General features: G+C 54.4%; 46 protein-coding genes. 25 read left to right on the forward strand and 21 right to left on the reverse strand.

Features of this window, described 5'->3' with window-relative positions; genetic code table 11:
• Window positions 1–499: 499 nt before the first annotated feature.
• The gene (locus tag AB3175_RS12915; protein ID WP_367361359.1) at window positions 500–730 is read left to right on the forward strand and encodes a hypothetical protein; all 231 of its coding nucleotides are present in this window, start codon (window positions 500–502) and stop codon (window positions 728–730) included.
• Window positions 731–796: 66 nt separating this feature from the next.
• Here AB3175_RS12915 and AB3175_RS12920 read toward each other — a convergent pair whose 3' ends face one another.
• On the reverse strand, window positions 797–1,411 hold the full coding sequence (locus AB3175_RS12920; protein ID WP_367361360.1) for a pyridoxamine 5'-phosphate oxidase family protein: 615 nt from the start codon (window positions 1,409–1,411) through the stop codon (window positions 797–799).
• A gap of 401 nt (window positions 1,412–1,812) precedes the next feature.
• On the opposite strand from AB3175_RS12920, the gene AB3175_RS12925 reads away from it, so the two are divergent.
• The 5 genes from AB3175_RS12925 (at window position 1,813) to AB3175_RS12945 (ending at window position 9,839) form a co-directional block, all read left to right on the forward strand.
• The gene (locus AB3175_RS12925; RefSeq protein WP_367361361.1) at window positions 1,813–2,970 is read left to right on the forward strand and encodes an efflux RND transporter periplasmic adaptor subunit; all 1,158 of its coding nucleotides are present in this window, start codon (window positions 1,813–1,815) and stop codon (window positions 2,968–2,970) included.
• Window positions 2,967–6,083: an efflux RND transporter permease subunit gene (locus tag AB3175_RS12930; protein ID WP_367361362.1), complete on the forward strand. Its 3,117-nt coding sequence runs from the start codon at window positions 2,967–2,969 to the stop codon at window positions 6,081–6,083. The genes AB3175_RS12925 and AB3175_RS12930 overlap by 4 nt, the downstream gene beginning before the upstream one ends.
• A 371-nt stretch (window positions 6,084–6,454) precedes the next feature.
• Window positions 6,455–7,153, forward strand: coding sequence for a S8 family serine peptidase (locus AB3175_RS12935; RefSeq protein WP_367361363.1), 699 nt, complete (start codon window positions 6,455–6,457; stop codon window positions 7,151–7,153).
• A 47-nt stretch (window positions 7,154–7,200) separates the two neighbouring features.
• Window positions 7,201–8,955, forward strand: a complete 1,755-nt coding sequence (locus AB3175_RS12940) for a caspase domain-containing protein (protein ID WP_367361364.1) — start codon at window positions 7,201–7,203, stop codon at window positions 8,953–8,955.
• Window positions 8,952–9,839, forward strand: coding sequence for an alpha/beta hydrolase (locus AB3175_RS12945; RefSeq protein WP_367361365.1), 888 nt, complete (start codon window positions 8,952–8,954; stop codon window positions 9,837–9,839). Before AB3175_RS12940 ends, AB3175_RS12945 begins: the two co-directional genes overlap by 4 nt.
• 82 nt (window positions 9,840–9,921) lie before the next feature.
• Here AB3175_RS12945 and AB3175_RS12950 read toward each other — a convergent pair whose 3' ends face one another.
• The 7 genes from AB3175_RS12950 to minC all read right to left on the reverse strand — a co-directional run bounded on the left by AB3175_RS12950 (window position 9,922) and on the right by minC (window position 15,606).
• Window positions 9,922–10,176: a hypothetical protein gene (locus tag AB3175_RS12950; RefSeq protein WP_367361366.1), complete on the reverse strand. Its 255-nt coding sequence runs from the start codon at window positions 10,174–10,176 to the stop codon at window positions 9,922–9,924.
• 118 nt (window positions 10,177–10,294) lie between these two features.
• Window positions 10,295–11,650, reverse strand: coding sequence for a 16S rRNA (cytosine(967)-C(5))-methyltransferase RsmB (gene rsmB, locus AB3175_RS12955; protein ID WP_367361402.1), 1,356 nt, complete (start codon window positions 11,648–11,650; stop codon window positions 10,295–10,297).
• Between the two features lies 1 nt (window position 11,651).
• Complete coding sequence (fmt, locus tag AB3175_RS12960) at window positions 11,652–12,590, reverse strand: methionyl-tRNA formyltransferase (RefSeq protein WP_367361367.1); 939 nt, start codon at window positions 12,588–12,590, stop codon at window positions 11,652–11,654.
• Between the two features lie 33 nt (window positions 12,591–12,623).
• On the reverse strand, window positions 12,624–13,607 hold the full coding sequence (locus AB3175_RS12965; RefSeq protein WP_367361368.1) for a hypothetical protein: 984 nt from the start codon (window positions 13,605–13,607) through the stop codon (window positions 12,624–12,626).
• Window positions 13,608–13,701: 94 nt separating this feature from the next.
• Window positions 13,702–13,983, reverse strand: a complete 282-nt coding sequence (gene minE / locus AB3175_RS12970; RefSeq protein ID WP_367361369.1) for a cell division topological specificity factor MinE — start codon at window positions 13,981–13,983, stop codon at window positions 13,702–13,704.
• A gap of 1 nt (window position 13,984) precedes the next feature.
• Window positions 13,985–14,788, reverse strand: a complete 804-nt coding sequence (minD, locus tag AB3175_RS12975; RefSeq protein WP_367361370.1) for a septum site-determining protein MinD — start codon at window positions 14,786–14,788, stop codon at window positions 13,985–13,987.
• A 110-nt stretch (window positions 14,789–14,898) separates the two neighbouring features.
• The gene (gene minC / locus AB3175_RS12980) at window positions 14,899–15,606 is read right to left on the reverse strand and encodes a septum site-determining protein MinC (protein WP_367361371.1); all 708 of its coding nucleotides are present in this window, start codon (window positions 15,604–15,606) and stop codon (window positions 14,899–14,901) included.
• A gap of 532 nt (window positions 15,607–16,138) precedes the next feature.
• Between minC and AB3175_RS12985 the strand changes: the two genes are divergently transcribed.
• The gene (locus AB3175_RS12985) at window positions 16,139–16,456 is read left to right on the forward strand and encodes a hypothetical protein (RefSeq protein WP_367361372.1); all 318 of its coding nucleotides are present in this window, start codon (window positions 16,139–16,141) and stop codon (window positions 16,454–16,456) included.
• A gap of 154 nt (window positions 16,457–16,610) precedes the next feature.
• Here the strand turns inward: AB3175_RS12985 and AB3175_RS12990 are convergent, their stop codons facing one another.
• The 4 genes from AB3175_RS12990 to AB3175_RS13005 form a co-directional block, all read right to left on the reverse strand.
• Complete coding sequence (locus AB3175_RS12990; RefSeq protein ID WP_367361373.1) at window positions 16,611–17,882, reverse strand: DEAD/DEAH box helicase; 1,272 nt, start codon at window positions 17,880–17,882, stop codon at window positions 16,611–16,613.
• A 100-nt stretch (window positions 17,883–17,982) separates the two neighbouring features.
• Window positions 17,983–18,150, reverse strand: a complete 168-nt coding sequence (locus AB3175_RS12995) for a hypothetical protein (RefSeq protein ID WP_367361374.1) — start codon at window positions 18,148–18,150, stop codon at window positions 17,983–17,985.
• Window positions 18,151–18,348: 198 nt separating this feature from the next.
• Entirely contained in the window at window positions 18,349–18,549 is a 201-nt protein-coding gene (locus tag AB3175_RS13000; RefSeq protein WP_367361375.1) for a cold-shock protein, read from the reverse strand.
• 257 nt (window positions 18,550–18,806) lie between these two features.
• The gene (locus AB3175_RS13005) at window positions 18,807–19,454 is read right to left on the reverse strand and encodes a lysophospholipid acyltransferase family protein (RefSeq protein WP_367361376.1); all 648 of its coding nucleotides are present in this window, start codon (window positions 19,452–19,454) and stop codon (window positions 18,807–18,809) included.
• A 521-nt stretch (window positions 19,455–19,975) separates the two neighbouring features.
• On the opposite strand from AB3175_RS13005, the gene waaF reads away from it, so the two are divergent.
• From waaF to AB3175_RS13085, 16 genes are all read left to right on the forward strand, one after another.
• Entirely contained in the window at window positions 19,976–21,109 is a 1,134-nt protein-coding gene (gene waaF / locus AB3175_RS13010; RefSeq protein ID WP_367361377.1) for a lipopolysaccharide heptosyltransferase II, read from the forward strand.
• Between the two features lie 490 nt (window positions 21,110–21,599).
• Window positions 21,600–23,045: a tryptophanase gene (locus AB3175_RS13015; RefSeq protein ID WP_367361378.1), complete on the forward strand. Its 1,446-nt coding sequence runs from the start codon at window positions 21,600–21,602 to the stop codon at window positions 23,043–23,045.
• A gap of 685 nt (window positions 23,046–23,730) precedes the next feature.
• Complete coding sequence (locus AB3175_RS13020) at window positions 23,731–24,894, forward strand: hypothetical protein (protein ID WP_367361379.1); 1,164 nt, start codon at window positions 23,731–23,733, stop codon at window positions 24,892–24,894.
• Complete coding sequence (locus AB3175_RS13025) at window positions 24,891–29,282, forward strand: calcium-binding protein (RefSeq protein WP_367361380.1); 4,392 nt, start codon at window positions 24,891–24,893, stop codon at window positions 29,280–29,282. Before AB3175_RS13020 ends, AB3175_RS13025 begins: the two co-directional genes overlap by 4 nt.
• A gap of 326 nt (window positions 29,283–29,608) precedes the next feature.
• Window positions 29,609–29,779 (forward strand): hypothetical protein, encoded by a 171-nt coding sequence (locus AB3175_RS13030; protein WP_367361381.1) that lies wholly within the window; start codon window positions 29,609–29,611, stop codon window positions 29,777–29,779.
• 187 nt (window positions 29,780–29,966) lie between these two features.
• A complete protein-coding gene (gene argS, locus AB3175_RS13035; protein WP_367361382.1) occupies window positions 29,967–31,646 on the forward strand; it encodes an arginine--tRNA ligase in 1,680 nt (559 codons plus the stop codon).
• A 39-nt stretch (window positions 31,647–31,685) separates the two neighbouring features.
• Entirely contained in the window at window positions 31,686–32,678 is a 993-nt protein-coding gene (locus tag AB3175_RS13040; RefSeq protein ID WP_367361383.1) for an SPOR domain-containing protein, read from the forward strand.
• Window positions 32,679–32,785: 107 nt separating this feature from the next.
• A complete protein-coding gene (gene ffh / locus AB3175_RS13045; protein ID WP_367361384.1) occupies window positions 32,786–34,120 on the forward strand; it encodes a signal recognition particle protein in 1,335 nt (444 codons plus the stop codon).
• Between the two features lie 76 nt (window positions 34,121–34,196).
• Entirely contained in the window at window positions 34,197–34,448 is a 252-nt protein-coding gene (rpsP, locus tag AB3175_RS13050) for a 30S ribosomal protein S16 (RefSeq protein ID WP_367361385.1), read from the forward strand.
• A gap of 176 nt (window positions 34,449–34,624) precedes the next feature.
• Window positions 34,625–34,855 (forward strand): KH domain-containing protein, encoded by a 231-nt coding sequence (locus AB3175_RS13055; protein WP_041585032.1) that lies wholly within the window; start codon window positions 34,625–34,627, stop codon window positions 34,853–34,855.
• A 7-nt stretch (window positions 34,856–34,862) separates the two neighbouring features.
• The gene (gene rimM / locus AB3175_RS13060) at window positions 34,863–35,363 is read left to right on the forward strand and encodes a ribosome maturation factor RimM (RefSeq protein WP_367361386.1); all 501 of its coding nucleotides are present in this window, start codon (window positions 34,863–34,865) and stop codon (window positions 35,361–35,363) included.
• 11 nt (window positions 35,364–35,374) lie between these two features.
• Complete coding sequence (trmD, locus tag AB3175_RS13065; protein ID WP_367361387.1) at window positions 35,375–36,127, forward strand: tRNA (guanosine(37)-N1)-methyltransferase TrmD; 753 nt, start codon at window positions 35,375–35,377, stop codon at window positions 36,125–36,127.
• The gene (locus AB3175_RS13070) at window positions 36,124–36,708 is read left to right on the forward strand and encodes an RNA methyltransferase (protein WP_367361388.1); all 585 of its coding nucleotides are present in this window, start codon (window positions 36,124–36,126) and stop codon (window positions 36,706–36,708) included. Before trmD ends, AB3175_RS13070 begins: the two co-directional genes overlap by 4 nt.
• Before the next feature lie 119 nt (window positions 36,709–36,827).
• Complete coding sequence (gene rplS / locus AB3175_RS13075) at window positions 36,828–37,175, forward strand: 50S ribosomal protein L19 (RefSeq protein WP_367361389.1); 348 nt, start codon at window positions 36,828–36,830, stop codon at window positions 37,173–37,175.
• A gap of 27 nt (window positions 37,176–37,202) precedes the next feature.
• Window positions 37,203–37,829: a ribonuclease HII gene (locus tag AB3175_RS13080; protein WP_367361390.1), complete on the forward strand. Its 627-nt coding sequence runs from the start codon at window positions 37,203–37,205 to the stop codon at window positions 37,827–37,829.
• A 7-nt stretch (window positions 37,830–37,836) separates the two neighbouring features.
• A complete protein-coding gene (locus AB3175_RS13085) occupies window positions 37,837–38,205 on the forward strand; it encodes a YraN family protein (RefSeq protein WP_367361391.1) in 369 nt (122 codons plus the stop codon).
• A gap of 48 nt (window positions 38,206–38,253) precedes the next feature.
• Here AB3175_RS13085 and AB3175_RS13090 read toward each other — a convergent pair whose 3' ends face one another.
• The 4 genes from AB3175_RS13090 to AB3175_RS13105 all read right to left on the reverse strand — a co-directional run bounded on the left by AB3175_RS13090 (window position 38,254) and on the right by AB3175_RS13105 (window position 42,062).
• Complete coding sequence (locus AB3175_RS13090) at window positions 38,254–39,036, reverse strand: ABC transporter permease (protein WP_367361392.1); 783 nt, start codon at window positions 39,034–39,036, stop codon at window positions 38,254–38,256.
• 4 nt (window positions 39,037–39,040) lie between these two features.
• Window positions 39,041–39,976 carry an ABC transporter ATP-binding protein gene (locus AB3175_RS13095; protein WP_367361403.1) on the reverse strand — a complete coding sequence of 312 codons (936 nt, stop codon included), beginning with the start codon at window positions 39,974–39,976 and terminating at the stop codon, window positions 39,041–39,043.
• A gap of 98 nt (window positions 39,977–40,074) precedes the next feature.
• Entirely contained in the window at window positions 40,075–40,728 is a 654-nt protein-coding gene (locus AB3175_RS13100; RefSeq protein ID WP_367361393.1) for a response regulator, read from the reverse strand.
• A 14-nt stretch (window positions 40,729–40,742) separates the two neighbouring features.
• Entirely contained in the window at window positions 40,743–42,062 is a 1,320-nt protein-coding gene (locus tag AB3175_RS13105; RefSeq protein WP_367361394.1) for a histidine kinase, read from the reverse strand.
• Between the two features lie 568 nt (window positions 42,063–42,630).
• Here AB3175_RS13105 and AB3175_RS13110 point away from each other — a divergent pair.
• Window positions 42,631–43,980, forward strand: coding sequence for an MBL fold metallo-hydrolase (locus tag AB3175_RS13110; protein WP_367361395.1), 1,350 nt, complete (start codon window positions 42,631–42,633; stop codon window positions 43,978–43,980).
• Between the two features lie 52 nt (window positions 43,981–44,032).
• Here AB3175_RS13110 and AB3175_RS13115 read toward each other — a convergent pair whose 3' ends face one another.
• Window positions 44,033–45,280, reverse strand: coding sequence for an ATP-binding protein (locus AB3175_RS13115; protein ID WP_367361396.1), 1,248 nt, complete (start codon window positions 45,278–45,280; stop codon window positions 44,033–44,035).
• Between the two features lie 518 nt (window positions 45,281–45,798).
• Entirely contained in the window at window positions 45,799–46,395 is a 597-nt protein-coding gene (locus tag AB3175_RS13120; RefSeq protein ID WP_367361397.1) for a PEP-CTERM sorting domain-containing protein, read from the reverse strand.
• Between the two features lie 1,028 nt (window positions 46,396–47,423).
• Here AB3175_RS13120 and AB3175_RS13125 point away from each other — a divergent pair.
• Complete coding sequence (locus tag AB3175_RS13125; RefSeq protein ID WP_367361398.1) at window positions 47,424–48,146, forward strand: DUF4114 domain-containing protein; 723 nt, start codon at window positions 47,424–47,426, stop codon at window positions 48,144–48,146.
• Between the two features lie 113 nt (window positions 48,147–48,259).
• Here AB3175_RS13125 and prsR read toward each other — a convergent pair whose 3' ends face one another.
• The 3 genes from prsR to AB3175_RS13140 form a co-directional block, all read right to left on the reverse strand.
• Window positions 48,260–49,615, reverse strand: coding sequence for a PEP-CTERM-box response regulator transcription factor (prsR, locus tag AB3175_RS13130; protein ID WP_367361399.1), 1,356 nt, complete (start codon window positions 49,613–49,615; stop codon window positions 48,260–48,262).
• 34 nt (window positions 49,616–49,649) lie between these two features.
• On the reverse strand, window positions 49,650–51,767 hold the full coding sequence (gene prsK, locus AB3175_RS13135; protein WP_367361400.1) for an XrtA/PEP-CTERM system histidine kinase PrsK: 2,118 nt from the start codon (window positions 51,765–51,767) through the stop codon (window positions 49,650–49,652).
• A 43-nt stretch (window positions 51,768–51,810) separates the two neighbouring features.
• A partial coding sequence (locus AB3175_RS13140; protein WP_367361401.1) for a hypothetical protein occupies window positions 51,811–52,001 on the reverse strand: 191 nt, incomplete at its 5' end.

The following is a 52,001-nucleotide window of genomic DNA, read 5'->3' on the forward strand; positions in this document are numbered from 1 at the left end:
ATTCTGATGGGGGGCGGGGTCGCCGCAGGCCGCCGCACCGGCCCGACACTCCTGTCATCCAAACCCTGCAAAGCCAGGCATTCCTGTCCGCGGAGGGATCGAAAAAAAACCAAAAAGTGAACGGATGGAGTTGACCCCTTGAAGGGGGCCGTTAGCGCCTTGCTACGCGAGCGTCAAAAAATATTCATGAGGTTGTCCGGATAGAGGGTTGTAATAGGGATGTATCGACTCTGCCAGTTTTATGCTGGTATATGTTCCGTAATCGATCCGTATTGAGTTTGTCTTAAATTGTGGCACTATTACAGCGCTTTGGCGATTCGGCCGGCGGAGTTCCAGGAAAAGCCGTCTTTGATCTGATCCTGGCCGCGTGACCCCTTGTCCGAATCCGAATGCTGAAAGGAAAAGGGGGCTTTCTTCTTAGAGAGAATCCATTTTTTTGCCGCCTGGAAAGATGCTTCAACGAAGCATGACATGCCGGACGGACTGTAAGGGAAGAGCTATGAATTACCAACAATACCTGAAAACATTGATCGGCAGGAGAGGGACACTGGACTTTCCGGAAAAGGGCTCCTGTGGTGTGCTTGAAAACAGTTCCTATTACAAGCTCCGCTTCAACGAATCAAACCTTTCCCATCGGAATGCCCATCTCATCGATGTTCAGGATGACTTTGTCGTCATCCAGCACGATGTCCATGGGGCGATGAAAATACCCCTCTCGTTTTTCTGGTAAATGAGTCAGGACCGGCGACGGTGGCTTCAGGAAAGGCCCATCGTTCCGGCGGCCGTCGTCAGAACGTCAGGGGATCACCCAGGAGGCGTCCATCCGGCTTTCTTTCCACGAGAATTTTGCCCGGATATGGCCGGTCAATTTCAGCAGCAGCCAGTCCATTTCATCAAACCGGCAGACAATGGCGGCAAAGTTTTTCCGGGCTTCGGGAATATCAAATAATTTTGGCGCCTTTTCCAGGAGAAAACCCGGAAGACCCGAACTCGGATTCTCCGTGGGCGACCCCGGCGGAATTTCTGCGCAGTAGTTGATGCGGTGATGCAGGCGCACCTGGTCCCACTGCGCTTCCGCCACCTCGTCATCGGTGTGGACCGAAGCGGTTCCTGAAATGCGCAGCTGCAGCCATTTTTCATGATGATAGAACAGCCAGCTCACATTGGGATTGTCCCGGATCTGCGGGACCTTTGAACCCCGGGCATCGCAGTGACAGACCAAGGCCCGGTCCCTTTCTGAAAACTCCCTCAGGATCACGATCCGCACCTGGGGCCTGCGGCCATCCATGGTGGTCAGGATGGCCTGGTGAAAGGGGTCCCTGAAGTTTTGGACGCCGTTATGGAGTTGTCTCCAGCTTGATTCGAGAACTTCATCCAGTGTTGAAATCGTTTCTTTTTTCCCAAATACCATAGACATTCCCGCAGGCCGTGCAGACAGCTTGTCAGCTTCTGGGCACGCCTTCCCTGAAAAGAAGTTACAGCCAACAAATTATTCCCTTTCATATCACAATCTTCAGGAAATACATATCATGATCGGCAAGAGCCTGATGTTCCGTGACTTTACAGGGAAGAAGGCCTGAAAGGACGGTGGAAATCACGGCGGGAGGCGTGCAGGACCTGATCTCGTTTACTGCGGCGAAAGGAGGAGGACGCGCGTATTCGTGGACTGGTCGAGGCAGGCCGCTTCTTCTCCATGCCAATGAGAAGGCGGTAAAATCCGGGGCGCTCCAATTAAATCTTGACGGTGCTTTTCGTATGGCCTATTTTTCCCCATATTTTCTTCCCATGCCGTGTGCGGAAAGGTCGTTCTTCATGAAAAAGCGCTTTGCCTGTCTGGCCGCTGCCACCCTCGTGATATCGTTTTTTCTGATCACCGCCTGTTCGGAAAGTTCCCGGGATGCCGCTCCGGAAAAAACAAGCCGGGACAGACAGATTCCTGTCACCGCCGCCAAGGCGGTACTCAAAGAAATTCCGATAGAAATCAAAACGTTCGGGAATGTTCAGGCCCGTTCGAGTATCCAGATCAAGTCGGAGGTTGACGGCATTCTCGCCAAAGTGCACTTCAGCAAGGGGCAGACGATCCGGAGGGGAGATCTCCTCTTTACCATCGATTCCCGATCCTACCAGGCGGAGCTGGATCGGGCCAGGGCCAACCTCCTCAGGGATCGGGCCATGGAAGAACATGCCCTCCTCACGGCGGCACGTTTTCGAGAGCTCTTCAAGAGGGAATTGATTTCCCGCAGCGACAACGACAAGGCCCAGGCGGAAGCGGCCGCCCTGACGGCAACGGTTCGAGCCGACCGGGCGGCGGAAGCCACGGCGAGGCTCCAGGTCGGACGCTGTTCCATCTACAGTCCGATCACCGGGCGGGCCGGAGACCTTCTCACCGCGGAAGGGTCTTTGATCAGGGCCAGGGAGGCCACCATGGTGACGATCAACCAGATCCGGCCCATCGAGGTTTTTTTCAGCGTCCCCCAGGCCGATCTGCCCGCGATCCGCAGTGCGATGGCCGGAGGAATCCTGAGAGTCAGGGCAGGATTGCCGGGGGACAGCAGGCCTCCGGAGGAGGGCGACCTCTTTTTTATCGACAATTCGATCAATCAAGGAACCGGAACGGTGCGTCTTGCCGGGGTGTTCCGCAACGACCGGGAGGTGCTCTGGCCGGGCCAGTACGTCACCGTGACCCTGGTGCTCGGGATCCGGAAGGACGCCCTGGTCGTGCCGGCGGAGTCGGTTCAGGCGGGTCAGGATGGCAAATTTGTCTTTGTCGTCAAAGAGGACCAGACGGTTGAACTCAGGCCGGTTGCCGTCCAGATGGCCACCGGGGTTGAGGCGGTCATCGACAGGGGTCTGGGGGCCGGCGAGCGTGTTGTAACCGACGGCCACCTGGAACTCGTCCCGGGCGCCCGGGTCGAGATCAGGGCTGCCGCCGATAAAGAGCCCGCAAAAACGCCGGGGGAGCGTCCGTGAATCTTTCGGAGCCCTTCATCCGGCGCCCTGTCATGACGATGCTGTGCATGCTGAGCATCGTCCTTGCCGGTCTGATCGGTTATCGCCTCCTGCCGGTGAGCGATCTGCCCGCGGTGGACTTTCCCACGATCAGCGTTTCCGCCTCCCTGCCCGGTGCAAATCCGGAAACCATGGCCTCAACAGTGGCGACCCCTCTTGAAAAGGAATTCACGACCATTGCCGGCCTCGACTCCATGATCTCCACCAGCTCTCAGGGGTCGACCCGCATCACCCTGCAATTTGACCTGAATCGCAATATCGATGCGGCGGCCCAGGATGTGCAGTCCGCCATCTCGCGCGCCAGCCGTCGTCTACCTGAGGATCTGCCGACCCCGCCGTCCTTCCGAAAGGTCAATCCCGCCGACCAGCCGATTCTGTACCTGGCCCTGACCAGCCCAACCCTTCCAATGTATCTGCTCAACGAGTACGGGGAGACGCAGCTTGCGCAGCAGATATCGAGGGTGACCGGCGTGGCGCAGGTGTCCGTCTACGGCTCGCAGAAGTACGCCGTCCGCATCGAGCTGGACCCCCATGCCCTGGCCTCCCGCGGCATCGGCATCGACGAGGTGTCCTCGGTTATCGGTCATTACAACGTCAACAATCCCCTGGGTACCCTCACCGGCGCGCAGACCCTGGCCACGCTGCAGTCTGAAAACCAGCTGATGAAGGCCGGCCTGTACCTGCCTCTCGTCGTGGCCTACCGCGACGGCCAGCCCGTGCGCCTTCAGGAGCTGGGGAACGTTCGGGACAGCGTTGAAAATGACAGGGTGGCGGCATGGTTCGCCACGCCGACAACCCGCAGCCGCGCCATCATCCTGGCCATTCAGCGGCAGCCCGGAACCAACACGATCCAGGTCGCCGACGCCATCAAGGCCCTGCTGCCCGCCTTCCGCGAAAAGCTGCCGGCATCCGTATCCCTGGTCGTCCTGCGCGACAGCAGCATTCCCATCAAGGACTCGGCAAGGGATGTGCAGTTCACCCTGTATCTGACCCTGGTCCTCGTCGTCCTGGTCATCTTTCTCTTCCTTCGCAATCTGTCCGCAACGGTCATTCCGAGCTTGACCCTTCCCGTCTCCCTTATCGGAACCTTTGCCGTCATGTACCTTCTGGATTACAGCATCGACAACCTGTCCCTCATGGCCCTGACCCTGTCTGTGGGGTTCGTCGTCGATGACGCCATCGTCATGCTGGAAAATATCATGAGGCATATCGAGATGGGAAAACCGCGGATGCAGGCGGCCCTGGAAGGGGCCCGGGAAATCGGCTTCACCATCGTATCCATGACCCTCTCGCTGGCCGCCGTGTTCATCCCCGTCCTCTTCATGGGGGGCATCGTGGGACGCCTCTTCCGGGAGTTTTCCGTTACCATTGCCGTGGCCGTTCTGATCAGCGGCTTCGTCTCCCTGAGCCTGACCCCCATGCTCGCCAGCCGGTTCATCCGCGCCCCGGGGAGAGAACGGCATGGGCGGGTCTACCTCATGGTGGAGTCGGGGTTTGATGCGATGCTCAGCTTTTACCGCAGCACCCTGCTTTGGGTCCTTTCCCGCGAGCGCGCAACCCTGATCTTTTCCGCCGCCCTTCTTGCCGCAACGGTCTTCCTGTTTTACGCCATTCCCAAGGGCTTCATCCCCTCGGAAGACCGGGACCAGATCTCGATCAGGACGGAGGCGGCAGAGAACATCTCCTTCGATTCCATGGTTCAGCATCAGCTGGCTCTGCTCGATATCGTGCAGAAGGACCCCAACGTCGACCGCTTCATGTGCAGCGTGGCCTCAGGAGGCGGCCAGAGCGCCACGAATACCGGGAGCATGTTCATCGTCCTCAAGCCCCGCCGTGAAAGGGAACTCAGTGCGGATCAGGTGATCGACAGGCTCCGGCCAAAGCTCGCCTCCGTTCCGGGCATCAGGGCCTTTCCGACCAATCCGCCCCCGATCAACATCGGCGGACGTGTGACCAAAAGTCTCTATCAGGTGACATTCCAGGGGATTGAAACGAAGGAGCTGTTCCGCTACGGCGCTGAAATGGAGGATCGGATGCGCCGGATGGAGGAACTGCAGGATGTGAGCAGCGACCTGCAGCTGAAGAATCCCGAGGTGCACATCGATATCGACCGCGATCAGGCGTTCATCCTGAACGTCACGCCGATGCAGATTGAAAACGCCCTTTACAGCGCCTACGGGTCGCGCCAGATTTCGACGATCTACACCCCGAACAACGATTATCAGGTCATCATGGAACTGCTGCCTCAGTACCGGACCGATCCTTCCGTGCTGTCCATGCTTCATGTCCGGTCTTCCACCGGGCAGCTGGTCCCCCTGAGGGCGATCACGACGCTGCGGGAGGATATCGGCCCGCTGACCATCAGCCATTCCGGACAGCTGCCCTCGGTGACCATTTCGTTCAACCTCAAGCCCGGCTATTCGCTCGGCCAGGCGGTGGAGAGGATCCAGGCCATGACGGCCGCCTCCATGCCCTCCGGGATGACGTTCGAATTTCAGGGAACCGCGAAGGCCTTCCAGTCATCCCTTGCCAGGATGGGGATTCTGTTGATTCTGGCCATCGTGGTGATTTACATCATTCTGGGGATCCTCTATGAAAGTTTCTATCATCCCGTCACCATCCTCTCCGCCCTGCCTTTCGCCGGTTTCGGGGCGCTGCTGGCCCTTATGGCCTTCCGCCATGACCTTTCCATCTATGCCTTCGTGGGCATAGTCATGCTGGTCGGCCTCGTGAAGAAGAACGGAATCATGATGGTGGACTTCGCCATCGAGGCGCAGCGCAGACAGGGGAAAAATCCGCATGACGCCGTCTACGAGGCCTGCCTCGTCCGTTTCCGCCCGATCATGATGACGACGATGGCCGCCCTCATGGCCGGGCTGCCCATCGCCCTGGGATACGGCGCAGGGGCCGAATCCCGGCGCCCCCTGGGGCTGGCCGTCGTCGGCGGCCTGCTCTTTTCGCAGACGCTGACCCTGTATGTGACGCCGGTGTTCTATGTAGCGATGGAAAAATTGCGGAGCCGGATCGCCAGCGGCCATCGGAAACAAGACTCCGCGACGGGGGCGGAGCCCTGATCGATCAAGACATCCACAAAAAAACGAACGCCGGAATGCATCCCATTGGCTGAACGAAAAGGACCCTGCCGCAGGAGAAGAGATCCTGGTGGCGTCTCCGGGTTCCGTCCGCATAGTGTAACTCCGCGGGCGTTGCACATGGCTGCGCTGCGCTGTGATGGTGAAAGGCGGAAATAATCCGGAAATCCGGAACCGTCAGAGTTCCTCAAGGTGATATGCAGCAAGATGCCGCCGGCTGTTGCCGCCGTATTTTTTTTTGACACTCGCCGCTGGGGCTTATATACTTTTCCTGCGTGGCGAGGCACGTTTTTATCGGTACTGAGAAAATGGTGCGGGGAACGCCAGGGGGTCAACAGGTGGGGAGGGAGAAAATGCAGGAGAAGAAAGGAAAAGGCTTTTTGCTGGGAGGGCCCGCCGGAACCGGGGCGAACGGCCCGCAGGAGGGCGACATCAGGCTGCGCGACGAGAGGGGAAACTGGCATGTCGTTCAGGGCATTCCCCTGTATCCGCCACTCTATACCGATCGCTCCGCGACGATAGCCGTCATCGATTCCGGGATCCTGGCCGATCATCCGCAGATCAGGGGACTGATTGCCGAGCAGGAGGATTTTACCGGGGAGGGTCCGGAAGACAGGATCGGACACGGCACGATTGTGGCCATTCTGACACTGCAGGCCCGGAGTGCAGCGCCTCCGGAATTCCAGAACCTGCCCTCTCCGAGGATTCTTGTGGCGAAGGTGGCGGATGCCGACGGCACGGTAGACAAGCACGCCGTGATTTCAGCAATCGACTGGGCCGCCTCCCGTGGAGCCGTAGTCGTCAATCTCAGCCTGGGGTTTATCGAAGGGACGGACGATTACAGCGATCTGTGTTCCGCCATCACGAAGCATCCCGAAGTGCTCTTTGTGGCGGCTGCCGGCAACTACGGACCGGATGTCAGGGTGTATCCCGCGGCATGCGCCCAGGATGGGGCGGCCAATATAATCTCTGTGGGAACGACGGACGATTGGTCCGGGAAAGGCGACATCCAGGCTCCGGGAACGGTCACCCTGAAGCCTCTTGAACCGTAAGGCTGTCGAGGCAGCACTGAAGCAGATCCACAGAAGGAGGTTCTGATATGGAGAGGGCCGCCGTTCTTATCGGTGTCAGCAAAACGGGCAATCTGCCCGAGCTCCAGGCGGTAACGCCGAGCGTCCAGCGCATGACGGACTGGGCGCGCAGGCAGGGAATCGATGAAGGGCACCTGCAGGTCCTGACGGACGAGAAGAATCCCGTAACCGTTGAGCAGGTCCATTCGGCGATCACTGCCCTTGTCGACCGGGCCTCGGTGGAGCAGCTTATCGTCTATTTTTCCGGACACGGAATCAACATCGACAGCGAATTCTGGCTTCTTTCCGGTGCTCCGAAAAACGTCAACGAGGCCGTCAACGTCGAGGGAAGCGTGCGCCTTGCCCGGTATTGCGGCATCAGCCATGTCGTCCTGATATCCGATGCCTGCAGGAGTGCCGCGGAAGGCCTCCTGGCCCTGCAGATCAAGGGCGGCGAAGTGTTTCCCAACGAGCCCGTCAGCGGGACGGAGAAGCCTGTTGACATCCTCTTTTCGTGCGCCCGCGGGAAACCCTCCCTGGAAATTGTCGATCCGGCCGCGGCGGCGGCTGAAGCGGCCAAGCGCTATTCGGCGCTGTACACGGAGGTGCTGCTGGACTACCTTACCGGGCGGCACCAGGAGACCCTGCATCCCGTTGAAGAGGACGGCAGGGTCGTCGCAGAACTCCGCCTGGGAGAGCTGGCAGACTGCCTCAAGAGGGACGTGCCGGCCCGACTGGCTGCCATGAAGATCGACCCGAAGCTCAACCAGCTACCGGACGACCGGATCAGCCGCCATACGGAGGATGCATGGATCGCGCGCATGCCCTTCAAGGGCAGGCTTCTCTCCCGGACCTTTTCCCCCGGCATTCCCGCGCGCGAGCCGCCGCCGGTTACGCCCTTTACGGTTTCCGAGGGACTGGTATCCGCGTCCCTCGAGGGCGACCAGCGCAAATGGAAGGAACTGCTCAGCCTGGAATCAGGCGGCCGCGAAAGGGGGCTGCTCGAGGCGGTGGCCACCCAGGCGGAGCCCTTCGGCCCGATGCATTTCGAAACCCAGTGCGGGTTCAAGATCCGGGGCGCGCGGATCGTTGACACGGTCCAGCGCGATGTGGCCGCCGAACTTCTGGGAACGGCGGGAGACACTGTCCGGGTCGGGGGGCTGACGGCGCCGGGGGCGAACGTGCTCCTCGTCCTCGAAAACGGATGCGGAGTCGCGGTTCCCGCACTGCCGGATTTCATCGCCGCCCTCAGCTTCGAAGGGGGGCAGCTGGTGGATGTGAGCTATGAACCTTCGGAAAACACGTGGCGCTGGGGCGAGTATGCCCATGCGGTCAACGAGCTGCGTTCCCTGCGGGCGACGATCGCGGCATCGGCCGCCCTGGGCGTATTCCGCCTCAACGAGGAGGGCGGCCTCGCCCTGGCGAGGCGCATGCAATACGCCAAAGGGGTCGATCCGTCCCTGGCGCTCTACGCGGCCTACGTCTATGACAGCCTGCAGCGGCGCGACCTCATTGACGAAATGCGCTCTTACATGGAAGGCGATCTCGGCCTTGTCTTCTTCGATGTCGCGCTTCTTTCAAGGGCGCCGATCATGGGGCGTTTTGTCCCGCCTTTTCCAATGCTTTCCCAGGGGTGGGCCCTTCTTTCCGCCTACCGGGCGCAGTTGCCGCCATCACTTCACGGAATCGAGCAATGCCGGGTTCCCTCGCTCTGGACGATGTTCAACGGGAAGGGTGTCGCCATGCTTCGAAAAGCAATTCTCTCAGGAGGAATAGAACGATGAAACAGCTGGTGTTCATACACGGTCGTGCGCAGGAGCACAAGGATGCCGCCGAGCTCAAGATGCAGTGGATTGCCGCATTTCGTGAGGGGCTTGAAAAGAATGGTCTTTCAATGCCGATTTCCGAGGATGCCATCCGGTTTCCCTATTATGGCGAAACCCTCCATGGCCTCGTGAGCGGACTGCCGCCGGAGAAGGTGGCGGAGGTCATTGTCAAGGGGGACAACGCCGACGATGAGGAGAGGACTTTCATGCGGGCCGTGATCCAGGAGGTGCAGCAGCGGGCGGGAATCAGTGACGCCATGCTCGCCGAGGCGGCCGGAGCGGACGTCATCGCAAAGGGGCCGCTCAACTGGGAATGGCTCCAGGGTGTGCTGAAGGCGATCGACCGCTTCGTGCCGGGAGCGAGCGGGGCCAGCATCGCCATCGCCACGAATGACGTGTACCAGTATCTTTACAATATCGGCATCCGGGACGAGATTGAAACGGGAATCCGGAAACCCATGCTTCCGGACGTTCCGACGGTGGTTGTCTCACATTCACTGGGTACCGTTGTTTCCTACAGCCTCCTCCGCCGTGAAGGGAAGGAGCTCCGCTGGAACGTCCCGCTGTTTGTGACGGTCGGCTCTCCGCTGGCGATCACGGCGATCCGGAAATCTCTCGCACCGAACAAGCATCCGGCATGCGTCGGGAAGTGGTTCAACGCGATGGACGAGCGCGACGTCGTCGCCCTGTACCCCCTGGACAAGGAAAATTTTCCATTGAATCCTGCCGTGGAAAACAAGACGGATGTGCGGAATCATACGGAGAACCGTCACGGGATTGCGGGGTACCTGAACGACAAGGAGGTGGCCAGGCGCATTTACGATGCGCTTGTTCAGCCGTGACGCAGGGGGCATGTTTCACGAAGCAGCATCCGGATGAAGAGTTCCCGATCCGCTCAGCGCGCCGCTGTCCGGAGCCGTTGCCTTACGGGGCGAAGGGGTTGATCATCTCTGTGCAGCTTACGCCCGTCTGGGGATCATGACTGCAGATGTATCTTTTCCCCTTGCAGATTGCCTCCCAGCTCTGCGTACCCAGGAAGCCGATCAGAGGCGCGTTTTCAATTTCGATCTGGTCAGCCTTGCAGTCGATGACGGTCGATGACATCCGGGCGTACTTTTCGGAGACGGCGCAGCCGCTCACCATCAGGCAGGCAATCACCCATATGATCGTTTTTTTCATTCCAACTCTCCTTGGCGATGATTGTGATGCAATTGAACCGGGATCCTATACGACTTCGGCCTTGAAGGCAATGCCGCGTTTTCCGCCGGAAGGGCGCAAGCAGGCCGGGCAACGGAAATCAGTGCTTGACGAGAATGGCCGCAAAAAATCCATCCATGCCGGACGTGTCGGGAGCCGTCCGGAAAAACCCATCCTCCCCGATCAGGGTGGAGGCCTCCGAAGAAGCTCCGGGAGATGAACGGATGGAAAACTCCCCGTGACGGGAGAGAAAGTTTCCGATGAGAAGCTCGTTTTCTTCGGGAAGGATCGTGCAGGTGCTGTAAACGAGACGTCCGCCGCGGCGGAGAAGAGCGGCGGCGCGATCCATGATGCCGGCCTGAAGGCGGCCGTGGGAAGAAGGGTCCTGAGGCTTCAGGCGCCATTTGATTTCCGGATTTCTCCGCAGGGTTCCCAGACCTGAACAGGGTGCGTCGACGAGAACGCGGTCGAATGTTCCCTGGAGCAATTCCCCCCATTTCGTCGAAGCATCCGCCTGGAGGGTCTCAACCATGGTAATGCCCATCTTCGCCGCCAGGCGATTCAGGGCGTCCAGCTTGCCCGGATAGAGATCCACCGCCAGAACGCGGCCCCCATTCTTCATCAGGGCGGCCAGGTGGGTCGTCTTGACGCCGACGCCGCAGCACAGGTCGAGGATTTCCTCTCCCGGCTCCGGTGAGACCAGGCGGGCAATCAACTGGGAAGCCTCGTCCTGGAGAAGGAAAAGACCCTGGCGGCCCGCGGAAGATGACCGGAGATCATCGGAGGGGCCGTTCAATTGCAATCCGTCCGGGGAGAAATGCGACTCGGTGACGGAGAATCCCTCCTCCTCCAGCAGTGCCTTTAAAAGGGGACGCGACGATTTGAGGGTGTTGACTCGAAGGGTCACGGGCGGGACCTGGTTGTTGGCGCGGCAGAGGGACAGGGTCCGCTCCGGACCGTACATCCTGCTCCAGCGGCGCACCAGCCAGAGCGGATGGGAGCAGACAACGGAGATATGCTCTTCCGGATTTTTTCCCATATCCGGGTAGGGAAAATCGTGGTTCCGTCCCCTGCGCACGGCGTTTCTCAGCAGGGCGTTCACCAGATGTTCCCGGCCGGGGTAGCGGTTCCTCGTCAGCTCGACAGCTTCATTGACCAGGGCAAAATCGGGGATCCGCTCCAGAAACAGAAACTGATAGAGGGCCGTCCTCAGAATGTTTTTGATCCCATCCTGCATGGATGCGAACTTTCCCTTGTAAAGCCGCTCAATGATCCAGTCGAGATGCCCCCTCATCCTCAGTGTGCCGTAAACCAGGGAGGTGAGGAGATGGCGGTCCGCGGCATTGGCGAGGGCATGACGGCGGAGACAGGCGTCGAGGAGGGGCTCGGCGAACGCCCCCGTTCGGTCGATGCGATCAAGGAGATCTACGGCCAGGCTGCGCGGGGAGGGAATCATTTCAGCCAAGAACCGTGTCGGGAAGCAGCTCGTAGCCCCGGAGAAAATCCGACGCGTTCATGCGCTTGCGGTTTTCCATCTGAATGTCCTTCAAGATAACATAGCCGTTTTTTGCGGTCACCGGCAATCCTTCCTTCGTTCCGCTTCCTACCTGACCGGGTTTTCCCGATACGGGCTGCTCGATTCCCCTGGCCGCAAAGATCTTCAGGGTCTTGCCGTCCAGGAACGTGTAAGCGCAGGGGGCAGGGGACAGGCCCCGGATCTGATTGACGATTGCGGAAACCTCCTGGTCCCAGCGAATACGTCCGTGCTCTTTTTTCAGCATCGGCGCATAGGAGCTCAACGAGTTATCCTGGGGGATCCTGGGCGCCTGGTGGCTCTCGAGCAGTTGAACCGCCTGAACAAGAAGATCCGCTCCAAGGGCCGCCAGGCGGTCATGAAGCTGGCCGAAGGTTTCCTCCGGGCCGATCGGGGTTTCTTCCTGAAGAAGAATATCCCCTGTATCCAGCCCCTCATCCATGTACATGATGGTGACGCCGGTGCGGGTTTCCCCGTTGATCAGGGTCCAGTTGAGCGGCGCTGCCCCGCGATATCTGGGGAGCAGGGAGGGATGGACATTGATGCAGCCCAGGGGCGGAAAATCCAGGACCTCCCTGGGCAGGATCTGCCCGAACGCGGCAACGGCGATCAGGTCCGCCGGGAACTGCTTCAGGATCTCCAGAAAGGAGGGATCTCTGACCTTCTGGGGCTGGAGAACCGGGATGCTCCAGCGGGCCGCCGCGACTTTGACCGGCGGCGCCACCAGGTGCTTTCCCCGTCCTTTCGGGCGGTCCGGCTGCGTGACAACGGCGGCGATTTCATAACCCCTTTCAACCAGCTTTTCCAGCGACGGCAGGGCAAATTCGGGGGTCCCCATGAACAGTATGGTTGGTTGCGCCATTTTGGAAAATCTCCTGTCATTCCAGCCGAATGGTTATTTCAAGCCGGCATGTCTCCTTTCGATCCATGTCAAATAGCCTGCGAAAAGCGACGGGTCAAGGCTCTTCATCGTTTTGCGAAGATCGATAAAATTCACGGTTTTTATAAATTTCAGGTGGGGCTCCTGTTCGCAGAGCAGGAGCGCGCGCAGAAAAAGTCCTGCCTCGAGGCCGGGCTCAGGCGTTTGCCGGAATTTCCTCTGCAGGGCAAGATAGTCCTCCACGAGTTCCTTCAAGCCTTCATACAGACCCAGCAACCCGGGTTTGAAAAGGTCACGAAGCACGGCATGGACCGGAAGCCATGCCAGGGCAAGGGATTCATCCCCATATCGTTCCACGAGTTGATCCCTCAGGGATAGAAGATTTGAATCCTTCAGAAATTCCCAATCCAGTGCCTTCGGGTCGTTCAGACAGGCATTCAGGTAGCATTGCCGAGCCTGCGCGAACTCATGGCGCATCAGGTAGGCATCACCGAGATAGCCGTAAATAAGGGCATTTCTCGGCGAAAGAGGAAGGCAGACCTGCAGGGCCGCGATGGCCTCGTCCGGTCGACCGGCCTGCAGATAAATAAACCCCGTGGGGACCGCATTGGAAAGATAAGGGGTGCCGGCCAGGTGATGATCTTCGATCGCCTTCAGAATCCTTTTCTGAAGAGAGGAGCGGATTCCGTCCAGGATGTCCTTTGAGATGCAGGCAACTATGCCGGCATCAGCTTCAAGGGCATTCACGAGGTTGTAAAGGTAAACAGGTTCCTCGATGCCGTCGGGAGCCTGTATCAACTTTTCCTCCAGGAAATCGATGATTTGAAGGAAATGTTCAACCTGCTCCCGCGCCCGGTAGATTGCCCCATAATGCTCAAGGGAATTCTTGGCTGACTGCAGGTCCAGTGACATGAGATCGGCGAGGCCGCTGTTGAGCAGGGTATAGGCATCATCGAACAGGGAAATCTGTTCAAAAACAGGATGGGCTTTCGGGCTCATGACGTTGCGGACATCCCCAAGAAGAAGGCCTCCGCTTGCCGCAGAGGCCTGTTTTTTGTTGAATCAGTCCTTATTTGTAAGGAAAGGAGGCGGATTATGGAAGACTGAAACGGCCTTCTGCATCGGCCAAGGCGATATTGACTTCCAGGACTTCATAATTGCCGTTCTTTTCCACGTTGACCTTGATCTGATCATCGGACACGTTGACATACTTCCTGACGACGTCCAGCAGTTCCTTCTGAAGAAGGGGAATGAAATCAAAAGAACCGCGATAAAGCGCATTGCGCTCATGGGCCACGATAATCTGGAGACGCTCCTTCGCAATCGCCGCGCTTTTTCGTTGCTTCAGGAAACTGAAATAATTGAAAATATTCATGTTAATTCCCAAATAAACGAGCAAAAAAACTTCTTTTGTTCAAAAAACGGTGCGGACGATCTTCGCCGAGAAAACGTGCGACGACATCGAGATAGGCCTGCCCGGCGTCGCTGTTCTTGTCCAGCGCAACGGGAATTCCGGAATTGGAGGCCTGCAGAACCGAAGGGGACTCCGGGATAATGCCCAGCAGGGGGATCGCCAGGATTTCCTGGATATCCTTGGCGCTCATCATGTCCCCGGTATTGACCCGCTTGGCGAAGTAACGCGTTACCAGCAGATGTTCCCGGATCGGCGCGTCTCCATTCTGCGCCCGCTTGGTTTTGCTCGCCAGGATGCCGATGATCCGGTCTGAATCGCGGACGGATGAAACTTCCGGGTTGGTCACAATAATGGCTTCGTCGGCGAAGTACATGGCCATGATCGCCCCGTGTTCGATTCCGGCTGGTGAGTCGCACACGATGAAATCAAAACGCTCCTTGAGCTCTTCAAAAACCTGCTCGATTCCTTCCACGGTCAACGTATCCTTGTCCCGGGTCTGGGATGCGGGGAGGATATAGAGGTCGTCGACGCGCTTGTCCTTGATCAACGCCTGATTGAGATTCCCCTCCCCCCTGATGACATTGACGAAATCGTAGACGACGCGGCGTTCACATCCCATGATGAGATCCAGATTACGCAATCCGATGTCAAAATCGATGACGACCGTTTTATGTCCGCGCATGGCGAGACCTGTAGCAAAAGCGGCGCTGGTCGTGGTCTTTCCCACGCCACCCTTTCCGGAGGTAACAACAATGACTCTAGCCAAGGGAAAATCTCCTTAAAACAAAATGCAATCTTATAAAAAGCAACGTCTCTGACATTAAAAACAAAAAGGGTCACACAAGATCCTGGACCCCTGCATGGCCTTGATCGAGGCTATCCTGCAAAGGGCTGGATCACCAGACGATCCTGTTCGAGATAAATCTGAACGGCCCTGCCTCTTACCGAATCGTCAAAGTCTTCATTCAGCTTGTACTGGCCCGCGATGGAAACCAGTTCCGCATCGAAATTCCGGCAGAAAATCCGGGCTTCGGAATAGCCGTGTATGCCTGCGACGGCCCGTCCCCGAAGGGCTCCGTACACGTGGATGCTTTTTCCCGCCAGAACTTCCGCCCCGGGATTGACCGCCGACAACACCACGAGATCGCCCTGGAGGGCCGCCACCTGCTGTCCGGAGCGGACGGGCTGGGATACGATCTTGTCCTTCGTTGCCGGGAGTGTCCGCTCCTCCTGCGGTTCGGTCCGGGAGATCATGGGTTTGGTGTCGGGAAGAATCCCCAGGGACAGGCTCAGCGCCACCTGACGCATCTGAGGGCTTCCTCCCCGGATTCCGACGGGCACCAGCCCGTGTTTCCTCACCAGATCGACCAGGTGCGGAACATCAAGCGGAGCATCCACATTCTGCAGCGCATTCAGATCGAGCACGAGGGGGGCGCTCTGGAAAAAATTCTTTGCCTTGCCGATTTTCTCGGCGAACTGCTGCTCAATGCGCTCCCTGTCGCTGTCGTAAAGGTAAAGCACCATCAGAGACAAAAGGTTGCCTTTCAACTCTAGGACTGGTGTATGTGCGACAGATGAGGACATGTTATCCTGTAAACATCCCGCGGGCCGATGGTTCTGGAATCTCTGGTCAGCTTTTCTGCTTCGGCAAGGGCAACGTGGTCGAACCGGTTCCCTGGATACGGATGGCAGCTTGTGATGGCCGATATTTTTCAAGTTGAGGAACTATAAATGGAAGGCTGGTTTGTGTCAAGGAAATTAGAATGGAGCGGGAAAATTTGTCCGGATTGTCTAACATTCCGGAATTATGGGGGATGAAGAGAAACGAGTCCTGTTCGCACCCGGCAGGTTCTCCCTGGTGAACGATGCGCGTGATTTCAGCAACGGCCAACCGCCGGCCTGCGGATCGGGTAAAATTGTCTTGACTTATTCATCATTGAGCCTATCCTGAAGATCTTCATGTAATTGACATCTGCTGATCCGTAAATCTCCCTTCGGCAAGGGGAAAAGAAAGAGCTAACGAAGTCCTGCCCATTACAGTGAGGCGGGGCTTTTTTTATGGCAGAAATCCCTCAGGGGATGTGATCAATGAATTTTTTTATGGACGGAGAACGATATGAACATACACATTTTGGAACCGTTGAATCATTTTGTGAAGCTGCAGGGTGATGAATGGGAAAGCGGCTGGTGGAGCCTTGAAGAAGACAAGGCGAAAGGGTTGGTCGGCGGTGAAATCTATTTCCACAAAAAGCTGCAGGAGCCGTCTTATTTCGGGGGGGTCATAACGGGCTACCGGGTCGAGCAGGACGGCCAGCACAGGGGCGATGTCGTTTTCACGCTCCAATATCAATCGGAATGCAGAAATGTGAGGACAGGAAAATACGGGTGGTCCAAAAAAATCAAGATCATCAGCGAGGGAGAAATCTCTTCCTGATGACCCGTCCCGTCCGGTGACGGATCAGGCCTGTCCCGATGGCCCCCTGAAAAGGCGGGCGTCCATGCGGTCAGCGAAAAATTCCCCCGGACCGTGACGGATCGGGGGAATCCAAAAACGAAGCGCGCGCCCTTGACGGGACGGCTCTGCAGGGCTATCGGCCTCGGCGGCCCGATGCTCGTGGCGAAAAATGATGAGAGGAAGGTTTTTTCGCCGGAACGGCGCTCAGGAACTCGGCGGGGAGTTCGCGTCTCGTGTGGCTGACGCTGGAGCGCCGACCTCCGCCGCTTCCTGCCGGAGCAGGCAGCGCGTAATCAAAACCTTCCAGGGTGCGCCGTTCGATTCGCTCTCCCAGGACATGCTCGATGTTTCCCACCAGATCCCGCTCCTCAGGGGTCACAAAGGAAAAGGCATCTCCCTCCTGTTCCGCCCGGCCTGTACGGCCGATGCGATGGGTATAGGCATCGACGGTGTCGGGCATGTCATAATTGATCACATGGGAGATCCGGGTAACATCGATCCCTCTGGCGGCGATGTCCGTGGCGACCAGGATCTGATACCTTCCGTTCCGAAAGCCGCTGAGAGCGTCCTGGCGCCGGCTCTGAGATAGATCGCCCTGCAGGGATGCCACGGGGAAACCGGCTGTTTTCATCTGCATCGCAACCCGTGTCGTTCGATGCTTGGTGCGCGTGAATATGAGAACCGATTCTGTCTGCGTTTCCCGCAAAAGCTTCATCAGCAGGGCTGTCTTGAGGTGCTGTTCAACGGGATACAGGGCATGGGACACCGTCGACGCAGGAGCGTCATCGCCGACCCTGAGAATCACGGGATCGCGAAGCACTTCTCTTGCGAGGAGGCGGATATCCGAGGGCATCGTGGCAGAGAACAGCAGCGTCTGACGCTTTTCCGGCGTCCTCTTGGTGATCTTCCGGATATCCGGCAGAAAACCCATATCGAACATGCGGTCCGCTTCGTCCAGAACGAGGATTTCGATCCCGGACAGGTCGGCGGCTCCCTGGTCCATCAGATCGAGCAGGCGGCCCGGACAGGCGACAACGATTTCAGCCCCCTCCCGGAGCTTTGAAATCTGCGGATTTTTATTGACTCCGCCATAAACAGCGACACTTCTCAACGTTGTCTTCCTGCCCAGTTCCTCGATGGACTCATGAATCTGCTCCGCCAGTTCCCGCGTTGGCGCAACGATTAACGCACGGGTCCCTCTGCGCGGGCTGTCGATCAGGTGCTGCATGATGGGCAGCACAAACGCCGCTGTTTTACCCGTTCCGGTCTGTGCGAGCCCCATGACATCCCTGCCTTGGAGTATTACCGGAATGGATTTCTGCTGGATAGGGGTCGGTGTCGTGTAACCCATGGCCTGGATGCCGCCCTGGATCCGGGGGTGAAAATTAAACTTTGTAAAACTCATTGAAATTCCTTTTTCATGATAATTTGCCGGGATCATCCCCGGCATGGTTGTCCCTTCAGGGGACGTGATGATTGATAAATCCTTGTCTTGCGAAAACCTGTCAGGATTCCGAGGGAAGCGTTTCCTCGGAATGTCCGTTTGCCGTGTCTTCCTGTAGCTCTTCGTCTTTCTTTTCACGATGGCGCTTTGCCATTTTCTCTCTGGCTTTTTGCGCGCGCTCCATTTCCTTCTGCCGCTTGATAAATTGCTGCGGGTTTTTCCGTGCCATAACTTCTCCACTGCTTTTCGGTATGGATGCCTCGTTCCTGAAAGATGCCTCTTCGAAAAAGAAACAACCCCGGAAACCTTATTTTTAACAGGCTCCGGGGTGGAATGAACAGCCAAAACCAAATCAAAAAATTGATGACAATGCACTTTTGAGGCCCAAAAAGATCGGGGCTTTTAAATGCAGCGCGATGGGCGGGTTTTAAAGCTTGCGGACATTTCCCGCCGCAGGTCCTTTTTTTCCTTCAACGACATCGAAGCTGACCCTGTCACCCTCTGACAAGGATTTGAACCCTTCACCAAGGATGGCGGAATGATGTACAAAAACATCGTTGCCCCCGTCTTTTTCAATAAAGCCAAATCCCTTTGAATCGTTGAACCATTTTACTGTTCCTTCCGGCATTTTTCTCTCTCCTTTATATTCGGTTCCATCCAGGAACCTTTGTGAAACTGTCCAGCCACTCGACTTGAAGCGTTTAAAAAAAACCGCACATCCCTAAATCTGGTTTGTGCGGTTCGTTTTTCGTATTTTGTTAACTACAATCAAGTACTGCACTTGTGATGGAAATACCGATAACGGATTTTTATTGAAAATGCAACCGTTTTTCTAAGGATTTTCTCAGAAAAATGAAATGGCCCTTAAAAAAATGGAGCGGACAGTCAGCAGACCAGGTTGGGCAACATGATCTGCTGAAGATGGAGCCGATGCTCTTCAAAGGCCTCGTCATCCTCCCCGGCTGTAACATCCAGCAAATCGCCGAATCGAAGGCGCACCTTCGCGAAGGGCTTTGGAAGCATGAAGCGGTCCCAGCTCTGGAAATACAGGGTCCGGTCGGAGCACGTGTAGAAGGGGACAATGACGGCCCCAGCCGAACGGGCCAGGCTCAGAGCGCCCGCCTTGATGACCCCGGCCGGGCCTCGTGGGCCGTCCACAATGTGGGCGGCAAGGCCTGAGATTTCCAGCCGTTCCACCATCTCGCGCAATGCCCTGCCGCCGCTGCGGGAAGAGGACCCTCTTACGGCAAGCCAGCCGGACTTCTCGGCAATCCGGGCGATAATATCGCCGTCCCTGCTGCGGCTGATCATGAGGGACGGGTGGTAAACGGCGTAGGTTTTGAAATGATAGATTGCCGCGAAAAACTGCTGGTGCCATCCACATAGAAGAACCCTGCCACCGCCTTCCAGGTGATCCATCCAGGGCTTCTCGTTTTCGATCTGAACCCGGAAGGTCCGGCTGTAGCATCGGACAAGGTAATAAAGGGAATTCTGAATAAGGCCTATGAGAGGATACCGGTATTCTTTCAGCACGGAACTGTCTCCGATAGTTGAACATACTAGCGTTTATGAACGAGTGCTGAAGAAAACCGCAGCTTTGCCCGTGTGGTGATCGAATAAGCAGCCATTCGCATCCCGGCCATCGAGCTTCACATGTAAAGCACCATCCGTCGGGTTGTGTCAACTGTTTTGTTTTTGTCTTTGGCATTCCCGGATCCCGGGGGATATGCCGCCAGGCTGCCGCCGGCCCGCAGCAAGCCCTCCTGATCCGCATTTGAAGGGGTGCATATTTACGGAGCAAGACTTCCGGGAAGACCGGGAAAGGGAAATGCGGGCCGGGGAATTCGGCAGGGCGGACAGAAAAGCCCTCAAGTATTTTTTCATGGGAGGTGCACTGCCGGTGGATTATTTTTCCGTTTTCCTATAAGAACAGGCGGGTCGAAATGAGGCCGGTTAACGAGCACCGGAGGCGGTGCCGGGCATTGCCGGAGATCGATGTGAGTAGGGCATGCTTCATTTTGTCCGACCTTTGACGCCAGGGGGGAACACCGAATATGTCCAGAAAGCGGGAACAATTTGCTGATCTTCCGGATCGAGAGGGCAGCGGTTCGTCGTCGGAGATTCCTCTGTTGAGCGTCCGCGGCGGGAAGCGGCTCCGGCGTGAAGGAATACGTAATCTCCTGATCCGGGGCACCAACTGGATCGGGGACGTGGTGATGACCCTTCCGGCCATCGCGTGCATCCGCCGGACCTTTCCCGATGCGCACATCGCGATTCTCGTCAAACCCTGGGTGGCCGATGTCCTTCGCCTTTGTCCCGATGTGGACGAAATTCTGCTCTACAGAAGCCCGGGCATTCACGCAGGGCTGAAGGGGAAGGTCCGTTTGGCCGGGGAGCTGCGGGAGCGTCATTTCGACGCGGCGATCCTGCTGCAGAACGCCATCGAGGCGGCTATTCTGACCCGCATGGCGGGGATTCCGATCCGGGCCGGGTACAACAGCGACGCCCGCGGAGCCCTGCTGACCCATGCTGTCCGGCGGACCAGGGACGTGCGCCAGATCCACCAGGTGGAATATTATCGCGCCATGGTGCATGCCCTTGGCTGCGATCTGGTGGAGTCCGGGGTGATGCTGCGGCCGAGAGCAGAGGACCAGGAGCTTGCGGATCGGCTGATGGCACATCATTCCCTGGAAAAGGGGGCCTTCCTCGTGGGAATCGCACCCGGCGCGGCCTATGGACCGGCAAAAATGTGGTTTCCCGAACGTTTTGCCGCGGTGGCCGACCGGTTTGCCTCGCAGTTCAACGCACGGATTCTCCTGTTTGGCAGCTCCGGGGACCGAAAAGCCATTGAGGACGTCCAGCGGAGTTCGAGCGTCCCCCTCCTCGATCTGGCCGGACAAACCTCCCTGCGGGAGGCGATTGTCCTCATTTCCCGCTGCGGTCTCTTTGTTTCCAACGATTCCGGCTTGATGCATGTAGCCGGCGCCCTGGGAGTTCCCACTGTGGCCATCTTCGGATCCACAAATCCTGCGGCTACCTCCCCGATGGGCACAAAAACCATCGTGGTTCGGGGTAAAGCCGACTGCAGCCCATGCCTGAAAAAAGTCTGCCCGACGGATTTCCGGTGCATGAAATCCATCGGTGTGGAGGATGTGTACCAGGCGGCCAGAGCCATGATGGAGGCGTAGGGGCGTTTGGCCAGTCCTTCTTCCTGGGAGGTATCAGGGAGTCAAAAAGAGGAATAAAAATGCTTTGACAGGGTTGTCCTCATATGCTAGGGGACACAATCACTTGGGGTAACGGAGTTATTTCCCTGCGTGCTTCCAGGACATTCTTTAAACGTGCATTTCTGATCCATCCGTTCAGCCTTCCGGGTATTCGGAGCTGCGCAGGGCAACAGGACCTTTTTTTTCATGGCGACCAATCTGAGTCATCTAGTTCAGGCAGACACAAGCAGAATTTCCAGCATCTGTTATTTTTATTATTATTATTACGGTGGAATGCGCTTGTGTGCCTTTTCGCGGTAGTTAAAAAAGGCCATGGGCGCAAAGCCCATGGCCTTTTAAATTTTGGACGGACAGCGCTGCTGCCGGTTTGTTTGTACGAACGAACCTGGCCCTTCTGTGCGCTGTAAGCAGAAACAAACAATAAACTGCTAACCTTTATAAAGGAGGATTTATGAATATCAAACTGTCCAATGGGAAAGTGCTCCCAGTGGAAATGCACAAGATCAAGATCATTCAGCAAACACGGCTGCCAAGCGCCGATGAGCGGTTGAAGGCCATGGAGGAGGCGGGCTACAACACCTTCCTGCTTCGAACCCGGAACGTTTTCCTGGATATGTTGACGGACAGCGGCACCAACGCCATGAGCGACAACCAGCTGGGCGCCATGATGGTGGCCGATGACGCCTATGCCGGAAGCGAAAGCTTTTACAAACTGGAGGATTCCGTCAGGGACGTGTTCGGAACCCAGTACCTGCTCCCGGTGCATCAGGGGCGGGCCGCTGAGCACCTCCTGGCCAAGGTTTTGGTCAAGCCTGGCGACGTGGTTCCCATGAACTATCACTTTACGACCACCAAGGCCCATTTCACCCTGGCCGGGGGAACCGTCCTGGAGATTTTCACCGATGAAGCCCTGAAGACGGACAGCAAAGAGCCTTTCAAAGGCAATATCGATGAGAATAAATTTCTCGATGTCATCAAGACCTATGGGCCGGAGCACATTTCCTTCGTCCGGATGGAAGCCACAACCAACCTGCTGGGCGGACAGCCCTTTTCCATGGCAAATTACAAGAGGATCAAGGAAATCGCCGCGGAAAACAAGGTGAAATTCGTCCTGGACGCCAGCCTGATCTCCGAGCAGGCCTATTTCATCAAACAGCGGGAACCCGGTTACGAGAACCGCTCCGTTGCGGAAATTATCAGGGAGCTGGCGGACTTGGCGGATATCGTTTACCTCTCCGGAAGGAAGAGCTGTGCCGTCCGGGGCGGGTTTATCGCCACCAACACCAAGGAAATCTATGATCTCATTCTTCCCTGGCTTCCCGTCTACGAAGGATTTGCAACCTATGGCGGCATGTCCACGAAAGAGATCGAGGCCATGGCCGTGGGCGTCCGGGAAATGACCCAGTACAGCGTTGCGAGCAGTTCGGCGGATATGATCCAGTATTTTGCCGAACGGTTAAAGGAGCGGGGCATTCCCGTGGTGACCCCTCCGGGTGGGCTGGCCTGCCATATTGACGCAACCCGTTTTCTGCCCGACCTGTCCCCCGACAAATACATCGCCGGTTCCCTGGCCGCGGCTGTCTATCTTGTATCCGGCGCGAGGGGAATGGAGCGTGGCACCGTGTCGGAGCAGCGGGAACCCGACGGTACCGAGGTCTTTTCAAACCTGGAGCTCCTGAGGCTTGCCGTACCGCGCCGGACTTACACCATCTCGCAGATCGATTACGTCGTTGACCGGGTTTGCTGGCTCTTAAGTCACCGGGATCTGATCAAAGGGCTGATCTTTTACGAAGAGCCGCCCATCCTGCGCTTCTTCTTCGGCAAGATGAGGGCCATTGACAACTGGGGCGCAAATCTTGTCGAGGCCTTCAAAAAAGATTTCGGTCCGGACCTGTAAGATTATCACAGACAAAGGTTTTTCGGGCACCCGGCTAAACTCCGAATGCCCGGAAAACCTGTCTTTTAGCTTTCCGCCCAAAAAGCAGGATTTCTGCTTCCTGTTGGCCGTTCAGCCGCCTCGATCAAAACCCGCTGGTTTCTTCAGCGTGACTGCAGCCGTGACACGGCCGGTCGTATCGTTCCGCTTAACCGTGAAAATTCAACAGGTCGTGGTCTTTCTGCCCAGTCAGAAAGACAAAAGCGAAGGTATACTTCCTTGACGCAGCGTTTCGACTCTGCTGAAGGGAAAAAGCATTCACCCATCCCCTGACCTGCAACGGACGATCACTGATTCGATCCGCTTCCCATGGCTTTTCAACGTCTTAATCGTATCTTTCAGCGCATTCCCAATTTGTTTCCGGGGTTCCATTGCGCGACCGACTCTGTAATCTTCTCGTCGGACGATCCGCCGATTCAGGCCAGAAATTCCCAATGGTTTAAATGAGGGCGGAAGTGCTCATGGACACGCTGTTGCCCCTTCCAATTAAATGCTTCATCGAAGGTGAATTTTATAAACATTTATGAGGGAGTGGGAATGAAAGATGTAAATCCACAAACATGTCGTTACATGGTATGCCGCCCTTGATCAGTACACTTTATCAGTGGCGAGCTTTGCTTCGGGACCGTATTCAGGAGGGTTCAGCATGAGCAGTTCAGTAAACTATCCAGGTAAGTCGCTTCGGAACCTCATCTTAAAAAAAGGGCGCTGCCACGGGGGGGCTTGGAACGGGAATCCGCCCATTGTCAAGGGCAGGGATCCTCTTCCCGGCATTGCGATGTCGTTCATGGCCTGCCTGTTCTTTGCCTTCTTGTTCGTTATTCTTGGATGTCGGGACCAAGAATCCGCCTTTCCTTACAAGATACTCGACTCGGGAATATGGGCTGAGGAAGCAGGAATTGAATCAACCGGTTGGATTGATAACGAACACGTTTTGTTCATCACGAATAAGACATTGAAACCAAGCGGAAGCATCCCCATGGCCAAGTTTTTGACCGTCTGGAATCCGGATTCCGGGAAGGTTGATTTTTATCATCAAGCCTCTTTGCTTAAGTGTGTGCGCAAAGGGCAAGTACTTTTTAGAGAAGACATTGAACCAGAATTCAAACCGATTATCTACCGCGGCACTGTGGAAAATCCTGAAAAGCATCCTGCCCCAGGACCGGATATGATGATCGACAGTTCATTTGACTGCGATTGGGTGCCTGGGGAAAGTTTTGGAAGAGCGCCCGTCCGGGCCCCTCACACATACAAATTGAAGGACAAAAATTATATCGAGTTTACAGAACTTCCCAGTAACTCATCCCAGGGAAAAATGATTTACCATGAAAAGCCGGGAACAAAAGGTATCCCTTTGCCCTTTTATCTCTCTCTGGCGTATCACATTTCCTACAGCGAATTCCTGGATGCGTATGTCATTGTTGGAGATAAGCATTCTGTTTATCCAAAACCCGACACCCGGTCATTCTGGATACTGGAGCGTAGCGGTCAGTTGAAAAGCATACCCTATCCGCAGTCCCTGTTGAAGGGGGCTGTGGAAAATATCTATCCTTTAAAAAGAGGGTATCTGGCCCGTTATTCCCAGGATCAGAAAAAAGGAGCCGGTTCCGATGATCGTGGCCTTTGGCTCATTGATGGTGAAAAATCCGTCCGCCTGATTGTCGGCGACATGGGTTCCGTAGCTGTTTCACCTGGTGGCTGTAGAGCAGCCTTTATCCACGCAAAGAATATCAAAGAATATTTCTCCCAGAAGAACCCCTATCGCACAGTCAAGGTCATCGATTTCTGTGAAGGAGAGAATAAGCCATGATCACGTCCGAAGAAGCAAGAATCCTGTCGAAGGCAGGCTATGCATCCTATGACAAGTTGGTGCCGAACAATCAGTTCCAGATCGAAAGACATATTAATGAATCAAAAACAGGTTTTGACTGTACGATATATCGTAAAATTGGAACAAATGAATTTATTGTTGCTTTTGCAGGCACCAAGGACGGGCAGGATGTTGCGGCAGATGTAGCTTTAGGAACAGAGCAGTGGAAAGCGGCAAGGATTCGTGTTCTTGACACTCTTAAAGATCTTCAGGCCTCCAATATTTCCTTTACTGGTCATAGCTTGGGTGGGGCAATCGCACAGTATGCTGCGTATGAGTATATAAAAGAAAATTTAGAAAATCATGCTAATGTCAAATTGTGCACCTTCAATGGACTAGGCGGTAAGGATGGACTGGCGCAAATGCACTCAGCTGATTTTACTTCAAATAAATTTAACACTATTGTCCGTCAAATCGAGTCCGCTCACTTTTTCGCATCCTCCTCTGGCACCTCTGATATCGTTTCACGCCTTGGCGGGGGGCATCTGGGTGGGAATACTTACGAAATAAAGATGACCACACTCAAGGCGGGGTTGGTGTCCATTCACCAAGCCTGGAATGATTTTTTCAACCTTACGATCCCCGAAGTCACCACATCTCCTGATTATATCCACATCCCAAGGGCCCAGAAGATCGCAGAGATCGTTACATACCTGGGATCAGACGAAAAGATGACAGACTTGGAGGGCTGGTTCAAAGCGGCAGGCGGTGTGCTGATCGCTTTAAGTATGTTGTCCGATCCTGAACTTAATGAAATTTTAAATGCATTAAATCCAAGCCACTTTATCGCAGGCAGTAATCAGGTGATAGAGCTACCACTGCTTGCACGTCTCAGCTTTGCAATACTCGGACTTAAAGCATTTAACGATGGTCAAATCATCCATCTTGCAACAAATGTTCAGGAGATGACAGTCCAGGCCATTAAGGATACCGTAATGGCAATGGAGGATGCGAACAAAATACTTCAAGCCGCTTGGGAGGTAGCAATTGAAACAGCTTCGGATTCAATCGAAATCACCGCCGAACTATATACCACGACTTTTAATTTCGCCGTGGCAAGAATAGCTGATTTACTCAGCATGTACAATAGTGCCGTTGATTATAACTCCAGCAACTGGAGTGAAATTCAAGTGTTAGGTAAACAGGTTGTCTCTTGGATAAATGATCAACTTCTGGTTTTCAGCAACAATGCAATGGGAGTAATCAATGTTTTTCTTGAAATAGTCGATTGCAATAGTCTTGGCGCAGCACTGCTCCGCAGCCTCTTCAACGCCGCAGAAGCCGTAATCAGTCCGATTGTGTTGGATCTGGATGGGGATGGGGTGGAGACGACCGGGGTGAAGGCCGGTGTTTACTTCGATCACGACGCGAACGGTTTTGCTGAACAGACGGGATGGGCAAAGCCTGACGATGGGCTGCTTGTCCTCGACAGAAACGGAAACGGGGCCATCGATAGTGGCCGGGAGCTTTTCGGCAGTCAGACCTTGCTGGCAAGTGGAAGCAGAGCCGCCAATGGCTTCCAGGCATTGGCTGAACTTGACGGGAATGCGGACGGGAAAATCGATGCAAACGATGCCGCCTACGGGAACTTGAAGATATGGCAGGATCTGGACCGAGATGGTTATTCAAATCCGGGGGAACTTAAAAGCCTCTCCGAGATGGGCATCGTCTCGATCGATACCGGTTTTACGGATTCCACGGTGGTTGATGGCAGTGGCAATGCCCATAGGCAGGTTGGCTCCTATCAAAAAGCTGACGGCACAACGGGAATCGCCGCTGACGTCTGGTTTCTGGCGGATAAAATGTTTACGATGGCTGCCGAAACGCCGGATATCCCGGCGGATATCGCCGTTTTGCCTCATTTGCGAGGTTCCGGCAATGTTTATGATCTGCATGAGGCTATGGTGAGGGATTCCAGCGGGACGCTGAAACTTCTCATCCAGCAGTTTATCGATGCAGCCGAACCGGTTGTCCGGACCGGGCTGATGGACCAGATCCTTTTCAAATGGACGGGAAGCGACGGTGTCTCTCCTACCAGCCGTGGCCCCTTTTTCGATGCACGAAAACTGGCGGTTTTGGAACAGATGATTGGCGAGGATTTTCTTCAAGGTGCCAATCCGGATCCGGGGCCAGGGGCGATTCATCCTCTTGATGATGCATACACGATCTTGTGGGAATCCCTATATGGCTCCCTCATGGCTCAGACACATCTCAAGGATGTTTACTCACAAATCACCTATTACTGGGACGTGGACGATTCGTCCATCAGAGGCGATCTGAGTGGTGCAATCACATATATCCGGAATGAACTGGATGGGGATCTTGATTCGGGAAAGCAGATCCTGGCTGAATTCGTAAGAACCCTGAGGGGGATGAATGCAGATGAACAGACTAATTTTTCTTCCTTTTGTGATGCCTTTGCCTCCCAGGGTGAGGAACTGATTCAGATTATTGAAGAAGCAGGCAGAAACGTGATTTTCCTGGGAACAGGCAATGACTCAATACCGGAAAGTGGTTTAAAGGATCTGATCTATGGGTATGGTGGGGATGATAATCTCCTGGGTGGAAGGAACAATGATAAGATCGATGGAGGTGAAGGGAACGATTCACTTAACGGTGGTTCCGGCAGTGATATTTTGCAGGGGGGGCCGGGAGATGACAGCCTTGCGGGCGGTTCGGGAAATGATATTTTGAACGGCGGCCCAGGAAACGATTATCTGCAGGGGAATGAGGGCAGCGATACGTATCGGTTTACGCGGGGATATGGTGAAGACCGGATCGTGAACCCGGATGACGGCGATGCCGGTGTTGACACCCTGCAGTTCACGAGAGGGGTCAACCGCAGAGATGTGGAGTTCATCATGACGGCCGGCAATGAACTGAATGTCCGGATCAAGGATACGGCTGACTCGATTTTTATTCATCGCTGGTTTTTGTCCGATGCGAACTACCGTCTGGACCGCTTCCAATTTTCAGATGGTGAGATCCTGACAGCGTCGCAACTGGAAGCGAAGGGATACACTGTTTACGGCACGTCGTATCATGACAATCGCAATGGATCGTCATCCAACGACAAAATGTACGGCTATGAAGGCAACGACATCCTCAGGGGCGGTGCAGGAAACGACACCTTACAGGGCGGTCCGGGAGATGACAACCTTACGGGCGGTTCGGGAAATGATATTTTGAACGGCGGCGCAGGCAGAGATAATCTTGAGGGGAATGAGGGCAGCGATACGTATCGGTTTACGCGGGGATATGGTGAGGACCGGATCGTAAACCCGGATGACGGCGATGCCGGTGTTGACACCCTTCAGTTTACGGGAGGAGTCAACCGAGGCGATGTGGAGTTCATCATGACGGCCGGCAATGAACTGAATGTCCGGATCAAGGATACGGGTGACGCGATCTCTATCAATCGCTGGTTTTCTTCCGATGCGAACTACCGCTTGGACCGCTTCCAATTTTCGGATGGGGAGATCCTGACAGCGGCGCAACTGGAGGAGGAAGGATACACTGTTTACGGCACGACATATGATGACAATCGCAGCGGATCGACGTCCCATGACAAAATGTACGGCTATGAGGGCAACGACATCCTCAAAGGCGGTGCGGGAAATGATCGATTGGATGGCGGCCCGGGTGCGGATTCCATGTTCGGCAATGCAGGGAATGATGTCTATGTGGTTGACAACCTGAAGGATTACATTTTTGAAGACGCAAACGAAGGAACCGATACGGTCCGGAGCTCGATTTCCTACAGCCTGGGAAGCCATGTTGAGAAGTTGACTCTGACGGGCAGTGCTGCGATCAATGGAACCGGTAATGCTTGGAAGAATGTTTTGACCGGCAACGGTAAGATCAACCTTTTAAGTGCAGGCGCAGGAAGCGACACCCTCAATGGGCGTGCCGGGAACGATGTGCTGGACGGCGGCACAGGCAGCGACACGTACCTGTTTCGCCCCGGTGACGGCCGGGATGTCATTCAGGACTGCAGCACGCTGCGGGAGGATGTTGATACACTGCGGTTGACGGGCGGCATCGGGCGGAACGATCCCGTCATTGTGAAGCAGAGCGACGATCTCTACCTGTTCCTCGATGAATCGAATTATGTCGTGATTGAAGACCAGTTTTTGAATGGGGATCATGGCGTGGAGCGCGTGGAAGTCGCCGACGGTTATTACCTGGCGAGACCGGATCTTGAGAACATCGTCAATACGATGAGCGCCATCAACAGCGATCCCGGCATGGATGCCCTCCAGAAGTACAATGCCATGCAGGTCGATCTGACCTACATCGGCACAATGGCCCAGAGCTGGCAGCTCTGAAACGGCCCAAGTCGGGACGGGTTATGGGCCGGGGCCTGCCCCCGGCAGACGGTGGAAGCAGGCATGATCCCAGGCGGAAATCCCACGGGAAGGTGCGAAGGGTGGGGGCTGTTCGAATTATAAAATATCTTGACTTCACGGAGACATAAATATAGTGTAACCGCAAATTTGAAGGCGTTTTATCCGGCTTTCCCCCTGGTCGGCATCGCGGGGTCTGATCCGGTAAAAAGACTCTTCAAATTCGTTATTTTCTGATCAATAGACACGATTCTTCTGTTTTTCCGTAGGAATAACAAAGTTGTCAACTGGAGCGGGAGGGTTCTTAGATGTCGGAGAGAAAGATCTGTGCCATTTGTGCATGGAGAGCCAATTGCCAGAAGCGATTCAACGTGGTTACCGATTCCATGGGAAATGTCCGCTGCCCGGATTACAGCCGTGATCTGTCCATCAAGGATAGGGACATTGATGAGGCGGAGAAGAAGGATCGCAGTTCCTGAAAAGGAAGGGCAGGGCGCGGCACGGGGAACATTCCATTCGACGTAAGATATGAAAGTGCAGGTGGCATTGGGGTTGTTGCCCGCATTCCGGAAAGTTGGCCTCGAAGGCCAACTTTTTTTAATGTTCGAAGCATCCGCCAGGAAAAGGCTGCCTTCATGAAAAGGCATAGTTAAGGTCAGGTATTGTATGGTTGACGGATCCATAAAGCATCGATTGACGGCGCTCGTTGAGGAAGCGGCAGGTGCCTGCATTGCGGAAGGCCTGCTGAAGCTGGAGAATCTCCCCCCCGTGGAGATGGAAATGACGAAGGAAGCGGCTCACGGGGATTATGCCACAAACCTGGCCATGATCCTGGCGTCTCCCGCACGAATGAGTCCCCGGAAGATTGCCGAAATGATTACCGGCCATCTTCGGGATGAAAGGAATATCCTTGAGAAGAGCGAGATTGCCGGCCCGGGGTTCATCAATTTTTTTGTCCGGGAGCAGGTCTGGGCGGAGGAGCTGAAGGACATTGAACGCCTTGGGAAGAGCTACGGATCGACCGATACGGGGCGGGGCAGGAAAATCCAGGTGGAGTTCGTCAGCGCCAATCCCACGGGGCCGCTGCACATCGGACATGCCCGGGGCGCGGTGGTGGGTGATGTGGTCGCCAATATCCTGGCGATGTCCGGCTATGACATCTTCCGGGAATACTACATCAACGACGCGGGCAACCAGATGAACAACCTGGGAAAATCGGTCTGGTACCGCTATCTCGAACTGCTGGGGAAATCCGTCGAGTTTCCCGACACCTGCTATCAGGGGGATTACATCCGGGACATTGCCGGAGACATTCTGAAGAAGGACGGCGACCTTTATCTGGCGAAGGATGAAGGAGAGACGATTCGAGCCTTTACCGATTATGCCGCCGGGATCATTCTCGAAGGCATCAAGGAGGATCTGAAAGAGTTTGGCATCGTCTTTGACCGGTATTTCAGCGAACGAGTCCTCTACGTGAATGATGGGGTAGCAGGGCTGCTGGCCGACCTGGAGGAAAAGGGCTTTATCTACCGCGAAGAGGAAACCCTGTGGTTCAAAACGACGGATTTCGGGGATGACAAGGACCGGGTCGTGGTCCGCAAAAACGGCGAGCCCACTTACTTTGCCGCGGATATCGCCTACCACAAGAACAAGTACGAACGAGGATTCGACACGATCATCGACATCTGGGGGGCGGACCATCACGGCTATATCCCCAGGATGCACGCCGGGATCCAGGCCCTGGGGCACTCCAGGGAAACCCTACGCGTCGTCCTGGTGCAGCTGGTCAATCTCCTGCGCGACGGCAAGCCGGTGGCGATGTCCACGCGGTCCGGCGAATTTGTCACGATGAGGGAAGTGGTTGAGGAAGTGGGACGGGATGCCGCCCGGTACAATTTTCTCATGCGCCGGTCGGACAGTCACCTGGACTTCGACCTGGAAGTGGCCAAGAGGCAGTCCAATGAAAACCCGGTCTATTATGTCCAGTACGCACACGCCCGGATCTGCAGCATCCTGCGGATGGCCCAGGATCGGGGGATCGGAATGCCCGCATCGGCGGATGTGGATCCGCAGCTTTTGAGGATTCCGGAAGAGATCGCCCTGATCAAGGCCCTGATCCGTTTCCCGGAGATCGTCGAGGGGAGCGCCCGGACGCTGGAACCTCACCGGATCACCTTTTATCTCAACGACCTGGCCGGGCTGTTTCACAGCTACTACAACAAATACAAGGTGATTTCCGAAGACGAGGCGGTGACGAAGGCAAGGCTTTTTCTCATGAAATGCATCGCCATCGTGTTGAACAATGCACTGTTGCTGCTGGGGGTGTCCGCCCCGGAAAAGATGTAGCTCTCGTTGCGGATTTCCGTTCAGACATTTTGGTGAAACATGGCTGCCGACAATATCAAACGTTTTGAGTTTCGACTGGGAAAGTGGGGACTTACCCTCTTTGTCTTCGCCATGTCCCTGCTGCTGTTTTCGTCTTTTCTGTTCGGGATCAAGGTGGGGAAGGACATGGATGTCAACCCGGAGAAATACTCCTGGGGGATGTTGAACAAGATAGGGGAAACCACAGCTAAGCCCTGCCCGCGGAAGAGCGACAGGACCGTCATCGCGGTTCGTGAGGCTGGAAAAGAGAATCTGCCGAGCGAGAAGTCTGAATATGACCTTTCCTTTTACGACACGCTGTCGAAAAAGAGCAACAACCTGAGGAAACAGCCCTCCGGGAATGGGGCCGTCGAGGCGGTCCCCGGGACGCCGGCCGTTGTTCCGGAACAGAAGGCGGCTGCTACCGCGGCTCCACCCGCTCCGGCGGCAGGTTCTCCGGCGGCGAGTAAGCCGGCGGAAGTGAAAAAAGAGGAAAAGACAGCGCCTCCTGTCCCAAGAAAGGCAGAGGTTTCATCTCAGCAAAGAACGGAAGAGAAAGCCGTCGTCAAGGCCGTTCCCGAAAAAGTTCGGGAAGCAAAAGCCCCCCCGGAGGTAAAGAAGGCCGAACCGAAACCGGAGAAGGCGGTCGCCGCTGAAAAGAAGGCCGATGGGAAAATAGAGAAAATCATCGCGGCCGACAGGAGCCAGGTCAAAAAGGAAATCAAGCCGGCCACGCAGACCTTCATGGTCCAGGTCGGGTCTTACCGGGATAAAGCGAAAGCAGACCAGGTTGCCGCAAAAATGAAGGCCCTGGGCTATGCCCCGAGAGTCGCTCCCATGGAGTTGCCGGGTCAGGGAAAATGGTACCGGCTGACGATCGGCGGTTTTCCGAGCCGGGAAAAAGCAGCCGAAGCCGTAACGAACGCGGCAAAGAGCACGGGCTCCAGGGGATTTATCCGCCCGGAGGGGGAGGCAAAAGCGGCGGAGCCGTCCAGCCCCGTGAAAAAGAAATAGGCGGAAGACTCGTCTTTCATTCCGGGGATCCTGGAATAAACGAAATCGACAGAAGGTAAGGGGATGCGGACCCGGCACTCTGCAGATCAGGAGTGGGGAATTTCTTTATGTTTGAAAACTTAGCGGAAAAACTCGAAGGGGTATTTAAAAGACTGAAGGGACGGGGGCGCCTCGATGAGGAAAACGTCAAGGAGGCCCTGAAGGAAATCCGCATGGCCCTGCTGGAGGCGGATGTCAACTTTAAAGTCGTGAAGGATTTTATCGAGGATGTCCGTTCCAGGGCGGTCGGACAGGATGTCCTGGACAGCATCACACCCGGCCAGCAGATCGTGAAGATAGTGCATGACCGGCTGGTCGAGCTCCTGGGGGGGACGAGCAGCCAGCTGAAATTCGGCCACCGGTTTCCCGCGCCGATCATGCTCGTCGGACTTCAGGGATGCGGGAAGACGACCACGTCCGTAAAGCTGGCTCGTGTTCTCGCCAAAAGCGGCAAGCGGGTCGGCCTGGTCTCCGCCGACGTGTACCGCCCTGCAGCCATGGAGCAGTTGAGGGTGATGGGGGAGAAGATCGGCGCCCCGGTCATCCGTGCCGACAGCAGCCAGAGTCCCGTAAAGATCTGCGTCGAGGCCGTTGAGGAGGCGAAGCGGAGGGGCTACGAGGTCCTGATCCTGGACACCGCCGGCCGCCTGCACATCGACACCGAAATGATGGAGGAGCTCAAGCAGATTAAAAGCGCCGTGAATCCTTCGGAAATCCTCTTTGTCGCCGATGCCATGACCGGCCAGGATGCCGTCAACGTCGCCGCTAAATTCAACGAGCTGCTGGGAATCGACGGCGTCATCATGACCAAGATGGACGGTGATGCCCGCGGCGGTGCGGCCCTGTCGCTCAAGGCGGTCATCGGCAAGCCCCTGAAGTACGTGGGGGTGGGGGAGAAAATCGACGCCCTGGAGGTCTTTCACCCGGAGCGCATGGCCTCACGCATCCTGGGGATGGGCGATATTCTCAGCCTTGTTGAAAAAGCCCAGACGGTGGTTGACGAGAAAAAGGCCCGTGAGCTGGAGCAGAGAATCCGGAAGAATGAGTTCACCCTTGAGGATTTCAAGGAGCAGCTGCTGCAGATTAAGAAAATGGGCTCTCTTCAGGACATCCTCGGGATGATCCCCGGCTTCAGCAAGATCAAATCCCTGAAGCAGGCTGCGCCGGACGAGAGGGAACTGTTCAAGATTGTCGCCATCATAGATTCCATGACCAAAAAGGAGCGCAACAATTATCTGATCATCGATGGGCGAAGAAGAAAGCGGATTGCCCTGGGCAGCGGCACTTCCGTCCAGGACGTCAATCAGCTTCTGAAAAATTATGCTGAAATCAAGAAGATGATGAAGCGTTTCACCTCCAAGGGCGGCATGAAAGCGCTGCGCCGAGGCAATTTCCGCTTTTAAAAAAGCAAAAGCTGTGTTACAAAATAGTGCATAATCATTCTAAAATTATATCATCGGGAGGTATTTAGCAAAGAGAATGGCAGTCAAAATAAGATTAGCGCGTATGGGGGCAAAGAAGAAACCGTTTTACAGAATTGTGATATCTGATTCCGAATCCCCCCGTGATGGAAGGTTTCTGGAAATTGTCGGCAATTACGATCCGGGAAAGGATCCTGCCGAAGTGAATATCCAGGAAAGCAGACTCCAGGAGTGGCTTTCCAAGGGAGCAAAACCGACGCTGACGGTTTCTCAGCTCCTTCAGAAAAAAGGGATCAAAGTCGGGGCGTAGCAGCCGAAACGGATCTTTGAATCCTTGAAAGGTGAAAAAGCGATCCGCCGGGAAGATTCCGTCCCTCGCGGCTTCGATTTGTCTGTTAGAAAGAACGTTGTGCTGGAAGGGGATGCCGTAAAAAGTCGATATCTACAGAAGGTTTTATTGAGGATGATTCCGTGGAGGTTACGACGATGAAAGATTTGATCAAGTACATTGCTCAAGCGTTGGTAGACAACACCGATGCAGTCGAGGTTTCCGAGGTTGTCGGTGAACAGACATCTGTGATCGAACTTCGAGTGGCAAAGGAAGACCTGGGTAAGGTGATCGGCAAACAAGGCAGAACCGCAAAGGCAATGAGAACGATTCTGAGCGCGGCCTCGACCAAGCTGCGCAAGCGGGCCGTCCTGGAGATCATAGAGTAACTTTTTAATGAAGTTCTTTGAAATTGGAAAAATTGTAAAAGTTCATGGTTTGAAGGGTCGCATGAAGGTTAAATCCTATGCCGGCGCAGAGGAAGACCTTTCCTCCCTGCGCGAGGTCCTGATCGGCAGGGGGGACGGCGAAGCTACAACCTATGCGGTTAGAAGAATCGAACCTCGCGTGACCTTTTTCTTCCTGGAGCTTGAAACGGTCAATACCATCGAGGACGCCCGGAATCTCGTGGGAAGCCGGGTTTTGATCCCGGAGGATGCGCATGCCCAGCTGGCGGCGGACGAGTATTACTGGCGTGATCTGATCGGCCTGAGCGTTCTGACGGAAGAGGGAACCCGCCTGGGCTCCATCGACAGCATCTTTGCTACGGGAAGCAACGACGTCTACGTCTGCAGCGGAGGGGAGCGGGAAATTCTTCTGCCTGCGATTTCAGAGGTGATTCTGAAGATTGATCTTGAGAAGCAGGAAATGGTCGTGCGGCTGCTGAAAGGGCTTTAGGAAAGAGTCCCGTGATCCGGTTCGATATTCTTTCCACCTTTCCTGAGATGTTTGATTCCCCCTTCGGCTCCAGCCTTCTGAAGAAGGCGCAGGAGAAGGGGCTGGTTCAAATCCGCCTGCACAATATCCGCGACTACACGGAGGACCGACACCGGATGACGGACGATGCCCCTTACGGAGGCGGCGGTGGAATGTTGATGAAGGTTGAGCCCGTCGATAAAGCCCTCCGGGAGATCGGCGCGGATCGAGAAGCGGTTCCGATCATCCTGTTAACCCCCCAGGGGCAGGTCTTCAATCAAGGCGTTGCGGAAGAGCTTTCGGCACATTCCCGCATCGTCCTTCTCTGCGGGCACTATGAAGGGGTCGATGAGAGGATCCGGACGAAGCTCGCCAACCGGGAAATCTCCATCGGGGATTATGTATTGACCGGCGGAGAGCTGCCGGCCATGGTCCTTGTGGATGCCGTTTCGCGCCTTGTTCCCGGCGTTCTGGGAAATGCCGAATCGGCGTCGGCGGATTCTCTTTCTTTCGGACTTTTGGAATATCCCCAATACACCCGGCCGAGTGAATATCGGGGGTGGGGCGTCCCGGAAGTCCTTCTGTCGGGTCATCACAAGCTGATTACTTCGTGGCGCCGGAAAGAGGCGCTGAAGCGGACCTGGCTGCGCAGACCGGACCTGATTGAAAAATTGGATCTGACGGAGGAAGACCGGAAGCTTCTCCGTGAAGTGATGCAGGGCGATCCGGAAGGTGGCGACCGTTGACCGGAGAGGCCAGGGCAGGCTATCCGCCTCCCTATTACCTGGTTCTCCTGCATTTCCCCGTTTGCAATAAAAACGGCGATGTGGTAACAACCGCCGTCGCCAACATGGATGTGCATGACATAGCGCGGGCCGCCAGGACATATGGCGTTCAGCGCTATTATATTGTAACGCCGCTGGTGGCTCAGGTCAGGCTGGTGGAGAAGATTCTTGCCCACTGGCAGGAAGGCTATGGGGCCGAGTTCAATCCCTCGAGACGGGAAGCCTTTCAGCGGGTCGATGTGAAGACGGCCCTGGACGACGCTATGGAGGACATGGCCCGCCGGTCGGGAAAAAGGGTCCGCCTGGTGGTTACGGGTGCCGGTCTGTCAAATAATGCCCTTTCCTGCGAAACGCTCAGGGACATGATGTTGCGCGAAGAGGATGCTTATGCCCTCGTTTTCGGCACCGGGTGGGGGCTCGCAGCGGAAGTTCTGGATCGCGCCGATTACCGCCTTGCGGCGGTGAAAGGGGTTTCGGACTATAATCACCTTTCCGTGCGCTCCGCCGTCTCCATTGTGCTGGACCGGTTGTGGGGACGATAATATGTGGACGGGAAGGATCAAAAATGATAACAAGGCGCCGGAATGCGAATCGGGCGCCGGGTCCGTACGGGCAGGGAGATTGAAAAAACAAGGATAAGAATCAAGGAGGAAAGATCCTAATGGAAGTAATCGATATGTTGGAAAGAGAGCAGATGCGCGGAGATATTCCCGATTTTCGGCCCGGGGATACGATCCGCGTCTATGTCCGCATTATTGAAGGTCAGAAGCAGCGAATCCAGGCTTTTGAAGGGGTCGTCATCCGCAAAAAGGGCGGTCTGTCAAACGCCAATTTTACGGTAAGAAAGATTTCCTATGGGATCGGTGTGGAGAAAACGTTTCTCATCCATTCCCCCTCGATCGACCGGATCGATGTGGTCACCCGCGGGCGCGTGCGCAGGGCCCGTCTCTATTACCTGAGAGGACTCCAGGGCAAAAAGGCGCGGATTAAAGAGCTGAGGAAAGTCTGATCCTTTTCTAAAACTTGAACATCGGGGATGAACCATTTCGAGCAGGAAGCTTATCAGAACGGCTATCGGGTCATTGCCGGAATTGATGAAGCGGGCAGGGGGCCTCTGGCAGGCCCGGTTGTCGCTGCTGCGGTGATTCTTCCCCTTGGATATTGCCATTCAGAAATCACGGATTCCAAGAGGCTCTCAGCGAAGAAACGGGAGCGGCTTTACGGGGTGATCAAAAAAGAGGCCCTGGCCGTGGGGGTCGGCGTGGTTGAGCCCCACCGGATCGATGAAATCAACATCCTCCGGGCAACCCTCCTGGCCATGGCGGAAGCGGTGGAAGACCTTTTCCTGCCGCCCGATTATCTTCTCGTCGACGGGCTTCACCGCGTTCCTCTCGACATCTCCCAGAAGACCATTGTGAAAGGAGACACGCTGAGTGTCTCCATTGCCTCCGCTTCGATCATCGCCAAAGTCTCGCGGGATCAGATCATGGAGATTTATCACCGGCAGTTTCCCCAGTACAACTTCCTGAAAAACAAGGGCTACGGGACGAAGGAGCATCGAGCGGCCATCCTTGCCCACGGTCCCTGCAAAATCCACCGGAGATCGTTCAAAACAACCCCTCCAAAACAACCCCTTCTGCAGACCGCCGATCTTTTTGACTGATGCGGCCATGGGGAATCTTTCAACGGGAAAAATCGGCGAAGACATGGCGGCGGCCTACCTGGAAGCAGCCGGATACCGCATCGTGGAGCGGAATTACCGCTGCCCCCTCGGTGAAATCGACCTGATCGCGCTGGAGGGCGATACCCTTGTCTTCGTGGAAGTAAAAAGCCGGCGTTCCGAAAACTACGGCCTGCCCCAGCTTGCCGTCGGTCCCGGAAAGCAGCGGCGGATCTCCAAGATCTCCCTTTACTACCTCCAGAGCCGTCGACTGGATCCCGCCAGCGTGCGCTTTGATGTGGTCGCCATCCTCCTGCGGCCGGAAAAAACCTCCATTGAACTGATCAAGGACGCCTTCGAACTGGCCTACGGGCGATAGCCGTTTCCCGGTGGAGGCCTTTGACGTGTGCCGGGGCCTGTTCGCGGCTCATGCTATCAGCCGCTTGTGCATGGCGGTGACGGCAAGAGGGAAAAAGACGGCGCAGAACAGGGAAAGATAGAGGAGCCCCCAGAGCAGGGAGGCGTCCAATCGGCCGGCACCGAGGGAGCGGGTCATGTCGACCAGGTGGGTCAGGGGCAGGGTGTAGGCCAGAAGACGGGCCCACGAGGGCAGGGCCTCCAGGGGGAAAAACGTCCCGCTGAAGAGGTACATGGGGGTAATGAAGAGAAAGATCGGGAGATTGAAGAGGTCGATGGTTTTGACCTTGCCCGTGAAAACCATGCCCAGCGATCCGAAGGCGATGCCGCCGAGAAAGGAGAGGGGAAGGATCAGCAGGGCGGAAGGATAGCTGACCAGGCCGAAGAGGCTGATGACGGAAAGCATGATGAGGGTGGCCAGAAAGGATTTCGTCGCTCCCCAGAAAATTTCTCCGGTGATGATCTCTTCAAGGGTCAGCGGGGTGGCCATCATGGCGTCGAACGTTTTCTGGTAGTACATTCGGACATAGGAACTGTAGGTATTTTCGAAGAATGCGTTGTTCATGATGTTGATGGCCAGAAGCGCCGGGGCGATAAACTGGACATAGGTCACCTGCGAGCCGCCGTAGTCGATTCTGCCGACGAGGCTGCTGAGGCCCACTCCAAAGGCGAGGAGGTAAAAAAGAGGCTCCAGCAGGGGAGGGAGAAAGCTCACCTTCCAATTCTGTCGGTTGACTACGAGGTTCCGATACCACACTTTCCAGAAGCGCCGGGTGATGTTGCAGGCTCTCATGGGCTTAATCCCTCAGCTCTCTGCCCGTCAGCTTCAGGAAGACATCCTCCAGGGTGGCCATGCGCAGAATGCAGCCGTCGTTGCTGCAGCGGGAAGAGATTTCCTGATAGAGCGTATTCCTGTTTTCTCCGTAGATCATCACGCGATGCCCGAGATTTTCGTATGCCAACCCCTTTTCTGCCACGAAATCCAGGAGTGCGGGCTCCGGTTCGGCCACTTCAATGACGTCATGCCCGACGTAGGTCCTTATCAAATCTGAAGGGATTCCCTCCACGAGGATGCGCCCCCTGTCCATGATCATCAGCCGGTCGCACAGCCGTGAGGCCTCGTCCATGTAGTGAGTGGTGAGGAGAATGGTCAGCCCGCCTTTTTTCAGCTCTTCCAGCTGCTGCCAGACGGAGTGCCGCGACTGGGGATCGAGGCCCGTTGTGGGCTCATCGAGAATCAGAAGGTCGGGGTCGTTGATCAAGGCCCTTGCAAGGACCAGGCGGCGCATCATTCCTCCGGAAAGCTCCATCACCTTGTCATCCCGCCGGTTCTTCAGCGCGACAAAGGAGAGAAGCTTCTCGGCCCTCTCCCGGGCAAGCGGCCGGGGCAGATTGAAGTAGCCGGCGAAGATCTCCATGTTCTGAAAAACCGTCAGATCGGGGTCCAGGTTGTTCTCCTGCTGGCAGACGCCGATTCGGGCTTTGATGGAGCGCAGATTGTCCCGCACATCCATTCCGAAGATCCGCAGCGCGCCCCCGGTCATGGGGGAAAAGCCGTAGAGCATGCGGATGGCCGTTGTCTTGCCGGCGCCATTTGGCCCCAGGATGCCGAAGCATTGCCCGGCCGGAACGGCGAAGGACACATCGTCCACGGCGGTGAAAGAGCCATAGCTCTTCCGCAGATGGAACGCCTCGAGAATCGGCGGGGAAGGGGAAACGGTCCGGGTATCCATACTCACAATAAAATCACTGGTGGACGGCTGATCGGATATGCTTGAAATATACAGCAACGGAGGAAAACAGGAAAGACAAAGATGTGAAGGGCGTCTTTTTAAAGGGTTACAAGGCCTTCACGAATGGCGTATTTGATCAATTCCGCCGACCGGCTTATGTTCAGTTTCTGGGCGATGTTCCGCCGATGAGTCTCCACGGTCTTCACGCTGACAAAAAGATGGGAGGCAATTTCCTTGGCGGTCATCCCCTCCGCCATGAGCTGCAGCATCTCGCGCTCCCGCGCCGTCAAAGACGGGGCGCTGTCCTGGGTCGCATCCTGGGAGTTGGATTTGGTGATGTAGCTTTTAACGACGATGTCTGAAATCATCGGGCTCAGGTAGGTATGGTCGGAGACGACGGTTTTGATGGCCTTGGCGAGCTCTTCGAAGGCGCAGTCCTTCAAGAGGTATCCGGAAGCGCCGGAGGAGAGCATGCCTGAAACAAACCGCCGATCCGAGTGCATGGAGAGAGCAATGACCTTGACTCCGGGGATGCTGTTCACAATTTCCCTGGTGGCATCGATGCCGTTGAGATCCGGCATGGAAATGTCCATGATCACGACGCTGGGCTTGAGTTCCTTCGCCAGTTTGATGGTTTCCCTGCCGTTTTCAGCCTCTGCAATGACCTTCATCCCGGGTTGGGATTCAATGAGCGTTTTAAGTCCGTCCCTGATGATTTTGTGATCATCGGCGAGTATGACGGTGATTGCCATGTTGAGCTCTCCCTTTAACGACCCTCTTTTGTCCCATGGGGCGCAATGAGGGTAAAATGCGTTCCTTCCCCCCGTTTGGAGCGGATCTGAAGCTGGCCGCCGAGATTCTTCAGCCGTTCATGAATGCTGAAAAGGCCGAATCCTCCCCGCCAGTCCAGGGGGGTTCCGATTTTCGATACTTCGAATCCGGCGCCGTGGTCGATAACCTCAATTTTAATCTGCTTGCGGTTCGTTCTAAGGATGAGCTCCGCTTCTTCCACCCCGGCATGCTTGACAACGTTCATGAGAAGTTCCCTGGTCGCCTGCAGGAGAAAGATCTGAAGGTCCTCATCAATGGATACGGAATGATCTTTTCCCTTGTAGATAATCCTGAGGTTATGTTGTTCTGCAAAGTATTGCATTAACCATTCCAACGCTGCGTTCAAACCCAGTTCGTGAAATACCGGGGGGCTTAACTTGGTCATCAGGGAACGGGTTTCTTTGATGGCCTGCTTGACGAAGCCCTGTATCTCTTCAAGCGCTTCGGCGAAGCCGCTGTAGGAAGCCAGGGCATGGAGCATTTCCAGCTTGATCCGCGTGATCGCCAGGGTCTGGCCGATGTGATCGTGAAGCTCCGTGGCGATTCGGCGCCGTTCGCGCTCCTCCGTGGTGATAAGGGCCGATGTCAGCGCCCGGAGCTGCTCATGGTCGGAGCAGATATTCTTCTGCGTCTCCCGGTGTTCCGCGATTTTTCTCCGCAGCGCCTTGTTGATGCTGGCCAGTTCAGCCGTCCGCTGGGAGACATTCTTCTTCAGCTCCTGCTGCAGGGCCTCTTCCGACTGTTTCTGTTCGCGAAGATCGGTGAGAACGGAGAGAAGAAGAGGGGCATTCCCGGTTGACGTTTCATAGAAGGCCGTATCGAGACGGATCGGGAAAACCGATGCCGCCTTGGGAATCTTCAGCCGGATTTCGATGCCCTGATTCGTTTTATCTGCAGCGCAGGCCGTTAAATGCGTCAAAAAATTGTGCTGAGAGTCCCTGGAGACGAAGCGGAGGAAGGACTGCCCCGGGAGAAGATCTTTGTCCCCTTTGCCCAGCAGGGCAGCACCCGCCGGGTTGATCTGGAGGATGCGCGCCGCCTCATCGATGAGCATGCAGCCGATGGGCATGCAATCAAAAAACTTTTCCGGCACCTGTATGCCGGGGTTCTCTGTGACGCATAGTTGCGCCGCGGATCCGCTGAACGGCTCAAGCCTGTTCTCCCGCGGCGCATTCGGCAGGGGTTCGCGCAGGCACAACAGGGAGTAGGCGTCGGCTGAAGCTGCTGTCTTGGATATTCGGGAATTTTTTATCATCGCTTGTTCGGGGTTTATTGAAATTTGGCCTTACGGGGCGTCCGGTGGAGCTGTCGACCCTGTCGGGTTCTTCCGATTCAAAATAACGGGTGTGTTTCCAGGAAAAACCAGTTATTAAACATGCCTGAGTCAATATTCATGCCGTAAAATACTCATATCTGAAATAACTCTGAAAAATAATGCCGCTTCTGGCAAGGAGATTGGGTAGAGTCAAAGCGACGGGTTAAAAAAGGTAGAAAAGATGGCAAGGACCTGACGGTCATTCAGCAGCAGACCGTTGCGACCTTCAATCGATTGCGGCGCCATCGTGCTAAATGAAACAGGGGGACTCGCGGTCCCAAACTTGCTGTTGTAAGGAAAAACCCTGACATATCGCGTACGACAAATTACTGACAGGGTTTTAATTCTCGTTGATTACATTCAAAAGATCCATGACTTAGGTGAAATATTGTACTCTAAAATGATTTATAATCAAGATAAATTTTAGAAATATTTCGCACAATAGGTCTTTTTTGATCTTAGATTGTAAGATAATGGTAGAGAAAAAGGACCAGGAGGTTCAGGGAAAATGCTTACGCCTTTCAAGTTAACCCATCTCGGTGGGGAGCACTGTGTCACCGGTTCATGCCATCTGGTGCAGGCCGGCGGACAGAATTTTCTTGTCGACTGCGGAATGGTGCAGGGGGAGGACCGGGGTCTGTCCATGGAAAACTGGCCGGTCAGCCCCGGGCAGATCCATTGCGTCCTTCTGACCCACGCCCATATCGACCATATCGGGCGGCTGCCGGAGCTTGTTCGCAAGGGGTTCCGCGGAGAGATCCTCGCCACCCACCCGACCAAGGCCCTCCTGATTCCCATGCTCCGGGACGCCCTGAGCTTTTCCGATTGGGGGGAAGAGGAGACATCGGCAACGGTCCGCAGGATCGAAGCGATCAGTTGGGGCTTTGAATACGGGGAGCCCTTTGCCTTGAAGAACGGCCTCCGCTTTACCTTCCACCGGGCGGGGCACATCCTGGGTTCCGCCTCTGTCCTCCTGGAATCGGAAAGCCCGCGGTCGTCCATCCTGTTTTCCGGCGACCTGGGTGTAAAGAACACGCCCATTCTTCCCGATCCCGACCCTGCGCCGGCCTGCGATCTGCTGGTCATGGAATCCACCTACGGAAACCGTCTCCATGAGAGCCGTTCGGACCGTGTTGAACGGCTGGGTCAGGCCCTGGTGCGGGCCTTTTCCGACGGCGGCAAGGTCTTCATCCCGGCTTTCGCCCTGGGAAGAGTCCAGGAGCTGCTCTATGAGCTGAATCGGCTCCGCACGGACGACGTTCTGAAGGAGAAATTCCCCCAGCTGGCAAAACTTCAGCGCATCCCGGTCATGGTGGATACGCCCCTCGGACTTGAATTGACGAAGATCGCGTCGAGCCTTTCCGCATACTGGGACCGGGAGGCGAAGGCCCAATTGAGGCGGGGCGACCATCCCCTGAATTTCGATCGCCTCTATGCCGTGACCAACTCCAAGGACCACCGAAGGCTCCTGGAATCGAAGGGGCCGATGGTGATTCTCGCGGGAAGCGGCATGTGCACGGGCGGGCGTATTTTGGATCATCTCAAGGAAGGCATCGAAGACCCCAGAAACGACATCGTCTTTGTGGGCTACCAGGCCCACGGCACGCCGGGGCGTTATATTCAGGAATATGCCGGGAAGCCCGGGGGATATGTGGAACTGGACGGGGAGCGCCGCTCCATCCGGGCAAAAATTCACGTGCTGGGAGGATATTCGGCCCATGCGGACCAGAAGGAATTGGTCGAGTGGGTGGAATCGATGCCGGAGAAGCCCAAGGCCATCAAGCTGGTCCATGGGGAGGCGGGGGCAAGGGAGGTTTTGGGGGATGTTCTGAGGAGCCGGGGGTATGAGGTGGTGTGACTTTTTTTTGTCCATAAACAGGTCACGTGCCTATGGGCAAAAAAAGGGAATCCTATTTTTCAAGCCATTGCCACAGCGGCATCAGGCGGATCGGACGCTCGGCATCCTGCCATTTGAAGGTTTCCATCCGGTCGACCGTGTCATTGAGAAGCAAAAGGTCATCGCAATGCAATTCCTGTGAAGCCTTGATCAGCGCCCGCATTTCTCTTTTCAGGGTCTTCGGATGCGAAATGTCCGTGCAGACCTGAATCAACTGTGAAATGTGCAAACCTTCTTTGACGACAAAATCCACTTCCTCATTCTGGGAGCTTTTCCAGGAGAACAGGGAAATTCTTCCGGCAATTTCTTCTTTTTTCAGGGCGATCGCCACAAGATTTTCGTAAAGCGCTCCCCGGTCTTCGCTGAAGCTAAAACCTGCCGACACGGCCAGTCCGTTGTCGGTGCAGTAGACTTTCTTGTTGCGCCCCGTCTGATCTTTTACTTTGAAGGAGAAACGGGGAATCAGGAAAAAAAGGTACGCTTCCAGCAGATGGTGAACATAACGATCGACGGTATGAACACTGCGGCATCTCGTCACTCGGGAAAGGACATTGAAGGAACACTCCCGGGCAAGGTTCGACATCAAATAAAGGGTCAAGTCTTCGATCCCCTGCACCGAACGAATTCTGAACCTCTTGACGATGTCCTTGTACAGGGTGGAATGCAGAAGCGTGCGCAGGTAGTCGCGGCGGTCGATCTTCTTGAGAAGAGGTTCCGGATACCCTCCCTGTTCCGCGTAAGTCTCCAGTGCTTCTCTTTTCTCAATCTCCGTTCTCTGATTGTTCAAGGTCGACAGGTACTCGCCGAAAGAAAATGGAAACAGAACATAGTTGGCGTGGCGTCCTGTGAGATGTGTGGCCAGCTCCGAACTGAGCAGGTTGGCGTTGCTGCCGGTAATGAGAAGTCGAAAATCCTGTCTTTGCAAGCGATTTACAAACATTTCCCAACGGGGAAGATTCTGTATTTCGTCAAACAGGAGATAACGCGGATTATTGTAGACCGTGTTTACGGCGCTGATGATTTCGTCGTAATCTCCGGTGATGGTCAATCGCTCATCATCAAAATTGACATAACCAAAGGAACCGGTCTTTGAAATCAGATGAACGGCATAAAACGATTTTCCAGCTCGTCGCGGCCCCGTGATGACCTTGATCCGATCATCTTCCGGATCCAGAGAAACGGACAGCTTCCGCTCAAAATAGGACTCCTGAAGACGGTTTCCCAGCTCTCTTTTTTGAACAAGAATGATATCTCTTAACACAAATCACCTATGATGCATAAAAAACTGGATTTTTATGCATCATAGGTGATTTGTGTCCAGTGTCAAGCAAAAGTCTTTGCCACTTCGCGATTGTAAAAAATTTTAATAATATTTAATGCTTATATTTCTAATATTGCTCATTATGCCTGTGTCCTGAGAAACCGGGGGTGGACGCTGGATCACAGCGGCGGCGGATTCCACTTTGCCTGCCTCGATTTGACGGCTGCCCAATGCCAGGATCTTCAGCAACGCATAATGGCAACCAAAGGAATCAGAATAAACAGAGGAATCAAAAGAACAAGAGGAAGAACAAGGTAATAAAAAAGGTTTTCTCTTGAGGGAAGAAAAAGAATGAGGCAAGGGGGACTATCGAACTGTTGCTACAGGGGGAGGTTTACGTCGGGGTTACCAAAAAAACACCTTCCAGGCTGATTTTCGATGAGCCAGGTTGTTCATAAAAAATGCAGAGCCAATTCTGACTCTGCATTTCTGTAATAAACCGATTGTGTTTACTTCCGTTACTTTTGAAACTTTTTTCTAAGTCCTGTCAATCCAAGCAATCCAAAACCAAGGAGCATTAGAACGTTCGGTTCAGGAACAGACCGGTGCACCAAGAAGTCTTGAGTATTAACACCACCATTGGGCGGCGGAGTATGAACAAGGGATACATTGGAGCTTGGTTCGCCAAAGGTTAATCCAGAGACGACTGCCTCAAGCGCTGCAGCATTGGCAAAAGAAGCACCGGAAATATACGTAAAATTAGTTCCCCATAATTTCTCCCAAATAATAAGTTGTGTCTCCTCTTTACCATATGACCAGCCATTATAATATTGTTCTGCCACCCAAGCAGCATTTTTCAAATCAAGGGGGACAGGCTGCAGCTCAGCCAACCCCGTCCCAGCGGTCACAGCTTCAACGCAAAACGCGTCAAGTACACCGTATTCGTTTGTTGTTAAATAGTATTCTGTATAATAATTGCCGCTGCCATTGGGTAAGTTTACGTTTGCCGAGTTGCCCGAACCAAAAGTAATTTGGGTTACAGTTACTGGGTTCGCGATTGCGGTACCTGCACAAATTAACGTAAAAATAATCGCACAAAATAATATTTTTTTCACGTTATCTAACCTCCTTGTTTATTTGTTACGGTTCAGATATCAAGATTGGGGCCAGAATTATATGTCATTGATTCGATTGATTGATATGATTTTTTAGGGCTTATCGTGATAATTGATTGTGTAAAGAAACTGTACGTGTCAAAAAAAGTTTAACCTGACACAATAAAAAATAAATATATAAATATTAATTACTTATGGATGTTCTTGCTTCTGTTTAAAAACGTAATGTTTATTTACACTTTTCATAGCGGTCTGACCACTTATTGGTAGTCAGATTTGCACATGCTGTTACCAAGTTAGTTTTTGCATCATCGTTCACCGTGATCTGATACCAGTGGTAAGCTCACTTGTCCGTTCTCTGAGACGGTCAGTATTGACAAGTCTGCCACCTGGAAGCTTTAATTGTGGTACCATCTCCTTAAGGACAGGAGGAGTTGCCGATTATTTCCAGCGAGGACTTAAAGGATAGGCATTTATCATCTGCACTAACGACAAAACCGGGGAAAATCCATTCTGTCGCCCGACTACCAGACGATACGCGATTTCCTGGACAAGGATGGTTACCAGGCTTCCTAGATTTTTTGTTTCCTGAAATGGATGGATTATCAAGCTTTTGTGCTAAACTTGCATCTCATGAAATAGCACAGTTTTTATTGTCGGAATATCTTACAAATAAACACAAGACTAAAGGTGTGTCATAATGTACTGTATATATTATTATTCTTCAGTCGCTGGTTAAAATTATTCCAAATAGTGTTGTGTAACTTTACAATCGTAAAGAATCATTGATATCACACAATTTGAGATCTGAATTTGTCGACCCAATTAAAAATGCTATAAATATTAAGCAATATTAACCTGTTGCCAGTTGACAATGATGAGAATAACTTTCCTATTTTCTGCCTGGCACATTGCTTGCCCCATCAAGTCGCGTAAGGTACTGAGTCAGAATGCCGGCAGTACATTCTGTACCGAAAGAAGTGGGGTTTAACGTTTTAAAAAAATAAGTTGAGGAAGGAGAGACGAGGGTGAAAAAACTAGGGATTCTTATGATGGCATTAATTGCTTGTATGATGCTGTCCAGTACTGCAATGGCAGACAGTCCCACACTGCAGGAAATCTTAAACAATATTACTGTAGGTCCCATTGCAGGCAAAAGCTCTGTTAATGTGGAGACGGATAGGATGGCTAATGACTCATACTGGAGCATCACCGGAAGTGGTGGTTCATTATCCACAATGATTATCGAGGTGGCTGGTTTGGCAGCGCAAAATGGTTTTGGCGTCTATGACATGTCAAACTCGAATAAGAAAGTGGAGCTATTTTCTGGGGCGGCGACAACGGGTAGTCAGGTAACCTTGGGGATTACCACGATTGGTCAAGTATATGTCAAAGGTGAGTATAGCGGTGTTAATTTTGCCGCTAATCGCTTTGGATTTTACATTACCACAGGGAACGGCGAGACATTTTATTCTGATAATTTGTTGAATAACGGAGAAGATCATATGCTGGCGTTCCAAGGCAAGAATGTAGATACTATTCAGATTGGTCAATGGGCGCCAGGCCTGTGGACGAACAATGAATACGCCTTAGCATTTGAGGATCTTAGCACAGGAAGTGATTGGGATTATAACGACATGGTGGTGATGGTTGAGTCGGTGACAAATGTTCCTGAGCCAACTACCTTGACGCTTCTTGGTGCAGGTTTGATTGGATTGGCATTCGCTCGCCGCAAGAGGGATGATGCGTAGTATTAAACGCTAAAAGGAACGCTTCTATTAAAGACAAGAAGGGTCAGGTATTTAGCCTTTCTTGTCTTTTTTTATTGTAAACGCCTACTATAGCCATAATTAATTTTAATGAGCTATTTTTTCGAAATCCCCAGTTTATCCATCAATTCATAAAGCGTGGGACGGCTGATCCCAAGCTTTTCAGAGGTCTTGGTGATGTTGTCTTTGCAGAGGGCAAGGGTTTCGATGATAAGAGCTCTTTCGATCTGCTCCCGAGCTTCTTTGAGGGTCAGGTTTCCATTGCCGTTATGATTGCCGCTTATTTCCAGATCTGCGGGTGATATCTTTCTTCCCTCGGCCATAATGACGGCGCGCTTGATGGAATTTTCCAGCTCCCGGATGTTTCCCGTCCAGGAATGGCTCAGCAGCGCATTGACGGCAGGCTGTGAAAATCCCGAAACCTTTTTATTGAGTTCATGAGAAAACTTCTGCAAAAAGGCATTCGCCAGGAGCAGGATATCGCCCTCGCGTTCTCTAAGGGGCGGCAGAGCGATGGTGACTACACTGATCCGGTGATACAAATCCTCCCGAAAGCGTCCTTCTTCCATCCTTTGCTTCAGATCGCGGTTGGTTGCCGCCAGGACACGGACATCAATGCTGATCTGTTTGCGGCCTCCGACCCGCTCGAATTTCTGCTCCTGAAGAAAACGAAGCAGCTTGACCTGGAGGGCCATGGGCAGCTCACCGATTTCATCAAGAAACAGGGTGCCGCCCTGTGCTGCCTCGACCCGTCCCTTCTTCTGCATGTGGGCGCCGGTGAAGGCGCCTTTTTCATGGCCGAATAGTTCGCTTTCCAGAAGATTTTCCGGGATCGCGCCGCAGTTGATCACGACAAAGGGTTCGTCCTTTCGGGAACTCAGCCGGTGCATGGCCCGGGCGACCAGCTCCTTGCCGGTGCCGCTTTCTCCCGTGATCAGAATGGAAACATCCGTTGTGGCCACCTTGCGGATGACGGCGAAAACCTCTTGAATCTGAGGACTCGCCCCAAGCATTCCTTCAAAGGAATCTTCATTCTGAAGTTTTTTCTGGAGATTGAGCTGTTCTTCTTCAAGACGATGAATATGGAAGGCGCGCTGCAGAACGACTTTGAGTTCATCAATCTGGATGGGCTTGTAAAAATAGTCGTAAGCGCCAAGGCCGATGGCGCGAAGGGCATGTTCCTTTTCGACACGCCCGGTGATGACGATGACTTTGGCCTTGGCATGTTCCTGGATTTCCGACAGCGTGGCAAAGCCCTCCTGGGTATCGGCCGGATAAGGTGGGAGACCGAGATCAAGGGTGATGACGGAAGGAGATTCCTGTTTGACCAGGGACATGGCGCTTGACCGGTCTTCAGCCAGCAGCACCTGATAATCCTTGTTCAGCGCCCATTTCATCTGCTTGCGGACATCTTCATCATCTTCAACAATAAGAAGCTTGTCTTTTTCCATTAGAATTTCCGAAACTTAACTCCTGCTGAGGTTTTCAGAGGCCGGTGACGGGGAGCAGAATACGGAAGGTCGTTTTTTCCCCTTCAATGCTTTCCGCTTCAAGTCTTCCCCGATGAGCTTCGACAATCATTTTACTGTGAAAGAGTCCTATTCCCATGCCGCTTTTTTTGGTGGTCTTGAAAGGGTGGAACAGAGACTTCTCAATAAACTCCCTGGACATCCCCTGACCATTGTCGCTGAAGCAAATTTCGATCCAGTTCCCGTGCAATCCCGACGAAACCTGGATAAGAGGGTCGCTGGAAGAGGCAACGGCATCATTGGCATTGAGCAGAAGATTGACCAGAACCTTCTGAAGCTGTTCCGGATCGGCATCGAGGTTCGGCAGCGGCTTCAGATCTTGAGTCACCCGCGCTTTCAAGGCGCCGTTAAACCCGGCGAGAGTTGTTTTCACCAGCTCATTCAGATCCACCTGGGTCTTCTGAAGATCGATCTTTTCCCCGAGGGACGAAAGACGATTGCACATGATTTTAATCTTGTCAACGCTTTGCGACATCATCTGTATCGTATCGTTTCTAAATTCCTCGTTGTCGAAATGGACCGGAAGATTTTCCATGGTCAGGGATAGTTTTGACGCCAGATTTTTAAGATCATGGATAAAAAAGGCGGACATCGTCCGGAAGGCTTCCTCCTCCTTAACCTTTCTCATCTTCTCTGAAAGTTTGACAGTCAGAAGACTGCCGGCGGCCTGGTCGGCAAGGGTGCTGAGCAGCTCCAAATCTTCAAGGGAAAGGGGATCATGGCCGATGCGCTCACCGACGGTCATCAAACCGGCCAGTTGATCTCCGGAAACCAGCGGAAGGGCATAATCAATCTTCAAAGACGAGCAGAGATCCCGGTTTTGCAGATTCTCCAGGATTTTTTGTTTATCCCTTCTGAAATCATAATCAAGGGGAATTTTTTCCTCCCTGATAGCCTTGGCCAGTTGAAAAAGATCCTCTTCAGCGGACTCCGCATCCGGTATGTCGCTTTTTGACAAGGCTGTCGACCCCAAAAGAACCAGTCGTTTCTCTGATTCATCGGTTACCCAGAGGCTGACGGACAGGACGTCCAGCGTGCGGGAAACCATTCCGGCAATGGCCTGGCATAACGGGGCCAGATCCAGAACAGAGCCTGTCGTGTGGGTAAAGGTCTGCCATTCCTTCCGGTAATCGTAAAAGGGGCGACTGAAGTGCAGACTGACAAATCTTTTCAGGCGCCGCCGAAGCCGATCGGAAAACAGGAAGATGGCCAGACCCAGGAAAAGAAGAAAGATGAGGAATGCCTGGGAAGGAACGGTATGTCTGCCGGTAAGAAAAGGCGCCGCCTTTGCGATCAGGGCGACGGCGATCAGGTAGAGGCCGATGAAAAGAAGGGTGAAGGAGGCGTAAAGGAAGGAATGGGAGAGATAAAAACGAACGGCCAGCGTTTTTGATCGGTAGAGAGAAAAAAGCATCAAGGGGCAGGCCACAAGAAGGGCAATGCCGTTGACGGCCAGCAGGGACGTGTCCAGTGTATGATACAGGATGGCCTGGCTGTCGGTAAAAATCCTGACACCAAAAAGGCTGCCCAGGCCCAGGATGAGAAATTTAATCTGCCAGCGGATATGGCCGACGGATGTCCGAAGGGTCTTTTCCAGATTGATCAGGACCAGCACTGCGCCGAGAAGAGACAGGATATGATAGAGATAGCCGGACCATCCCAGCCGCAGAATCCATATTTCTTGACTGGATAGAAATAGCACCGGCTGTTGAAAAAATTTGCCGCCGAAGAGGGTAGGCAGGATGACAGGCAGGATAAAAACGCAGAGAATCGGCCATTTCCAGGCCTGGAGAAATATCTTGTAGTTGCTCCTGGCAAAAGAGAGACTGAACACAAGCCAGATGCCCGGCAGGAAACTCGCGGCAACAATGCGGAGATGCTGCAGTCGCAGCGCGGTCAATGAGGAATCCGTCAACAGGCTTAAAGCGGATAATGTCGAATCGGCCGCCAGCAGCAGCATGCCCAAAGCAAAGATCCGAGTTACAAAATCCCGCCAGTTCTGAAAAACAGTAAATCCCGCCAGAAGGATGCAGAAGAGCGCACCGGCAAAAAAGATCAAAAAATCAGAATTCATGTCGGAATGACATATCCAGATGATAACTCATAATCCATACCCGTCAATCTTTGCGATTTACTTTTTCCTCTTTTTCCCTCAAAAAGTAAAGAATCGGCGCCATCAGAAGCAACGCCAGAATAAAAAAGGGGATGCCGCCCTCTCTGTGCAGGGGGCTTTGCAGAATTCGCGGGTCCACATAGGTGCTCAATAAGGTTAACGTGGTGATGCGAATGCCGTTCTTGAGCATCGTGA

Origin of the sequence: Syntrophus sp. (in: bacteria), from assembly GCF_040768185.1 — a bacterium.
GTDB lineage: Bacteria > Desulfobacterota > Syntrophia > Syntrophales > Syntrophaceae > Syntrophus > Syntrophus buswellii.

What these genes read in the sequence shown, in the direction of transcription:
- AB3175_RS12985 (WP_367361372.1), top strand. Translation starts at nt 16,139, where the DNA reads ATGAACATACACATTTTGGAACCGTTGAATCATTTTGTGAAGCTGCAG.
- AB3175_RS12925 (WP_367361361.1), top strand. Translation starts at nt 1,813, where the DNA reads ATGAAAAAGCGCTTTGCCTGTCTGGCCGCTGCCACCCTCGTGATATCG.
- AB3175_RS13040 (WP_367361383.1), top strand. Translation starts at nt 31,686, where the DNA reads ATGGCTGCCGACAATATCAAACGTTTTGAGTTTCGACTGGGAAAGTGG.
- AB3175_RS13055 (WP_041585032.1), top strand. Translation starts at nt 34,625, where the DNA reads ATGAAAGATTTGATCAAGTACATTGCTCAAGCGTTGGTAGACAACACC.
- AB3175_RS13110 (WP_367361395.1), top strand. Translation starts at nt 42,631, where the DNA reads ATGCTTACGCCTTTCAAGTTAACCCATCTCGGTGGGGAGCACTGTGTC.
- rsmB (WP_367361402.1), bottom strand. Translation starts at nt 11,650, where the DNA reads ATGATTCCCTCCCCGCGCAGCCTGGCCGTAGATCTCCTTGATCGCATC.
- rplS (WP_367361389.1), top strand. Translation starts at nt 36,828, where the DNA reads ATGGAAGTAATCGATATGTTGGAAAGAGAGCAGATGCGCGGAGATATT.
- minE (WP_367361369.1), bottom strand. Translation starts at nt 13,983, where the DNA reads ATGAATATTTTCAATTATTTCAGTTTCCTGAAGCAACGAAAAAGCGCG.
- AB3175_RS13095 (WP_367361403.1), bottom strand. Translation starts at nt 39,976, where the DNA reads ATGGATACCCGGACCGTTTCCCCTTCCCCGCCGATTCTCGAGGCGTTC.
- prsK (WP_367361400.1), bottom strand. Translation starts at nt 51,767, where the DNA reads ATGAATTCTGATTTTTTGATCTTTTTTGCCGGTGCGCTCTTCTGCATC.
- AB3175_RS12920 (WP_367361360.1), bottom strand. Translation starts at nt 1,411, where the DNA reads ATGGTATTTGGGAAAAAAGAAACGATTTCAACACTGGATGAAGTTCTC.
- AB3175_RS13105 (WP_367361394.1), bottom strand. Translation starts at nt 42,062, where the DNA reads ATGATAAAAAATTCCCGAATATCCAAGACAGCAGCTTCAGCCGACGCC.
- waaF (WP_367361377.1), top strand. Translation starts at nt 19,976, where the DNA reads ATGTCCAGAAAGCGGGAACAATTTGCTGATCTTCCGGATCGAGAGGGC.
- prsR (WP_367361399.1), bottom strand. Translation starts at nt 49,615, where the DNA reads ATGGAAAAAGACAAGCTTCTTATTGTTGAAGATGATGAAGATGTCCGC.
- rimM (WP_367361386.1), top strand. Translation starts at nt 34,863, where the DNA reads ATGAAGTTCTTTGAAATTGGAAAAATTGTAAAAGTTCATGGTTTGAAG.
- AB3175_RS13085 (WP_367361391.1), top strand. Translation starts at nt 37,837, where the DNA reads ATGGGGAATCTTTCAACGGGAAAAATCGGCGAAGACATGGCGGCGGCC.
- argS (WP_367361382.1), top strand. Translation starts at nt 29,967, where the DNA reads ATGGTTGACGGATCCATAAAGCATCGATTGACGGCGCTCGTTGAGGAA.
- AB3175_RS13080 (WP_367361390.1), top strand. Translation starts at nt 37,203, where the DNA reads ATGAACCATTTCGAGCAGGAAGCTTATCAGAACGGCTATCGGGTCATT.
- AB3175_RS13090 (WP_367361392.1), bottom strand. Translation starts at nt 39,036, where the DNA reads ATGAGAGCCTGCAACATCACCCGGCGCTTCTGGAAAGTGTGGTATCGG.
- AB3175_RS12995 (WP_367361374.1), bottom strand. Translation starts at nt 18,150, where the DNA reads ATGGCACGGAAAAACCCGCAGCAATTTATCAAGCGGCAGAAGGAAATG.
- AB3175_RS12965 (WP_367361368.1), bottom strand. Translation starts at nt 13,607, where the DNA reads ATGAGCCCGAAAGCCCATCCTGTTTTTGAACAGATTTCCCTGTTCGAT.
- AB3175_RS13000 (WP_367361375.1), bottom strand. Translation starts at nt 18,549, where the DNA reads ATGCCGGAAGGAACAGTAAAATGGTTCAACGATTCAAAGGGATTTGGC.
- AB3175_RS13015 (WP_367361378.1), top strand. Translation starts at nt 21,600, where the DNA reads ATGAATATCAAACTGTCCAATGGGAAAGTGCTCCCAGTGGAAATGCAC.
- AB3175_RS12940 (WP_367361364.1), top strand. Translation starts at nt 7,201, where the DNA reads ATGGAGAGGGCCGCCGTTCTTATCGGTGTCAGCAAAACGGGCAATCTG.
- AB3175_RS12990 (WP_367361373.1), bottom strand. Translation starts at nt 17,882, where the DNA reads ATGAGTTTTACAAAGTTTAATTTTCACCCCCGGATCCAGGGCGGCATC.
- AB3175_RS13020 (WP_367361379.1), top strand. Translation starts at nt 23,731, where the DNA reads ATGAGCAGTTCAGTAAACTATCCAGGTAAGTCGCTTCGGAACCTCATC.
- AB3175_RS12935 (WP_367361363.1), top strand. Translation starts at nt 6,455, where the DNA reads ATGCAGGAGAAGAAAGGAAAAGGCTTTTTGCTGGGAGGGCCCGCCGGA.
- ffh (WP_367361384.1), top strand. Translation starts at nt 32,786, where the DNA reads ATGTTTGAAAACTTAGCGGAAAAACTCGAAGGGGTATTTAAAAGACTG.
- AB3175_RS13030 (WP_367361381.1), top strand. Translation starts at nt 29,609, where the DNA reads ATGTCGGAGAGAAAGATCTGTGCCATTTGTGCATGGAGAGCCAATTGC.
- fmt (WP_367361367.1), bottom strand. Translation starts at nt 12,590, where the DNA reads ATGGCGCAACCAACCATACTGTTCATGGGGACCCCCGAATTTGCCCTG.
- rpsP (WP_367361385.1), top strand. Translation starts at nt 34,197, where the DNA reads ATGGCAGTCAAAATAAGATTAGCGCGTATGGGGGCAAAGAAGAAACCG.
- AB3175_RS12915 (WP_367361359.1), top strand. Translation starts at nt 500, where the DNA reads ATGAATTACCAACAATACCTGAAAACATTGATCGGCAGGAGAGGGACA.
- minC (WP_367361371.1), bottom strand. Translation starts at nt 15,606, where the DNA reads ATGTCCTCATCTGTCGCACATACACCAGTCCTAGAGTTGAAAGGCAAC.
- AB3175_RS12945 (WP_367361365.1), top strand. Translation starts at nt 8,952, where the DNA reads ATGAAACAGCTGGTGTTCATACACGGTCGTGCGCAGGAGCACAAGGAT.
- AB3175_RS12950 (WP_367361366.1), bottom strand. Translation starts at nt 10,176, where the DNA reads ATGAAAAAAACGATCATATGGGTGATTGCCTGCCTGATGGTGAGCGGC.
- AB3175_RS13025 (WP_367361380.1), top strand. Translation starts at nt 24,891, where the DNA reads ATGATCACGTCCGAAGAAGCAAGAATCCTGTCGAAGGCAGGCTATGCA.
- AB3175_RS13100 (WP_367361393.1), bottom strand. Translation starts at nt 40,728, where the DNA reads ATGGCAATCACCGTCATACTCGCCGATGATCACAAAATCATCAGGGAC.